This is a genomic window from Brevundimonas sp. (assembly GCF_035627475.1).
In the GTDB taxonomy this organism is placed as follows: Bacteria; Pseudomonadota; Alphaproteobacteria; order Caulobacterales; family Caulobacteraceae; genus Brevundimonas.
In genome coordinates, this window is the sequence record NZ_DASPLR010000046.1 from 1 (window position 1) to 56,500 (window position 56,500).

Consider the following 56,500-nt stretch of genomic DNA (forward strand, 5'->3'; position numbering starts at 1 on the left):
TGAACACCGCGTCGGCCGAGCGGATGGCCTCGGCGCCGTCCAGGGCGAAGGACAGCCGCCCGTCGCGCACATTGGCGGCGACCAGGTCGTCGAGACCGGGTTCGAAGATCGGGATTTCGCCCCGCTCCAGCCGCTCGATCTCGGACGGATCCTTGTCGACGCAGGTCACGTGGTGGCCGAAGTCGGCGAAACAGGCCCCTGAGACCAGGCCCACATAGCCGGTTCCGATCATTGCGACGCGCATGCGGGTTCGCCCCCTTCAACTGTCGGCGGGAGATAGCGGCCGGACCGCGCTTTGGCCACCCCGCGCGCGCCCGTCTTCGCCCAAAGCAAAACCGCCGGCCCCGTGAGGGACCGGCGGCTCTGTCTTTCGTGCCGTCCATTCCCGACCCGAGGGCCGGGGGCGGCGTCGTCATCAACCTAGAAGTTGATGCCGATGGTGGCGCGGCGGTTCAGAGGCTCGCGAACGCCGTCGGCGGTCGGGCGGGCCAGCTGGGTTTCGCCCTTGCCGTCGAGCGAGATCACGCCGCCGTTGACGCCCTGGGCGACCAGCGCGTCCGCAACGGTGCGGGCGCGGCGGTTGGACAGGCCGACGTTGTAGGCGGCCGAACCCGAGGTGTCGGCGTGGCCGACGACCAGGATGCGGGTCGGACGGCCGGACTTGGCGTAGTTGGCCGCCTGGGTGACCACCGAGCGGGCCTCGGCCGTGAGGTCCGAACGATCCCAGTCGAAGTAGACCACGAACTCACGCGCGACCGGAGCCGGAGGCGGCGGCGGCGGCGGGGGAGGCGGCGGCGGGGGCGGCGGGGGCGGAGGCGGCGGCGGGGGCGGCGGCGGCACATAGGCCGGCTCGTCGGCGCCGAACGCATAGCGCAGGCCCAGGCTGATGCTGTGGCTCGTATAGCGACCTTCGAACGGGCCGATATCGCTCGCCGGGGCCGAATCGAACGTCTCGAACTCCATGTTCGACATCAGATAGCGGTAGGTCAGGTCCATGTGGAGCCGGTCCGACATCGCCCAGGCCAGACCGGCGATGGCTTGCGCCGCCAGCTTGGTCGAGCTGTCGTCAGCGCCGACGGCGATCGCCCGGTTGCTCGCCAACGTGCCAAGGAACTCCGTGTTGACCCGATTGACGCCCGCGCCCAGTCCAACGAACGGACGCAATGACGATTCGGCGTTGCCGAAGTCATAGATGACATTGGCCATCAGGGTGGTGGCCTGGATTTCTCCATCGGGGTTTTCACAGGGGCCGATGGCCGGGACCGTGTTGCAGATTCCGGGCGTGCCGCTTCGCGTCATTTCGCCGATGTCGCCATGGCGATAGCCGCCCTCGAGCTCCACGCGCCAGTTGGGCGTGAACCGATAGCCGAGACGGGCGAAACCTGCCCAGTCATCATCGACCTCGATCTCGTCGATCGAACGGTTGGTTTCGACCTCCGGCGTATTCCAGCCGGCGTCAATCGCGCCGTACCAGCCGTTCGGCTCGGCAGCCGCAGCGCCGGCTGCGAACAGCCCCGCCATTGCGACGCCAGCTAATAGCTTCACCTTCATGATATCCCTCACACTCAAGGTTGCCCGAATGCCCACGCTTTACACGGGACGCTCCGGAGCCGAACGGCAATGTACGGTTCCGGTTCCTCGTTTTCGCTCGGAATGCGGCGACTGTGGCGCCATTCCAACACATTTCGCCGGGGCTGATTCAAGCCGGGACGCCTGCTAGGAGACTGCAACGCATCAACGGAGCAGATGGATGGCGATCAGGTTCGACGGCCGCGTGGCGATCGTGACGGGAGCCGGCGGGGGGCTGGGGCGGGAACACGCCCTTGCGCTGGCACGGCGGGGGGCGCGGGTCGTCGTCAACGATCTCGGCGGCGCGCGGGATGGTTCGGGCGGCTCAGCGACGGCCGCGGAGGCCGTGGTCGCCGAGATCGAGGCCCTGGGCGGAGAGGCCATGGCCAACGCCGCTTCGGTGACCGACTACCCGGCCGTCCAGGCCATGGTCGACGCCGCCATGGCCCGTTGGGGGCGGATCGACATTCTGGTGAACAACGCCGGCGTCCTGCGCGACAAGACCTTCGCCAAGATGGATCTGCAGGATTTCGCCTTTGTCGTCGATGTCCACCTCATGGGCGCGGTCAACTGCACCAAGGCGGTATGGGACATCATGCGCGAGGCGAACTACGGCCGGATCGTGATGACGACGTCGTCGTCGGGGCTGTACGGCAATTTCGGCCAGTCGAACTATGGCGCGGCCAAGATGGCCCTGGTCGGCCTGATGCAAACCCTGTCGATCGAGGGGGCGAAGAACGACATCCGCGTCAACTGCCTCGCTCCGACCGCCCACACCCGCATGACCGAGGACCTCGGCGCCCGGCTGCCGCTGGAGCTGCTGGGGCCCGAGATGGTCACGCCGGGCCTGCTTCATCTCGTCAGCGAGGATGCACCCAGCCGGTGCATACTCGCCGCCGGGGCTGGGGGGTTCGAACGGGCTTACGTCACCCTGACCCAGGGCGCCTGGATCGCCGGCGAGGACGCTCCGGAGCAGGTGGCGGCCCGGTTCGCGGAGATCTCCGACAGGGCGGGTGAGATCGTGCCGGAGATGGGCGCGGCCCAGGGCTTCACCGAACTGACCAAGGCCCAGGCCGCACACAAGGCTTGACCCTTGCGTTGACGTGGCGGCAGGACGCTAACCTGCCGTCGAACATCTGGAGATTCCCATGCGTGAAGCCGTCATCGTATCCACGGCCCGGACCCCGATCGGCCGCGCCTACCGCGGCGCCTTCAACGACACCCAGGCGCAGCAGCTCGGCGGCCACGCCATCCGTCACGCGGTGGCCCGCTCGGGCCTCGATCCGGCCGAGATCGAGGACGTGGTCATGGGCGCGGCCCTGCAACAGGGTTCGACCGGCACCAACATCGCCCGCCAGGCGGCGCTGGCGGCCGGACTGCCGGTGACCACGGCCGGCATGAGTCTCGACCGGCAGTGCGCCTCGGGCCTGATGGCCATCGCCACGGCGGCGAAACAGGTCGTCCACGACCGCCAGGCCGTCGCCGTGGGCGGCGGCCTTGAATCGATCTCGCTGGTCCAGAACCAGAACATGAATCTCTACCGCCTCCGCGATCCCGCCCTGATGGAGCGCGTCCCGCACATCTATATGTCGATGCTCGAGACGGCCGAGGTCGTCGCCGCCCGTTACGGCATCAGCCGCGAGGCGCAGGACGAATACGCCCTGCGCTCCCAGCAGCGCACCGCCGAGGCCCAGGCCGCCGGTCGCCTGAACGCCGAGATCGCGCCCATGACCACGACCATGCAGGTGGTCGACAAGGCGACGGGGCAGGCCTCGGCCAAGGAGATCACCCTCTCGATGGACGAGGGCAACCGGCCCGACACCACGCTGGAGGGCCTGTCGTCGCTCAAGCCCGTGTTCAGCGGCGGCGAGGAGATCGGCCAGGGCGTCTGCATCACCGCCGGCAACGCCTCGCAGCTGTCCGACGGCGCCTCGGCCAGCGTCATAATGGAGGCCGTGGAGGCGGAAAGGCGCGGCCTGCAGCCCCTCGGCGCCTTCCGCGGCATGGCCGTGGCCGGCTGCGAGCCGGACGAAATGGGCATCGGCCCCGTCTTCGCCGTGCCACGCCTGCTTGAGCGCCACGGCCTGACGGTCGACGACATCGGCATCTGGGAGCTGAACGAGGCCTTCGCCGTGCAGGTGATCTACTGCCGCGACCGTCTCGGCATTCCCGACGACCGCCTCAACGTCTCTGGCGGCGCGATCTCCATCGGCCATCCCTACGGCATGTCGGGCGCCCGGATGACGGGGCATGTCCTGATCGAGGGCAAGCGGCGCGGCGCGAAATACGGCGTCGTCACCATGTGCGTCGGCGGCGGGATGGGGGCTGCGGGCCTGTTCGAAATCTACTGAGGCCGGGGCGGCGGCCCGTCGCAGCCGCGGGCCTTCCACTCCGCCTCCTTGGCCGCCTGCCAGCGCGCGCGCAGCACGGCGGGTCGGCCGGGATAGCGCTCCTCGAGGAACTCCGCCTCCACGACCCTGTCGGTGCGGAAGGTGCGGAAGTCGCCGCGCAACTCGCACCAGCCGACCAGCAGCCGGGTCGTCTCACGATAGCCGATCAGGAACGGCCAGATGACGCGCCGGCTCTCGCGCTCCTGTTCGTCGCGATACCACAGGCCCAGCTTGCGCCCGGCGTGGATCGAAGCCCGCACCCGGGCCATATCCAGCACCTCGTCCTGGCGCGGCTGCCACACCGGCGCGCTGGCCACGGCCGGCTCCAGCACCACCGGCCGCAGCCGCTCCGGCACTGTAGCCGCGATCTTGGCCACCAGATCGCGCGCCGCCCGCGCCAGGGCGGGATCGGCCCGGCCCGCCACCCACTGTGCCCCCAGCACCGCCGCCTCGATCTCGTCGGAGGTCAGCATCAGCGGCGGCAGATCGAAGCCGCCTTCCAGGACGTAGCCGAGACCCGCCTCGCCGCGGATCGGGACCCGCTGGCCCATCAGGGTGGCGATATCCCGGTAGATGGTCCGCTTCGACGTCTCCAGCTCGGCCGCGATCGCCTCCGCCGTCAGCGGCTTCGACGAGCGCCGCAGCACCTGGATGATCTGGAACAGCCGGTCCGCGCGTCTCATTCCGCCACTCTCGTGTACGCCTGCTGACAGCATGGTGGCGGCAGGGTGGCAGTAGTCAATCGCCATCGGCGGCGAGGGGCCGCGAGTTCCGGAGGCGAAAACCATGTTGACCCTGTTCCACGCTCCCTGGTCGAGATCCTCGCGACTGCTCTGGCTGCTCGAGGAGGCCGGCGCCCCGTACGACATCTGCTACTGCGACATTGTCCGGGGCGACGGCAGCGGGGCCCGCGACGCGCGCAATCCCCACCCGGACGGCAAGGTCCCGGCCCTGCTGCACGAGGACGTACTGGTCACCGAATCCGCCGCCGTGGCGCTGTATGTGACGGACCTGTTCCCCGGCGCCGGTCTGGGCGCGCCCGTCGGCTCGCCCGAACGCGGGGCCTACCTGACATGGCTGGCCTGGATCGCCGGGGAGATGGAGCCTGCGTTCTGGGCGAAGATCAGCGGCGCGACCGAGGGCGACCCCGCCCTCCAGGCCCGCTACGACGCGGTGGTGGTCCGTCTGTTCGGAGCGCTCGAACGCGGCCCCTATCTGATGGGACAGCGGTTCACCGCCGTCGACGTCATGGCCGGCAGCGCCCTGGCCTGGGCTCGCGACCATGTCCCCGCCAGCGCCGTGCTCGACGCCTGGCTGGAGCGGATACTGGACCGCCCCGCCAACGCCGTGGCGACGGCCCGGGACGGTACGCCGCCCGTGCTGTCGCAGGTCGCCTGATCCAGGTCAGGCCGCGTGGACGGCGGCCCCGGCGTCGCCGTCCACCGGCTTCACCACCGCGCGCAGGGAGGCGACGAAGTCGTTGCGCCATATGCCGACGTCGGTGTCGTGCACGACCTGCATCAGGCATTCCCACTTCCGCTTGCGCTCTGCCAGCGGCATGGTCAGGGCCCGTTTGATGGCGTCGGAAAGCTCCTCGCGGCTGAACGGATTGACCAGCAGGGCCTCGCCCATCTGCTCGGCCGCCCCGGCGAAGCGCGACAGCACCAGCACCCCGGGGTCGTCCGGATTCTGGGCCGCGACATATTCCTTGGCGACCAGGTTCATGCCGTCGCGCAGCGGCGTAACCAGCCCCACTTTCGCCGCCCGATAGATTCCGGCCAGCTGGTCCCGGCGATAGGTGCGGTTCAGATAGCGGATCGGCTGCCAGTCCATGTCGGCGTATTCGCCGTTGATCCGGCCGGCGAGGGCGTCGAGGCGGGCCCGGATGTCCTGGTAGGTGTCGACGTCGTCGCGGCTGATCGGCGTGACCTGCAGCAGGAACACCTCGCCCCGCATTTCCGGATTGTCGGCGAGGAACTGCTCGTAGCCCAGCAGCCGCTCCTCCAGCCCCTTGGAATAGTCCAGCCGGTCGACGCCGACCATCATCGAGCGGAACGCCGCCGAAGCCGCCATCCGGTCGTAGGTGCGGGCTCCGAAGGTCGAATTGCGCGCCGACAGGAAAGCGTCGACGTCGATGCCGATGGGGAAGACACCCGCCTGCACGGTCTTGCCGAACGCCTCGAGCGCGTCGTTGGGCAGCAGCCGGCCGTTCACGCTCGGCTCCGACGCGACATAGTCGCGGAACAGATCCATCCATTCGCGGGTCTGGAAGCCGATCAGGTCGTAGTCGAACATCGACTCCACCAACCGCCGGTGGTGGGGCAGGGTGACCAGCAACTGCCGCGCAGGCCACGGGGTGTGCAGGAAAAAGCCGATCCGGTTCTTCACCCCCAGCCGCCTCAGGTCCCGGGCCAGCGGGATCATGTGGTAGTCGTGGATCCAGATCAGGTCGTCCGGCTGGATCAAGGGCGCCAGCACCTCGGCGAAGCGGGCGTTGGTGCGTTCATAGCCTTCGCCGTACGACCGCTCGTAGGCGGTCAGATCGACCCTGTGGTGGAATAGCGGCCACAGCGTCTTGTTGGCGTAGCCGTTGTAATATTCCTCGACATCCTGCGCCTCCAGGTCGACCAGGGCGACCGTGACGCCCGCCCGGTCCTCGATCTTGGCCTCCGGCACGAAGGTCTCCACCGTCTCGCCGGACCAGCCGAACCACAGGCCGTCGTATTTCCGCAGCGCCGCGGACAGGGCCATGGCCAGACCGCCCGCCGACCCGGCCGCCGGATCCTTGGGCGCGGAAACGCGATTGGAAACAACGATCAAACGGCTCATGGCGCTGAAACGCCCGCGAGCGCCGCCGGGTCCCGACCCAGTGTCGTGAAATCGCTCATCGCGCGTCCGTCCACGACCGGCTCAGCAGCACGGCGCAATTGATGATGCCGACCAGCGAATAGGTCTGCGGATAGTTGCCCCACAGTTCATTGTCGCCCAGCGAGATGTCCTCCGACAGCAGGCCGGCGTGGGTCCGCCGGCTCAGCATCTCCTCGAAGATCTCCCGCGCCTCCTGGATGCGGCCGTTCTGGTGCAGGGCCTCGATGAACCAGAAGGTGCAGAAGTTGAACGCCGTCTCCGGCTCGCCGAAGTCGTCCGCCTCGACATAGCGGAACAGATACGGACCCTTCTTCAGGTCGCGCTCGATGGCCTCGAAGGTCTTGACCTGGCGCGGGTCCAGCGGATCGAGGAAGCCGAGGTCGGTGAGCTGCAGCAGCGAGGCGTCGAGCTCGCGGTTGCCGAAGCTGGCGGCGAACCGCCCCTCGTCCGGCAGATAGGCCTCCGCCTCGATCCGGTCCCGGATGACGGTTGCGCGTTCGCGCCACAGGACCGCCCGATCGGGGAGGGCGAGGTGATCCGCGGCCTTGGCCAGACGGTCGCAGGCGGCCCAGCACATCACGGAGGAATAGGTGTGCACCCGCGCGATGGTGCGGAACTCCCACAGGCCGGCGTCGACCTGGTCGTGCATCGCGAAGGCGCGCTCGCCGACCTTCTCCAGCGCGTAGAAGTCGTCGATCGTGCCCGGCCTCAGCAGCCGCTGATCGTAGAAGGCCTGCACCAGCGGCAGGACAATCTGGCCATAGACGTCGTGCTGCAGGTGTTCGTGGGCCTGGTTGCCGATGCGCACCGGCTTCATGCCGCGATAACCCTCGACGCTCTCGATGATCCGCTCGCCGATGCCCGGCTCCAGCCCCACGCCGTAGACCGGCTGGACGTGGCCGCCCGCCGAGTTGTCGACGAGGTTGCGCAGATAGCCGAGATAGTTCTCGAGGATATCGACGGCGCCCAGCCGGTTCAGCGCCCGCACCACATAGTAGGCGTCGCGGATCCAGCAGTAGCGGTAATCCCAGTTGCGCCCGCTCTCGGGGAACTCGGGCACCGAGGTGGTCAGGGCCGCCACGATCGCGCCGGTCTCCTCGTAGGCGCAGAGCTTCAGGGTGATGGCGGCGCGGATCACCGCCTCCTGCCAGTCGAGCGGCAGGTAGAGCGTCCGCACCCAGTCCTGCCAATAGGCGATGGTCCGGTCCAGGGCCGCGGAGACGCCCGGTCCGACGTCCTGGTCGTAGCCCTCGTCCGGGCCGAAGAAGAAGGCGTGCGGCCGTTCCAGCCGGAACACCCGCTCGTTGAGGATGTGCGACACCGGGCAGTCGGTGGTCAGCCGGAAGGTCACGTCGGTGCACAGGTAGCGGATGTGGTTCGACCCGCTGGTCCGCTCCGCCGGCCGCGAACCCCAGTCGGCCGAGGGCCGCAGCCGGACCTTGATGCGGGGCGAACCCGACAGCGGGCGCACCACGCGGGCGAAGGCGAGCGGGCGGTAGGTGCGGCTGTGCTTCGGGTGGCGCGGCGCGAAGTCGATGACCTCCACTGACGCGCCGTCCTCCGCCGTCAGCACCGTTCTCAACACGGGCGTGTTGCGGACATAGGCCTGGGCGACCGTGGCCTGTCCCTCCAGCTGGATGTCCCAGAAGCCGTGACCGGGATCGTCGCCGTCCATCAGGGCCGAGAAGACAGGGTCGCCGTCCACCCTCGGCGCACAGGCCCAGACGTAGCGGCCGCCGCGGTCGATCAGGGCGCTGATCGAACAGTTGCCGATCGGGGCGAGGTCCAGATTGGCGGTCATGCGCTCTCCTCGACGGCGTTCAGCCACGCCAGAACGGCCGCGACGTCGGGCAGGCCATAGCGGGCGGCGCTCTCCCGGACCGGGCCCACCAGCACGCCGAAGCCGCCCAGGGCGGCGGCGGCGCGGAAGCCGTCCTCGTCCGTCAGGTCGTCGCCCAGCATGACCGGAACGGCTCCGGCGAAGGGAGGCTCCTGCATGAAATCGGTCAGGGCTGTACCCTTGCTGGTTCCCGGCGTCTTCAGCTCGACCACGAGGTTTCCGGCCTGCAGCGTCAGGCCGGTCCGCTCGGCCAGCCGCCGCGCCAGCGCCATGGCGGGGTCCGCTTCGGCCTGTGCGCCGCGGAAGTGCAGCCCGGCCGACACCGCCTTGTCCTCGACAATGACCCCGGGGCGTGTGCGGGCGAAGTCTTCGAAGGCGGCCACCGCCTCCCGCACCGCAGGCGCGGCCTCGGCCCGGTGCAGGGAGCCATCGGCCCGCCGTCGTTCCAGCCCGTGCACGCCCGAGGCCGAGGCGGCCGCCGCCTCGGCGATGCGGTCGATCTCGGCGATGGTCCGGCCGCTGACGATCGCGACCCTGCCGTCCAGCCGGTCGGCCACTGCGCGCAGTGTCGCCGTCCGCTCCGGATGGGGCACGACGGCGTCGGGGGTCTCGGCCAGCGGCGCAAGCACGCCGTCCAGGTCGAGAAACAGGGCGGGGCGGGGAAGACGGATCGGCGGCGGCGGCAGATGTGAAACGGCCTCGACCGGCGCGGGCGCGCCGTCGGTGATCAGGTTTGAACTCTGCATGGCCCCTTCTAACGCAGCCGTGCGGCAAAGGTTGAGCCCGCCCGTGCATTTTCTCGCGTTGCAGCATTCTCCGACACGACAGGGGGCGATTGTGAATCTCCTCCCGATGCGCCACATCGCGGAAATGAGCGACGCCGCAAAACCCGTCCTGTCCGCCGATCCCGCCGCCATGACGGCCCGCGCCCGCGAGGTCATCCGGCTGAACGTCGAGGCTCTGCAGGCGCTGGAAGCCGGGCTCGACGACAGCCTCGGCCGTGCCTGCGACGTCATCCTGTCCCGCCCCGGCTATGTCGTCGTCACCGGGATGGGCAAGTCGGGTCACATCGGCGGCAAGATCGCCGCCACCCTGGCCTCGACCGGGACCAACGCCTTCTTCGTCCACCCGGCCGAGATGAGCCACGGCGACCTCGGCATGCTCCGTCGCGACGTCACCCTTCTCGCCATCTCCAACTCGGGCGAGAGCCGCGAATTGCGCGATCCGCTGATCTTCTGCCAGCGCGAGGGCATTCCGGTGATCGGGATCACCCAGCGCCCCAACAGCTTCCTCGGCCGCTCGTCCGCCGTCTGCCTGACCCTGCCCCAGGTGGCCGAGGCCTGTCCCAACGGCCTTGCGCCGACCACCTCGACCCTGATGACCCTGGCCATGGGCGACGCCCTGGCCATGGTGCTGATGGACCGCCGCGGCTTCACCGCCGAGGACTTCGGCCTGCATCACCCCGGCGGCAAGCTGGGGATGAGCCTGCAGAGCGTGCGCGACTGGATGGGCGACCGTCCCCCCGCCCCCGCCACCGTGCCGCTGTCCGCGACCTTCGCCGAGGTGGTCTCCGCCATCACCGAGGGCCGCAAGGGGGCCACGGCCGTCATCGGTGCGGACGGAACCCTCGCCGGCATCGTCACCGACGGCGACGTCCGCCGCGCCTTCTCGCGCGGCGACCTGGCCGGCCTGACCGCCGCCGACGTGATGAGCCCGCGCCCCAAGGTCATCGGCCCCGACGCGCGCATGAGCGACGCCATCGACCTGATGACCCAGAACAAGATCGCCACCCTGCTGGTCGTCCAGGACGAGCGCCCCGTCGCCATCGTCCACATCGCCGAACTGATGCAGGCGGGCTACGTGGGCTAGGGCCAGGGGCCGGGAATTCAGGACAGGGATCAGGCCGGCGCTGGGCGATTTTCAAGGGATCTCCCGCCGCAACGACCCCACCGCCCCCAGCCCTGGCCCCTAATACGCCATCCGCCCGTCGATATTTCCCGGCGGCGCATAGCGGCAGGCCAGGACCGAGCGGTCGCCGCGCGTCTCGACCGCGCAGCCGACGTGGGTCGTGTCGCGCCAGACCAGCTGGGTGTAGTGGCCGACGTCGCTCCAGTTCGGCGTCCGGCTGACGTTCGGGAACGGGGCGTGCCGGTAGTTGGCCTTCTCGGCCGTCCAGTCGCCGATCATGTCCTCGGGCGTGAACTGGCGGCCGCCCCATCCCATCCACAGGTTCTCGCCGTGGCCGTGCGCCGCCGGATCGTGCTCGAAGCGATTGCTGTCGATCAGGGTGCGCGCCCAGACCCGCGCCTCCGCCTCCAGCGAGTCCGCCCAGCGCAGCGGACGAACGCCCACCCGGGCCCGTTCGGCGTTGTGCGCGGCCAGCAACCGGCTCTCGATCTCGCTCGAGGGCGAGGTCGTGCGCGGCGGGGCGATCGGCAGCACCGCGCGCGCCTGGGGCGGCGCCGGCACGACATACGGTCCCGGCGAGGCGGCGCATCCGGCGGCCCCGGCCATCAGGCACAGGGTCGCCGCCCCCACGGCCATTCTGATCGGGATCATGGGCGACTCAGCGCGCGCTGGCCCCGTCGCCGAACGGCTGGTCGGTCAGGGCGCTCTCGACGTCGTCGCCCTCCATGGTGCGGGTCTCCGCGGGCTTGCCGGCCTGGAATTCCTCCATCGCCGTCGCCTTGCGGGCCCGCATCTGGTCGGCCAGCAGATCCATGTCCAGACCGGCCGCGCGGGCCTGGCTGAACATGCCCTCGGACCGCTTCTCCTCCTCCTCGACGTGGTGCTCGATCATTTCGGACAGCACCTTGACCTTGGCGTCGTAGAAGTCCTCCTCCGGACCGCCCGCCTCGATCTCGTTGATCAGCAGCTTGGCGCTGTCGTGCTCGACATAGGCCTCGTTGACCAGGTCGTCCTCGATCTTGCCGCGGCAGGCCGGATAAAAGATCTCCTCCTCGATCGCCGTGTGGACCTTCAGCTCGAGGCAGATCTGCTCGGCCAGCCGCTGCCGGGTGGCCTTGCCGTTGGTCTGCTCGAACTTCTCGAACAGCGCCTCCACCCTGCGGTGATCGGCCTTCAGCATCGCGATCGCGTCCATCTCTTCGTAGCTCTGGGCCATGGGGATTCCTCCTGCGGGGTTGTGGCGTTGCCGGTGTAAGACGCTCGCCGGCGTCACGTTCCCGACATTGCGCGACCTGCGAGTCGTTCGCTCATGATGGCGCCGATGCGGAGCGCGGCGAAAAAACTTGACGTTGACGTAAACGTAGGTTTTCTGAGCCTCACGCTTCGAACCGTCCTTATTGGAGACTGACTCCCATGGCCGACGCCTACATCTACGATGCGGTCCGCACGCCGCGAGGCAAGGGCAAGAAGGACGGCTCCCTGCACGAGATCACCGGCCTTAGCCTGGCCACCCAGGTGCTGGAGGCCCTGCGCGACCGCAACGATCTCGACACTTCGAAGGTCGACGACGTCATCCTCGGCTGCGTCACCCCGGTCGGCGAACTCGGCGCCGACATCGCCCGCACCGCCGTACTTTCGGCGGGCTGGGCCCAGACCACCGCCGGCGTCCAGATCAACCGCTTCTGCGCCTCCGGCCTCGAGGCGGTGAACATGGCCGCGGCCAAGGTGAAATCCGGCGAGGCCGACTTCGCCGTCGGCGGCGGCGTCGAGGCCATGAGCCGCGTGCCGATGGGCTCCGACGGCGGCGCCTGGCCGGTCGATCCCTCCAGCGCCTTCCCGACCTATTTCGTGCCCCAGGGCGTCTCGGCCGACATGATCGCCACGAAATATGGCTTCAGCCGCGACGACGTCGACGCCTATTCGATGGAAAGCCACAAGCGCGCCGCCGCCGCCTGGGCCGACGGCCGCTTCTCGAATTCGGTCGTCCCGGTGAAGAACCAGCTCGGTCTGGTCCAGCTGGACCGCGACGAGACCATCCGTCCCAACACCGACATGCAGACCCTCGGTTCGCTGAACCCCTCCTTCGCCATGATGGGCGAGATGGCCTTCGACAGCGTCATCAACCAGCGCTACCCCGAGGTCGAGCGGGTCAACCACGTCCACACGCCCGGCAACTCCTCGGGCATCGTCGACGGTTCGGCCGGGGTGCTGATCGGTTCGCTGGAAGCCGGTCAGGCCCTGGGTCTCAAGCCGCGCGCCCGTATCGTCGGCGCCGCCTCGATCGGCTCCGAGCCCTCGATCATGCTCACCGGCCCCGAATTCGTGACCAGGAAGCTGCTCGGCAAGCTGGGCATGACCACCGCCGACATCGACGTGTGGGAGCTGAACGAAGCCTTCGCCGCCGTGGTACTGCGCTACATGCAGGCGCTCGACATCCCGCACGACAAGATGAACGTGAACGGCGGCGGCATCTCCATGGGCCACCCGCTCGGCGCCACCGGCGCCATGATCACCGGCATCGCCCTCGACGAGCTGGAACGCTCCGGCAAGTCGACCGCCCTGATCACCCTGTGCATCGGCGGCGGCATGGGCACCGCCACCGTCATTGAACGCGTCTGATCCGGGAGCTGATTGAGATGGAAAACTTCAAGATCGACGTCGACGCCGACGGCATCGCACTGGTCACCTTCGACGTCCCCGGACGGTCGATGAACACCCTGACCTCGGGCGTCATGGCCGAGATCCCGCAGGTGGTCGAACGCATCAGGACCGACGACGCCATCATGGGCGCGGTGCTGACCTCGGGCAAGGCCAGCGGCTTCTGTGCCGGCGCCGATCTCGGCGACATGGCCGGCGGCATGCTGGCCGGCGGTTCGCTGCAGGACGCCTATGACGCCGGCTGGCGGCTGAACGGCGCCCTGCGCGCGCTGGAGACCTGCGGCAAGCCCGTGGCCGCGGCGATCAACGGCCTCGCCCTCGGCGGCGGTCTCGAACTGACGCTGGCCTGCCACTACCGCGTCGCCGGCGACAGCTCGAAGATCCAGCTGGGCCTGCCCGAGATCAAGGTCGGCCTCTTCCCCGGCGGCGGCGGCACGCAGCGTCTGACCCGCCTGATCGGCGTCCAGGCGGCCATGATGGCCATGAGCGAAGGCAAATCCTTCCGCCCGAACGACGCGAAGGGCGCCGGCATCGTCCACGAGGTCGTGCCGGTCGGCGGCGAGGTCGAGGCCGCGAAGGCGTGGATCAAGGGCGGCGGCAAGGCCGTCCAGCCGTGGGACGACAAGTCGTTCAAACTGCCCGGCGGCGGCCCCTACCACCCGGCTGGCATCCAGAATTTCCTCGTCGGCAACGCCATGCTGCGCAAGCAGAGCTACGGCAACTATCCGGCCGTGCTGAACCTGATGAAGGCCGTCTACGAAGGCACGCAGGTGCCCATGGACGCGGCCCTGCGCATCGAGACCCGCTACTTCATCAAGACCCTGATGACGCCCCAGGCCCAGGGCATGATCCGCTCGCTGTTCCTGTCGAAGCAGGAGCTCGACAAGGGCGCCGTCCGCCCGGCCGGCGTGCCGAAGTCGGATCCGAAGAAGGTCACCGTCCTCGGCGCCGGCATGATGGGAGCCGGCATCGCCTATGTGCAGGCCCTCGCCGGCATCGAAACCATCCTCATCGACCGCGACCAGGAGAGCGCCGACAAGGGCAAGGCCCACGTCGAGGAACTGCTGAAGAAACGCCTCTCGCGCGGCCAGATCGATCAGGCGAAGTTCGACGCCCTGCTCGCCTCGGTCACCGCCACCACCGACTACGACCTGATCAAGGGCTCGGACCTCGTCATCGAGGCGGTGTTCGAGAACCGTGAGATCAAGGCCGACGTCACCAGGCGCGCCGAGGCCCAACTCGAGCCCGGCGCCGTGTTCGGCTCCAACACCTCGACCCTGCCGATCACCGGCCTGGCCGAGGCCTCGGTCCGCCCCGAGGACTTCATCGGCATCCACTTCTTCTCGCCGGTCGACAAGATGATGCTGGTCGAGATCATCCTCGGCGAAAAGACCGGCGAGGCCGCGATCGCGAAGAGCCTCGACTACGTGATGAAGATCAGGAAGACCCCGATCGTCGTCAACGACGGCCGCGGCTTCTACACCTCGCGCTGCTTCGGCACCTATGTCGCCGAGGGCCTGGCGATGCTGGAGGAGGGCTACGCCCCCGCCCTGATCGACAACATCGGCCGCATGACCGGCATGCCGCGCGGGCCGCTGGAGATGCACGACGACGTGGCGCTGGACCTCAGCGTCAAGATCGCCAAACAGACGAAGGAAGACCTCGGCGACGCCTATGAGCCCCTGCCCGGATGGAAGATCGTCCAGACCATGGTCGAGGACCTCGGCCGCTACGGCCGCAAGAACGGCAAGGGTTTCTACGACTACGAAACCAAACCGAAAAAGCTGTGGTCGGGTCTGTCGGACCTTGCCCTGGTCAAGATCAACGACTCGACGCCCGAGCTGGTCGAGGACCAGAAGCGCCGCCTGCTCTACCGCCAGGCGGTCGAGGTGGCCCGCTGCTGGGAAGAGGGCGTCATCGACGACCCGCGCGAGGCCGATGTCGGAGCCATCCTCGCCTGGGGCTTCGCGCCCTGGACCGGCGGCCCGATCACCCTCATCGACCAGACGGGGCTGAAGGAATTCGTCGCCCAGGCCGACGTCTACGCCGAACGCTACGGCGACCGCTTCAAGGTCCCCCAGCTGCTGCGTGACATGGCCGCGAAGGGCGAGACCTTCTACGGCACGTTCGCCGGCCAGAAGGCGGCGGCGTAGATATTCCTTCTCCCATCGCGAGAAGGTTGCGGCACAGTGGGTCACGAGGGGCTTCGCGGGCCATGACGACAGGTCTGCTCGCCGTCTAATCCGGCCGCGACACGACGTAGACCAGCGTCCCGGCCGAATAGAGGCCTCATCGCCATCCGTTGGCGAATTCGAAGACGGCGGCGTTGGGGTCGGCGTTGCGCCGTGCGTGTGCGCCGGGAGCTGCGAGGTCAGCACCGCGGGGGGTCCGGCCGTCGCGGGTTCCCACGGACGGGTCGTTGCTCGCCCCCCGTCGGAGCGCGATCGCACAGGTCAGGCAAGGCGAGGGTGTTGACCCGGTCGCCCCCGAACTGGATTCAGATCTGCGAGATGAGCGTCGTGTTCTGCCGGATCGCCAGCAAGCGGCCGTCGGCCCGGACCCAGCCCTTCGGACACAAGGCGTGCCGAATTGCTTCCCCGCGACCCTCCGGTGGTCGTTGGTGGCGCTCGCGGTCGAAGAGCCCATGACCATATGGGTTTGCCGGCATCTAGGCCTGAGTCAGGGTTACGGAGCTGTGCCCTATCGCCCCGCGTGAGGGACGATATCGCCCCTGATCCGGTTCCGAAGGAGAAATGGGCGTGGCGCGCTTTGGTGCTGTTGACACCGCGAATCGGCGAAACTGAACTTGCCGCTCCGTCCCCAGCTTCTCCCCAGATGTCTGCGGCGGTCCTACCACATCTAGCGGTCGCGCAAAAAGTGATCGCAATATAGCCGCATTTCGGCTTGGCGCCGGGGCTTCTCGCCCGCATGGTGAACCTCACCTTCCGGATTCGCCGACAGAGTTGCTTCGATGAACGCGCACGCCCCGATCCAGACCTCGACCCCCGGCCTGCTCACCGCTTCGGCGGCCTACAAGCCGTTCCGCTATCCGTGGGCGTTCGACATGTGGAAGAAGCAGCAGCAGGTCCACTGGATGCCCGAGGAGGTGCCGCTGGGCGAGGACTGCAAGGACTGGGCGGCCAATCTGACCGACAGCGAGCGCAACCTGCTGACGCAGATCTTCCGCTTCTTCACCCAGGCCGACATCGAGGTCCAGGACAACTACATGGAGCGCTACGGTCGGGTGTTCAAACCGACCGAGGTCAAGATGATGCTGGCGAGCTTCGCCAACATGGAGACCATCCACATCGCGGCCTACGCCCTGCTGCTCGAGACCATCGGCATGCCCGAGAGCGAGTTCGGGGCCTTCATGGAATACGAGGCCATGCGCGACAAGCATGACTTCATGGGCAAGTTCGGCGTCGACACCGATGGCGACATCGCCCGCACCCTGGCCATGTTCGGCGGCTTCTCCGAAGGCCTGCAGCTGTTCGCCTCGTTCGCGATGCTGATGAACTTCCCCCGGCAGAACAAGATGAAGGGCATGGGCCAGATCGTCTCGTGGTCGGTGCGCGACGAGAGCCTGCACTGCGAGGGCATCATCAAGCTGTACCACGCCTTCAACAAGGAAACCGGCGCGGTGACCAAGGCCGTGGCGGAGGATATCGTCGAATGCTGCCGCACCGTGGTCGACATGGAAGACAAGTTCATCGACCTGGCCTTCGAGATGGGACCGGTCAGCGGCATGACCCCCTCTGACATCAAGGCCTACATCCGCTTCATCGCCGACTGGCGCCTGCGCCAGCTGCACCTGCCGGAGCTCTACGGGGCGAAGGAGAACCCGCTGCCGTGGCTGCAGTCGATGCTGTCCGGCGTCGAGCACGCCAACTTCTTCGAGGCCCGCGCCACCGAATACTCCAAGGCCGCCACCCGCGGCTCGTGGCACGGCGCCGCCGGCGTCTGGGACAGCTTCGACGCCATGATGCAAAAGCGGAAGGAAGAGGCGGCGGAGGCCTGACGCGGTCGACTTCGTTCGCCCGACACCATTATAGTCAAGCTTGCTCCGTAACACAGCTTCGTGCCGATGCCGCTGGCTCCATCCTCCCGACTGAAGGCGTTTGTCGCCTTCGCGATCCTCTTCGTCCTCTATCAGTCCGCCGAGGGTCTGGGCGGGCGGGTGTTCGACAATTTCGGCATCCAGGCCGCCTTGATGATCGCCGCGCTCTTGGCGGGCTGGCCAGTGGCCCGCTGGCTCGGCTGGCGAGGCTACGAAGCCTATGGTCTTGATCTGCGCCGGGCGTCCTTCGCCGTTCTGGCTGCCGGCCTCATGCTCACGCTGGCGGCCAAGGGCGCCGCTCTCGCCGCCGGACTATCCCTCGGAATCGCGTCCGTGGGAGCCGCGCCGGAGACATTGGGCGCCCTGGCTGGGGCAGGCTTCCTCGCCACAGCCGCCCTGACGACTTTCGTCCCTTCCATCACGGAAGACATTCTGACGCGCGGCTTTCTGCTGCGCGCGATCGGGGTGCGCTGGAGCGGCCCGGCATTCGTCCTCGCCAGCGCGGCCCTGTTCACCGTCAACCACATCTATCGGTTCGATTGGGGGGTCAGTGAACAGGTGCGCCTGTTCTGCTGCGGCCTCGCCTACGCCGCCGCCGCCTGGCGCTGGAGAACCCTCTGGGGGGCGGTCGGCCTGCATTGGGGCTATAATCTCGCCAACGCCGTGTGGGAGCGCCTGTCGCCGGTGTCGATCGACGCCGTCGTCGCCGGTCGCTGGTTGACCGCCGCCGTTCATCTGGTCCTGCTCGCCATCATTGTCGCCCTGCCTCGGACGGCGGACGTGAAGCGGGCTCAGATGCCCGCGTACCACTCGTACCCCCGGTCTTCCCAATAGCCGCCCTTGCCCCGCCCCAGGTGGGCGAAGCTCTCCACCGCCTCGATCCGGCGGATGTATTTTGCGTGCTTGTAGCCCAGCTGCCGCTCGACCCTCAGCCGCAGCGGCGCCCCGTGCGGTACCGGCAGGACCTCGCCGTTCATAGCATAGGCCAGGATGGTCTGCGGATGTCGGGCGTCGACCAGATCGATGCTTTCGTAATACCGCTCTCCGTCCTCCTGCTGATCCAGCGCGTCAAAGCAGTGGAAGACGATGTAGCGGGCTTCCGGCTTCAGCCCCGCCTCATCCAGCAGCGTCTCCAGCCTCACGCCCGTCCATTCCCCGATCGAGGTCCAGCCCTCGACGCAGTCGTGTTTGGTGATCTGCGTCTGCGCCGGCCGCGCCCGCAGTTCCGCGAGACTGAGCGACAGGGGCCGTTCCACCAGCCCGTCGACGATCAGCCGATAGGCCGCGAACCCCTCCGCCTTCAGCGCGAGATAGTCGGCCGCGGCCGGATCCACCGAGCCGTTGGCCCTGAAATCCGGCGAGATCTCCGCCCGGCTGTAGGTCGGCGCCAGGGCCTCGCGCGGGACCAGCAGGCGCTGGGCACGCCGGGTCAGGCCCTCGCCCATGCGCCGCGCCTGTTCCGACAGCCGCCAGCTCGCCTCTCCGCAGGCCGAGACGAACGAGGCGGCGGTGGCGGCCAGCGCCCCGGTCAGCCAGCGGCGGCGGTTCATGGCGCATCTCCTTCGGTCCGGCGGCGCCGCAGCTTCGGCCCCGCCGTCGAGCCCGGCGGCTGGATCGTGAACCAGCCGGTGACCATCGCCCGCATGTTGTTGAGGAAGCCGGTCCAGATCACCAGCCCGACATGGACGACGATGAAGCCGACGATCAGTCCCGCGGAGATGAAATGCAGCGTCCGCGCCGACTGCCGCCCGCCCATGATCTCCAGCAGCACCCCGCCGATGGCGTTGAAGCCCGGCGACATCGACAGGCCCGTGACCAGCATCAGCGGCAGGACGACCAGCACCATGGCGACATAGGTCAGCTTCTGGATGACATTATAGGTTCGGGCGTGGTCGTCGGTCGGGAAGTGGAAGCGGGCATGCTCCTTCACCGACGGCCAGAAGCCGCGCAGCTCGCGTCCCTTCGGCCACAGCCGCCGCCCTGCGCGTCCGCTGGCGACACCGTAGCCGAGATAGATCAGGCCATTGATCACGAACACCCAGGCGAACAGGAAATGCCAGTTGCGCGCCTCGGCCAGATTGCGCCCCTGCGGGATCAGCAGCCAGTCGGGGAGCGTCGGCGTGCTCAGCCAGGGATCGGCGAAGGTCGAGCGGATGCCCCAGTACAGGTGCGGGTGCGCCGCCAGTATGTTCAGTCCGCTCATCAGCAGAACGACCACGGCGACGACGTTGAGCCAGTGTGTGATCCGCACGGGCGCCGGGTGCCGCCAGACATCGGTGCGCCCTCCCGGCAGCGGCCGGTCCGCGTGCGGTCCGGGAGCTTCGGCGGCCACGGCGGGCGGATCGGCGGCGGCGTCGGTCATGCGGCGTTTCCGGTCAAGGCGCCGGGGACCGTCTCACGCGCGCCGGGGCTCCGCAACGCCGACGGAGGTTCAGTCGAGCTGGGGCGGCGCCGTCACGCAGATCCGGCCCGAACGCCGGCACGCCGCCATCTCGGCTTCCCAGGCGGCGTTGTCTCGCTCCCACTGGGCCCGCGCGGCATTGGCGGCGGCGGTGTCGGCTTCCCACTGGGCCCGGCGCGTTGCGATCTCCGAGGTCTCCTGGCGCCAGCGGGCATTCTCCTGCTCGTAGGCGGATTGGCCGTCAGCCTCCGACTGCTCGGCCTTGGCGTTGCGCGCGGCGATCTCGGCGTTGAGACGGGCGGTGGCCTCGACCTCTGCGGGGTCTTGCTCCGAATCCGGCGCGCGGTTGTACGCTTCGCCGCGCGCGCGCAGCCATTCCTGCGAGCCCGGGGCCGCGCTGCCGGGCGACGGACTGGCTGTCTGGTGGGCGGTCTGGGCGGCGGTCTGGGGGGCGGTCTGGGCTAGGGCCGGCGCCGCGGCGACCGTCAGGGCGGCGGCGGCGATCAGGCTCGAACGGATCATCACTGGCTCCTTTGAAGAGGTCGCGCCGCCGGACAGGCCGTCCGGTGGCGGTCAGAATGAGATAACGCCGATCAGGCGGATTGGCGCCGCCTTTAGTCTGGCAGGCGAAGTTCGAACGTCGTCCCTCCGGGGCCCGTTTCGACCAGAGCCAGATCGCCGCCGTGGCTGATCGCCAGTTCGCGCGAGATGGTCAGCCCCAGGCCGGTCCCGTCGGAGGTCCGGCCGCTGACGAAGGGTTCGAACAGCTGGTCGGACAGTCGCGGCGGAATGCCCGGCCCGTTGTCGGCGATGCGAATCACCGCCTCGCCGCCCCGGTGTTCCGCACTGACCTTGACCACCCCCTTGCGGCCGACGCGGGTCGCGTCGCTCTCGATAGCCTGGCGGGCGTTGCGCATCAGGTTGACCAGGATGCGGTGCAGCTGGTCCGGATCGGCATGGATGGTGAACCGCGCCGGGATCGCCCTGGCCAGCCGCACCCCTTCGTCGGACAGGCCCGAGTCCTCGGCCGCCACGGCGACGGCCGGGGCCAGGGCGAAGCGCAGCCGCTGCGGCTCAGGCTCCTCGCTGCGGCCATACTCCAGCACATTGCGCGACAGGGCGGCCGCCCGGCCCAGCGCTCGCTCCAGCCGCGGCAGGGCCTTGGCCACGATGGGATCGGGGGAGTCGGCCAGGCGCTCGGAGGCGATCTGGGCCGAGGTCAGCATATTGCGCAGGTCGTGGTTGATCTTGGCCACGGCCTCGCCCAACGCCACCAGCCTCGCCCGCGAGCGCAGGGACTGGCGCACCTCGTCCTGCATCCGCGCCAGCTCGCGCTCGACCCGGCCGATCTCGTCGTGCCGGTCGCTGGGCGGGTCTCCCTCGGCTTCGGGATCAAGGGCGAAATGCTCGATCGACCGGGTCACCCGCCGCAGGGGTTGCAGGACCAGCAAGGCCAGGCCTCCGTACAGCAGGCCGCCGGCCACCAGGGAGATCAGCAGCGACATCAGCAGGCTGTTGAGCAGAAAGGTCCGCAACTCCGCCTTCAACGGCTCGGCCGGGGCGAGAATCTCGATGAAGTCGCCTGAGCGGTAGCGGGGCCGCGCCTGGACGCGGATCGACCGGTCGGGGTGGCCGAACAGTGTCCGCCACGGGTCCAGCAAACGGGTCACCGGCCGGTCCTCGCGCAGGTCGATCAGATCGGGCGTGCGCGGCAGGTTGGGCGCCTGCAGCAACAGGCGCCGCACGCCCTGGTCGCCGACGACCACCGCCTGCACCCCTCCGATCGCCAGAAGCTGTTCGGCGACGTCGTCCTCGACCGCTGAATAGGGCAGGGCCTCCACGCCGACTGAGGCCAGTTCGGCCGACTGCAGCCGGTCCAGCAGCCAGCGCTCGTGGAAGCTCGCGGCGCTGGGCGCGATGATCAGGATCTCGACCACTACGGTGAAGATGAAGGTCAGAGCCAGCAGGCGCCAGGCGAGGGCGTCGGGGGCGTGGAACCGCAGTCGCTCGCGCCAGTCGGCCGGCACGCGCAAGCCGCGCCGCGCATCGCTCAAAAAGGGCCGCGCCTCGCTCATGTCGGGCCTAACGCAAAGCTTGGGCCAATGGCTGCCTGGGTCACGCCCGCCTCCGCAGGCGCAGCGCCGCCTGGGCGCCCTTCATGGCGAAGGGCAGCACCACCGCCAGCACGAAGACACCGGCCAAGGGCGCCCAGAACTGGTTGAACAGGGCCTGGAAGTCGGGGTCCGGATCGCTCACCAGCAGGGTGTTCAGCCGCGCCCCGATCCAGCAGTAGATGATGTGGGCCGGCAGCAGACCGATGACGGTGGCGACGGTATAGGGCGTCAGGCGCACCGCCATCATGCCGGCGGCGATGTTGATCATGTGAAACGGCACCACCACCGCCAGCCGCGCGCCCAGCACATACCAGAAGGTATCGCGGTCGATCGCGGTGCATACGGCCTGCATCAGCCCGGCGTCGCGCTCGGCCCTTCGCCGCAAGGCCTCCCCCAGCGCCGACCGGGTCACCGCGTAGACCACCAGGGCGCCCGCCGTGGCCGCGATCGAGGTCGAGACGCCTCCGACCCACGGACCGAACAGATAGCCGGCGGTGATGGTGACGAAGAAGACGCCCGGCACCACGCTGGCCGTCAGGACCGCGAACAGCAGCATGAGGATCAGCAGGCTGGCGACATAGTTGCCGGCAGTGAAGTCGCGGAAGGTCTGGCCGTGGTCGCGCAGGGTGTCGAGCGACAGATAGCGGTTCCAGCCCATGGCGAAGATCAGGGTGATCACGCATCCCAGCACGATCAGGGGCAGGAAGCGTTTGACCCGGTGCATCGTCTCTCCGCTGACCGCCCGCGGCGTTGACACCACGGGCTTCCCCGCTTATACGCCCGCCCTTCCCGCGACGGACCTCTTTCCGCCGCCCACCTTGTTTTCAGTCCCAGGAGCCGACCGTGAAGCGGACCTATCAGCCGTCGCGACTCGTGCGCAAGCGCCGTCACGGCTTCCGTTCGCGGATGGCCACCAAGAACGGACAGAAGATCGTTGCGCGGCGTCGCGCCAAGGGCCGCAAGCGCCTGACGGCCTAAGTCGTCCGGCGCCTGTGCTGGGCGCATGGCCGAACCGTTCAAAATCGAACGCCTGAAGTCGCGGCCCCAGTTCCTGGCGGCCGCGAAAGGCGTTTCAGAGGCCCGCGGCGCCGTGGTCGTACAGCGCCTGGATCGGCGCGACGGCGACCCGGTGGTGCGGCTGGGCTTCACCGCCACCCGCAAGGTCGGCAACGCCGTCGTCCGCAACCGCGCCAAACGCCGCCTCAGGGAGGCGGCCCGGACCCTCGCGCCGCTGCTGGCGCGCCCGGGAAGCGACTATGTCTTCATCGCCCGCATGGGCACGGCGGACCGTCCGTGGGACCGTTTGCTTGACGATGTGAAATCGGCGCTTACAAGGCTCGCGACCCCGCGGTCGGCGCCCCCTGTCGCGCCCCACGCACCGACATCGCCCGCCGGCCAGGACCACTGAACTCCATGCCCCCCCAAGACAACAGCCGTAACACGATCGTCTTCATCGTGATCGCGGGCATCATGCTGCTGGCCTACAGCTTCTTCGTGATGGAGCCGCAGGCGCAGAAGCGTCGCGCCGCCGAGCAGGCGACCGCCGCCTCGACCACCGGCCCGGTCACCGCCCCCTCGCCCAGCGCCGCCGTCTTCACGGAGGATCGGACGATTGCGCTCGGTCGCAACGGAACCGTCCGGGTGCCGATCCAGACCGGAACGCTGACGGGTTCGCTGTCGCTGACCGGCGGCCGCATCGATGACCTGTTCCTGACCCGCTACCGCGAGACGATCGACGCGGATTCGCCGGCCGTGGAGCTGTTCCGCCCCGAGGGCATGGAGCATGCCTTCTTCGCCCAGTTCGGCTGGAGCGGCCCCAACATCCCGGGCGGCGTTCCCGGCCCGAATACGCCGTGGCGGCTGACCCAGGGCTCGACCCTGACCCCGACCACCCCCGTGGTGCTGACCTGGGACAACGGCGCCGGCCTGCGCTTCACGCGCCGCATCAGTGTCGACGACCTCTACATGTTCACGGTGGCCGACACCGTGGCCAACTTCAGCGCCCAGCCCGTGACGATCGCCCCGCGTTCCGGCGTCATGCGCCAGGGCGTGCCGGAGAACCTCGGCCGCAACCAGGTCCTGCACGAGGGCGCCATCGGCACCTTCGGAGACGGCGAGAGCTATTCGACCGAGCAGCTCAAATACAAAGGCTGGGCCAAGAAGCCCTCGGTCGAGCACGAATCGACCGGCGGCTGGCTGGGCATCACCGACAAATACTGGATGGCGGCCGTCATTCCCCAGCAGGACGAGAAGATCGCGGCCCGCTTCCTCGTTGAGGACGCCGGCTCCTACAACGCCCACATCGCCGTCATGGATGGCGAGGCCCGCACCATCCGGCCGAACACACAGATCACCGAAACCCAGCACCTCTTCGCCGGGGCCAAGCGGAACGAGATCCTGTCGGGCTACGAGAAGTCCCTCGATCTGCCGCGCTTCGTCTACGCCATCGACTGGGGCTTCCTGTTCTTCCTGACCCGGCCGATCTTCTGGCTGGTCGAGCTGTTCTACAGCGTCCTGGGCAATTTCGGTCTGGCCATCCTGGGCCTGACCCTGTTCGTCCGCCTCCTCATGTTCCCGCTGGCCAACAAGAGCTACGAGAGCATGTCGAAGATGCGCAACCTCCAGCCGAAGATGGAGGAGATCAAGAAGAAGTACCCCGACGAGCCGCAGAAGCAGCAGCAGGAGGTGATGGCCCTCTACCAGAAGGAGAAGATCAATCCTCTGGCCGGCTGCCTGCCCCTGCTGCTCCAGATTCCGGTCTTCTACGCCGTCTACAAGATGCTGTTCGTGACCATCGAGATGCGCCACCAGCCCTTCTTCGGCTGGATCCGCGACCTCTCGGCGCCGGACCCGACCACCGTCTGGAACCTGTTCGGCCTGATCCCCTGGGATCCGGCGTCGGCGCCGCTGGTCGGCGGCCTTCTGGGCGGCACCTTTGCGCTGAGCGTCCTCGCCATCTTCTACGGCCTGACCATGTGGCTGCAGATGTCGATGAGCCCGCAGGCCCCAGACCCGATGCAGCGCCGCATCTTCCAGTTCATGCCGATCGTGTTCACCTTCATCATGGCCACCTTCCCGGCGGGCCTGCTGATCTACTGGGCGTGGTCGAACATCCTGACCATCTTCCAGCAGTACATCATCATGCACCGCCTGAAGGCCGAGAACCCGATCGACACCTTCCTGGCGCGGATGAAGAAGGCGAAGGCCTGAGTTGGACGAGTTCACCCCCGAGGAGCTGGAGCAGGCGCGCATCCTGTTCGCGCGGCCAGCCACCTTCGTCATGGGGTGCGCCAAGATCGAGCAACTGCCCGATCCGGACCTGCCCGAGATCGCCTTCGCGGGCCGTTCCAACGTCGGCAAGTCGAGCCTGATCAACGGCCTGGTCGGGATGCACAAGCTGGCTCGCGCGTCCAACGAGCCGGGCCGCACGCGCGAGGTCAATTTCTTCGATCTCGACGGCAAGATGCGGCTGGTCGACCTGCCCGGCTACGGCTGGGCCAAGGCGTCGAAGTCGACGGTGAAGAAATTCCAGGATCTCGGCCGCGACTATCTGCGCGGCCGGGTCACCCTGAAGCGGGTCTATCTGCTGATCGACGCCCGCCACGGCCTCAAGAAGGTCGACGACGAGGCCCTCGACGCACTCGATCTGGCCGCGGTCAGCTATCAGATCGTCCTGACCAAGGCCGACAAGCTGAAGAAGGGCGAGGCCGAAAAGGTCCAGGCCGCGACCCTGAAGGCGATCGCCAAACGCCCGGCCGCCTATCCGGCGGTGATCGTCACTTCCGCCGAGAAGGGCGACGGCCTGCCGGAGCTGAGGGCCGAGATCATGCGCACGACGGGCGTGACGCTGTAATCCACTTGCGTGGTTCCGCCGCCGGTGATCGGGTGGCGCCATGCGGACCCGCCACATCCAGACCGACCGCCTGAACCAGCAGATCCTCGAGGCCGGATCCGGTCCGCTGGTCCTGCTGATCCACGGCTTTCCCGAGCTCGGCATCAGCTGGCGCGCCCAGGTGCAGGCGCTCGCCGACGCCGGCTTCCACGCCGTCGCACCCGACATGCGTGGCTACGGCGGGACCGATAAACCGGCCGATACCTTCGACTATTCTGTCCTCGACCTCGTCGGCGACATGGTCGATCTGGTCCGGGCCCTGGGCGAGACCTCCTGCGTCGTGGTCGGCCACGACTGGGGCGCGCCGGTGGCGTGGCACTGCGCCTTGCTGCGGCCGGACCTGTTCCGGGCGGTCTTCGGCCTGTCCGTGCCGTTTCAGCCGCGCCGTCCCAAGGGCCCGCCCACCGTCGCCATGGCCGCCCTGTCGAAGCGGGCCGGCCTGGGCCAGCTCTACATCAGCCAGTTCCAGGCGCCTGACGCCCACCTGGCCTTCGACGCCGATCCCGCCACGGCCCTGCGGAAGGCCTTCTTCGCCTATGACGGCGCCACGCCCGACGGTCGCCAGTCGACCGGCTTCTTCCCCGAGGGCGAGACCTTCCTCTCCACAATCGCGGACGACGCCGCCCTGCCGCCATGGATGAGCGAGGCCCATTTCGGGGAGTATGTCGCCGCCTTCTCCTCCGGCGGCTTCAAGGGCCCGGTCGACTGGTACCGGAACCTGGACGCGAACTGGGCCGCCACCGCCTTCCTGCAGGACGCCCGTGTCCGCGTCCCCGCCGCCTTCGTGGTCGGCGAGCGCGACCCGGTGCGCCACTACGCCGGCCCGGCCGAAGCCGGACTGAAGGACTGGCTCACCGACCTCAGGCTGCAGCAGGTCATCCCTGGCGGGGGCCACTGGATTCAGCAGGAACGGCCCGACGAGGTGAACCGGCTGCTGCTCGATTTCCTCAGACAGGTCGCGGCCTAGAGCCCCTCCGTCGCCTCGACCGTGATCTCAAGGCTGCGGATGCGCGCCTCCAGATCGTGGATCATGCCGGTGACCATCACCTCCTCCACGCCGGTCAGGGCGATGAACTCCGCCAGCTTCGCCCGCACCGTCTCGCGCCCGCCGATGGCCGCATAGGTGAGCCGACTCTCCACCGCCGCCCGCTGCCGCGCGTCCAGCACCGTGGTGATGTCGTCCACCGGCGGCCTCAGCCGTCCCGGCTTGCCGCTGACCACCGCCGCGAACGCCTGCTGCATCGAGGTCGACAGCCGCGCCGCCTCCGCGTCCGTATCGGCCGCGAAGACGTTGAACGCCGCCATCGCATAGGGCCGCTCCAGCTGTTTCGACGGCCGGAATCCCTCGCGGTAGGTGCGCAGCGCCGGCAGCAGCAGCTCCGGCGCGAAATGGCTGGCGAAGGCGAACGGCAGGCCCAGTTGCGCCGCCAGTTCGGCGCTGAACAGGCTCGAGCCCAGCAGCCAGATTGGAACGTTCGAACCCTGCCCCGGATACGCCGCGACACGCTGGCCTTCGACCGCGGGAGCGAGGAAGGCCTGCAGCTCCATCACATCGCGCGGGAACTGGTCGGCGGCCTCGAAATAGCGGCGCAAGGCCCGCGCCGTCTCGCCGTCGGTCCCCGGGGCGCGGCCGAGGCCTAGGTCGATGCGGCCGGGGTGCAGCGCCTCCAGCGTGCCGAACTGCTCGGCGATCACCATCGGCGCGTGATTGGGCAGCATGACCCCGCCCGAGCCGACGCGGATCGTTTCCGTCGCCGCCGCCACGTGCGCCAGGGCGACCGCGGTCGCGGCGCTGGCGATTCCGGGCATGTTGTGGTGCTCGGCCAGCCAGAAGCGGGTGTAGCCCAGCCGTTCGGCGGCCCGCGCCAGTTCCGTGGTTTCCAGCAGGGCGCGCCGGGCGTCCCCGCCCTCCACGATCGGCGACAGGTCGAGAACGGAGAATGCAGTCATGGCGCCCAGATGGGCGCCCGCCGGTTCACTTCAAGACTGTCACACCGGGTGTGTCTGATCTGGCTTGGCAGTTTGCGGCGCCGGTTCCGGCGTCGACGGCACGTCCGGCAGCGGGATGAACTCCAGGTCGTCCTCGGCGGGCAGCGCCATGCGGCCTGCCTTCCAGTCGGCCTTCGCCTGGTCGATCCGCTCCTGTTTCGAATGGACGAAATTCCACCAGATCAACCGTGGCCCTACCGGCTCGCCGCCCAGCACCATCACCGTCGAGGGCCGCACCGCCCGGACGGTAGGCTCGGCCGTCGGCTCCAGCACGATCATCTGGCCCTCATGGAAGGTGCGTTCGCCGACCTCGATCTCGCCCTTGGCCACATACAGCGCTCGCTCGCTGTAGCCGCCGGCCACGCCACGGCCCGGCGGCGGCGTCGTGCGCACCCCCTCCGCCAGTTCCCAGTGGACGTAGAACAGCGGCGACGAGGTCGGCACGGCCGCCTTGGCGCCATAAGCCTCGCCCGCCACCAGCCGCGCGAACAGACCGCCGTTCTCATAGGCCGGCTGATCCGCCTCGCCGTGGTGATGGAAGGACGGATCGACCTCCTCCGACTCCTCCGGCAGGGCGATCCACGCCTGCATGCCGTGCATCGGCCCGCCGGTGGACTTCTTCAGCGGGTCCGTGCGCTCGGAGTGCACCACGCCCCTGCCCGCCGTCATCCAGTTGACCTCGCCGGGCCGGATCGCCTGGGTCGCCCCGGTGTTGTCCCGGTGCATGATCTCGCCCTCGAACAGATAGCTCAGGGTCGAGAGGCCGATATGCGGGTGCGGTCGCACATTGATCGCATCGGCCCCCGGGGCGAATTCGGCCGGGCCCATCTGGTCGAGGAAGATGAACGGACCGACCATTCGTCGGGCGTGGAACGGCAGCACCCGCCCGACCTCGAACCCGCCAAGGTCCTTGCGCCGGGCGTCGATCACCATCTCGATCATTTCTCTACCCCTGTCAGTCCAGCCGCAGCCTGGAGATCAGCGCCGGTTCGGGCGTCGGCGTACGCGGCGCCCCCTCTCCGTCGAAGTCGCTCCACTGCGACCGCGATACGAACACCAGTTCGCCGTCGTGGACCAGACCCGTCGTCGGTTCGTCGATCTGCGGCAGGTTGGCGGCCAGCACCTCGACCGCCTCGATCCGGCTCCAGTCGGCGTCGAGGCTCAGCTTCAATACCCGCTGCGGCGCCGTGCCGTTCTGCAGCGCATAGAGGGCCTCGCCGTCGCTGATCAGGCCGTCGATGCCGATCAGGCTGGCGTTCGCGGGGGCGTTGAGCCTGATGGCCGCCCCGCTCGCCCGGTCCACCCGCCATACGCCCGACGAATAGTCCGCCACCATCAGGGCCGCGCCGTCCGGCGTCACCGCCATTCCCTGGGGCGACCGCATTGGCCCGGCAGGCAGCAGGATTTCCAGCGCTTCGTGTCCGGGCCTCAGCCGGAACAGGTCGCCGCCGGCGACATAGACCACCCCGTCCGGGCCGAGCGTCACATCGCCCAGCATCTGGTCCGGCGACGGCGCGGGATAGCGGGCCAGCACCCGCCCGCTGGCCAGATCGATCTTCAGCAGCGCGGGAGCCGGTCGCGGCGCGTCCTCGGCGAGGCCGTGCACGGCGGGCGGCACGGGCGAGGCCGCGGCCCACAGCACGCCGGCCGCCTCGTCCGCCGCCAATCCCAGAACACCGCCGATGGCCGGATCGGGCGCGAGGAAGGGCGCCGCCTCCCCGGCGTCCGTCAGGGCGACGATCGTCCGCCCGCGGACTTCCGACGCCAGCCAGCGTCCGCGCGCCTCGTCCCGCGCCACGCTCTCGACAAGTCCTCCGCCGAAAACCGCCGCCACCGGTGACAGGCGGTCGGCGCCGAGCGGTTCCCTGTTGCCCTCCACCGTGGCCTCAAGGGCGGCGAACCCCGGCTGATCCTGCAGGTCCGCCAGCGCCGGATCGCCGCCCAGGTTCATCGACAGGCCCGTGTCGGCATACCGCTGCGCCAGCGCGATGGCCTCCGCCGGCCTGCCCGCTGCGGCGGCCACCCTCGCGCGCATCAGCATCAGGCCGGGATGGTTGGGGATGCGCCCTTCCGCCTCGGCCAGCCGCGCCCCGGCGCTGGCCAGATCGTCCGCGTTCGCCGCCGCCACCGCCTCGGCGCGCAGGCGCTGGAAGGCGGCGACATCGGTCTCCGCGGCATCCTGCGCCAGTCCCGGCGGGGCGCTGCCCAGAAGACCGGCGAATGCGATGGCTGCAGCAAGGCGCATGACGATCCCCAAGGCTTGGCGGCGACTATCCGCCCGCGGGGGGCGTCGGCCAAGTCAAGGATCGGTAATGTGGATCAGCTCACGTGCGGCGTGACGATGCCGAGCGGCAGCGTCGTCACATTCTTCACGCCGCGCGTGACGATGTGGCTCTCGCAGTCCGAGACGATGCCGAGGCTGAGCAGCTTCTCGCGCAGGAACCGGTCGAAGGCGTGCATGTCGGAGGTGATGATCCGCAGCACATAGTCCTCGCGCCCGGTGATGGTGGCGCACTGCACCACCTCGGGCCAGTCGGCCACTGCGGCCTCGAACCGGTCGAGGTTCTCGGTCGAGGGCAGGCTCAGCTTGACGATGGCGTAGACCTCGAAATCCAGCCCCAGACGGGTGGCGTCGAGCAGGGTCACCCGCTTGCGGATGAAGCCCGTATCCTCCAGTCTCTTGATCCGGCGCCAGCACGGCGAGGCCGACAGACCCACCCGCTCGGCGACCTCGGCCACGGACAGTCCGGCGTCCTGTTGCAGGATGTCCAGAATGCGGGCGTCCACGGGATCCAGATCGTCGGCCAAGGCGTTTCTCCGGTTCTACTTATGGCGCAATAAAATACCCGTGAACCGGCATATGCAAGGTCAAAATCGAGCGAGCCTTGGCTGAAAGACCGTGCTACAGGGCGCCGGAGGAAACGCGGTCGGATCAACCGGACAGCAGGACGGAATGAAAAAGCCAAACAGCCAGCCCCTGTCGCTGCGCGTGCCCGAGCCCTCGGGCCGCCCCGGCGACACGCCGGACTTCAGCCATCTCAAGCTCGACGCCCCCGGCGCGGTGGAGCGGCCCGAGGTCAGCTCCACGCCCTATGCGATGCGCGACCACGCCTTCCGCCTCGTCCGCGTGCTGAACGACGACGGCCAGGCCGTCGGCCCGTGGAACCCGAAGCTGGACGCCGACACGCTGCGGCGCGGCCTCAAGGCCATGATCCTGACCCGCGCCTTCGACGACCGGATGCATCGCGCCCACCGTCAGGGCAAGACCAGCTTCTATATGAAATGCACCGGCGAGGAGGCCATCGCCGTCGCCCAGGGCATGATCCTGTCGCGCGAGGACATGGGCTTCCCCACCTATCGCCAGCAGGGCCTGCTGATCGCGCGCGGCTATCCGCTCGCGACCATGATGAACCAGATCTATTCCAACGCCTCGGATCCGATCAAAGGCCGCCAGCTGCCGATCATGTATTCGGCGAAGGACTACGGCTTCTTCACCATCAGCGGCAACCTCGGCACCCAGGTGCCCCAGGCCGTCGGCTGGGCCATGGCCAGCGCCTACAAGGGCGACGACAAGATCGCCATCAGCTGGATCGGCGACGGGGCCACGGCCGAGGGCGACTTCCACAACGCCCTGACCTTCGCCAGCGTCTACCGCGCCCCGGTCATCCTCAACGTCGTCAACAACCAGTGGGCCATCTCGTCCTTCATGGGCATCGCCGGCGGGCTGGAGACCACCTTCGCCTCCAAGGCCATCGGCTACGGCCTCCCCGCCCTGCGCGTCGACGGCAACGACTTCCTCGCCGTCTGGGCCGCGACCCAGTGGGCCGAGGAGCGGGCCCGGTCCAACCAGGGGGCCACCGTCATCGAGCTGTTCACCTACCGCGGCGCCCCGCACTCGACGTCGGACGACCCCAGCCGCTACCGCCCCGGCGACGAGCACGAGAAATGGCCGCTGGGCGACCCCATCGCCCGCCTGAAGCAGCACCTGATCGCACTCGGCGAATGGTCCGACGACCAGCAGACCGCCGCCGAGGCAGACGCCGTCGAACAGGTCCGCGCCGCCGGCAAGGAGTCCGAGGCCATCGGCACGCTCGGCCAGTCGCGCCCCTCGGTGAAGACCATGTTCGAGGAGGTCTACGCCACCGACGACTGGCGCATCACCGAACAGCGCCGCGAGGTGGGGGTCTGATCATGGCTGAGCAAACCACCTTCACCGAAGCCGACCGCGCCGACGGCATTGAGTCCGACATGGCCGACCAGAACCACGCCCCGAAATCGGTGGCGCCCGAAGCCGCCGCGGTCATGCCGATGAACATGATCCAGGCGCTGAACTCGGCCCTGCACGTCAAGATGGCCGAGGACCCCAACGTCCTCAGCTTCGGCGAGGACGCCGGCTATTTCGGCGGCGTCTTCCGGGTCACCGACCAGTTGCAGCAGAAGCACGGCCTGACCCGCAGCTTCGACGCCCCGATCAGCGAATGCGGCATCGTCGCCGCCGCCATCGGCATGGGCGCCTACGGCCTGCGCCCGGTCGTCGAGATCCAGTTCGCCGACTACATCTATCCCGCCTACGACCAGATCGTCTCGGAAGCGGCCAAGCTGCGCTACCGCTCGGCCGGCCAGTTCACCTCGCCCATCGTGGTGCGTTCGCCCTACGGCGGCGGCATCTTCGGCGGCCAGACGCACAGCCAGTCGCCGGAAAGCCTGTTCACCCACATCGCCGGCCTGAAAGTCGTCATCCCCTCCAACCCCTATGACGCCAAGGGCCTACTAATGGCGGCGATCGAGGACGACGACCCGGTCATCTTCTTCGAGCCCAAACGCCTCTACAACGGCCCCTTCGACGGCTGGCACCAGAAGCCGGTCAGCCCGTGGAAGGCCCAGGATCTGGCCCAGGTCCCGACCGGCAAATATGTCGAGCCGATCGGCAAGGCGCGGGTCATGAAGGAAGGCGCCGACGTCACCATCCTCTGCTACGGCACCATGGTCTGGGTCTCGCTGGCGGGCGCCGAACACGCCGGCGTCGACGCCGAGGTCATCGACCTGCGCACCCTCGTGCCGCTCGACATCGAGACCATCGAGGCCTCAGTGAAGAAGACCGGCCGTTGCGTCATCGTCCACGAGGCGCCGAAAACCTCGGGCTTTGGCGCCGAGCTGTCGGCCTTGGTGCAGGAGCGCTGCTTCTACCACCTCGAGGCGCCGATCGCCCGCGTCACCGGCTGGGACACCCCCTATCCGCACGCCTTCGAGTGGGAATATTTCCCGGGTCCGGAGCGGGTCGCCACCGCCCTGAAGTCCGTCATGTCGGGAGGCCGATAGTATGGGTCGCTACGTCTTCAAACTGCCCGACGTCGGCGAAGGCACCGCCGAGGCCGAACTGGTCGGCTGGCACGTCAAGGTCGGAGACATGGTGGCCGAGGACCAGATCCTCGCCGACGTCATGACCGACAAGGCCACCGTCGAACTGACCTCGCCCGTCGCCGGCAAGGTGCTGGCCGCCCACGGCGAACCCGGCCAGCAGCTGGCCGTGGGGTCGCCGCTGGTGGAGTTCGAGGTCGAGGGGGCGGGCAATGCATCGGCCTCTGACCCCTCCCCCGCTTCGCGGTCCCCCTCCCCATCCGCAAGCGCGGACCGGGAGGAGACATCTTCCGTCGCCACTCCCGTCTCCTCCCCACGCAGTGGGGAGGGGGACCCCGAAGGGGTGGAGGGGTCGGCCGCAAGCGCCGGCGCCAACTACGTCTTCAAACTCCCCGATGTCGGCGAGGGCACGGCCGAGGCCGAGCTGGTCGGCTGGCACGTCAAGGTCGGCGACACGGTCGCGGAAGACCAGATCATCGCCGATGTCATGACCGACAAGGCCACCGTCGAACTGACCTCCCCGATCGCCGGAACCGTCGTCGCCCTGCACGGAGAGCCCGGCCGGCAGATCGCCGTCGGCGGGCCGCTGGTCAGCTTCCAGGTCGAGGGCAAGGGCAACACCGCTCCGGTCCCCAGCCCCTCCACCGCTTCGCGGTCCCCCTCCCCAGCCGCAAGTGCGGCCAGAGAGGAGACGGCTGCGGCCGTCCCCCCGTCTCCTCCCCGTGAAACGGGGAGGGGGACCGCCGAAGGCGGTGGAGGGGCGAAGGCGCCGCGCAGCTTGTCCGACCGTTCCCAACGCCCCCTCGCCTCCCCCGCCGTGCGCCAGCGCGCCCGCGATCTCGGCGTCGAGCTGCAGTTCGTCCCCGGCTCCGGCCCCGCCGGCCGCATTGAGCACAGCGACCTCGACGCGTACGTCGCCAGCGGCTCGCACGGATCGTCCGCCTCCGGATCATCCTCGTCCTCGACCTACGCCAAGGCCGAAGGAACCACCGAAACCCGCATCATCGGCCTGCGCCGCAAGATCGCGGAGAAGATGGCTGAGTCGGTCCGCCGCATCCCCCACATCACCTACGTCGAGGAGATCGACGTCACCGCGCTGGAGGAGCTCCGCGCCCACCTCAACGCCAACCGCAAGGCCGATCAGCCCAAGCTGAACGTCCTGCCCTTCATCGCCCGCGCCATCGTCGTGGCCCTGCGCGACCAGCCGACCATCAACAGCCACTACGACGACGAGGGCGGCGTCCTGACCACCCACGCCGCCGTTCATCTCGGCATCGCCGCCCAGACGCCGAACGGCCTGATGGTCCCCGTGGTCCGCCACGCCGAGGCCCGCGACCCGTACGACACGGCGGCCGAGATCGCCCGCGTCTCCGGCGCCGCCAAGTCCGGCAAGGCCAGCCGCGAGGAGCTGTCGGGCTCGACCATCACCATCACCTCGCTGGGCACGCTGGGCGGCGTCGTCCACACCCCCATCATCAACCACCCCGAGGTCGCCATCGTCGGCCCCAACAAGATCCAGGAACGGGTCGTGGTGAAGGACGGCCAGATGGTCGCGCGCAAGATGATGAACCTGTCCTCCAGCTTCGACCACCGCATCGTCGATGGCCACGACGCGGCCGTCTTCGTCCAGCGCATCAAGGGCCTGCTGGAACACCCGGCGACGCTTTGGATGAACTGAGACCATGGCTGAATCGATCAAGACCAAAGTCCTCATCATCGGCGCCGGCACCGGCGGCTATGTCGCGGGCATTCGCTGCGGCCAGCTGGGCCTCGACACCGTGCTGGTAGACGGCGGCGACGGTCTGGGCGGCACCTGCCTGAACGTTGGCTGCATTCCGTCCAAGGCCATCATCCACGCGGCGTCGAAGTTCGAGACGGTCAGCAAGGCCGCCGACGGCGGCACGCTCGGCATCACCGCCTCGAAGCCGGCCATTGACCTGAAGGCCACCGTCGCCTGGAAGGACGGCATCGTCCGCAAGCTGAACACCGGTGTCGCCGGCCTGCTCAAGAAGGCCAAGGTCAAGGTGATCAACGGCTGGGCGACCTTCTCCGACGCCAAGACCTGCACGGTGAAGACCGCCGACGGCGACCTGACCATCAGCGCCGAGCACGTCATCCTCGCCACCGGCTCCGAGCCGGTCGAACTGCCCTTCCTGCCCTTCGGCGGCGACGTCATCTCCTCGACCGAGGCCCTGTCGCTGGACAAGGTGACCGGCAAGCTGGTCGTCGTCGGCGGCGGCTATATCGGTCTCGAACTGGGCATCGCCTTCCGCAAGCTGGGCGCCGAGGTGGCCATCGTCGAAATGGCCGACCGCCTGCTGCCGCTCTACGACAAGGCCCTGACCGACCCGGTCCGCAAATGGCTGGAGGCGCACGGCGTCGAACTCCACCTCGGGGCGAAGGCCGGCGCGTTCGAAAAGGGCCAGCTCAACGTCACGACGGCCGATGGCAAGGCCCTCAAGCTCAAGGCCGACAAGGTCCTCGTCACCGTCGGCCGTCGCCCGCGGACGAAGGGCTGGGGTCTGGAGAACATGGGCGTGGCCATGGCCGGGCCGTTCGTGAAGATCGACGACCGCTGCGCCACCTCGATGAAGAACGTCTGGGCCGTCGGCGACTTGACCGGCGAACCCATGCTGGCGCACAAGGGCTCGGCCCAGGGCGAGATCGTCGCCGAAATCATCGCGGGTCACGAGAAACGCTTCGACCCCGTCAGCATCGCCGCCGTCTGCTTCACCGAGCCCGAGATCGTCTCCGCCGGCCTCGGCCCGCTGGACGTCGAGGGCCGCGACGACGTCATCACCGCCGTCTTCCCGCTGATGGCCCTGGGCCGCGCCCTGGCCATCGAGGCTGGCGGAGACGGCGGCTTCGTCCGGGTGCTGGCCTCGAAGACCGACCACCGCCTGCTCGGCGTCCAGGCCGTCGGCCAGCACGTCTCGGAGCTCAGCAACAGCTTCGCCCAGATGCTCGAGATGGGCGCCCTGCTCGAGGACATCGCCGGAACCATCCATGTCCACCCGACCATGGGCGAGGCCTTCCACGAGGCGTCCCTGCGGGCGCTGGGGCATGCGATCCACATCTAGGGCGCTACCGCTCGCGACGCGGTCGCTCACTGCTTGAGCCCGGGGGCTCCGTAATCGTCATCCCGGCGAAAGCCGGGACGTCGCCGAACCGTCACCGTTCCGTCCGGGCGTCCGTCACAAACCTGTGGTCCAAGCGGCTTCGACCCAACCGTAGTCGGAGCCATATCCCATGAACCGCACCCTGTTCGCCGCCGCCTCGGCGATCGCCCTCCTCGCCCTGGGCGCCTGTGGCGACAATCAGAAGGCGGGCGCGCCCGGCGAAGGCGCCGGCCAGGGCATCCTGGCAGTCGGCTCCTCGACGGTCTTCCCGTTCGCCAGCCGCGTGGCCGAGAATTTCTCCCGCACCTCGGATGGCGCCGCGCCGCGGGTCGAGTCGCTGGGCACCGGCGGGGGCATCCAGAAATTCTGCGAGGGCGTCGGCCCGGGCACGCCGGACATCGCCAACGCCTCGCGCCCGATGAAGAAGTCCGAGTTCGAGCTGTGCCAGAAGAACGGCGTCACCGACGTGGTCGAGATCAAGATCGGCTACGACGGCATCGTCATCGCCACCGCCCGAAACGGCGAGAGCATGAATTTCCGCCTGCAGGACCTCTACCTCGGCCTCGCCAAGGAAGTTCCGGGAGCCGGCGGCGCCTTCGTCGCCAACCCGGCGACGACCTGGAACCAGGTCAACCCCGGCCTGCCCGGCCAGCGCATCCAGGTCTACGGCCCGCCGCCGACCTCGGGCACCCGCGACGCCTTCCTCGAGCTCGGCATGGCCCCGGGCGCCAAGCTGATCCCGGCGCTCGCCGCCATCGGCGACAAGGACCGCTTCGAGACCCTGGCCCACACCCTGCGCGAGGACAACGCCTGGATCGACTCGGGCGAGAATGACAACGCCATCGTCCAGACCCTGACCCGCACCCCGGGTTCGCTGGGTGTGTTCGGCTTCTCCTTCCTCGAGCAGAACATGGACACGGTGAAGGCCGAGACCATCGACGGCGTCGCCCCCTCGGCGGCGACCATCGCCGACGGCTCCTACCCCCTGGCCCGCAGCCTCTACATCTACGTCAAGAAGGCCCACGTCGGCGTGACCCCGGGTCTGCGGGAGTTCGTCCTCGAGTTCATGTCGGACGCCGCCGCCGGCCGCGGCGGCTACCTGCAGGATCGCGGCCTGGTGCCGCTGCCCGCCGACCAGCTGGCCGCCCAGCGCGCCATCGCCACGGCCATGACCCCGATGACCAGCCCGCAATAGGCTGCGGATCCTTCGAAGCCGACCGGACGCCGCGGGCTGCGAGGCCCGCGGCGTTTCACTGTGCGCAGCATCCTCCGCGCCTGTCACATTTCCTGATGGGAAGCGTCACAGTGTTGCGATCCATTGGTCGGATAAGCGTCACCGCAATCTCACCGATCCTTCGCCGGACCGCAGCGAAATCGTCGCGCGTGAAAGATAATCCGGGGCCTGACAGACCACGTTCGGTCGGCGGGCAACCGAAGGATCCCCTCAGTGCGACAACAGACCCTGCTGGCGGGCGCCTCGATCGCCGCCGTCCTCTCGCTCACGGCCGGTTCGGCCCTGGCCCAGACCTCGCAATCGACCAGCGGCCCCTGGAAGGGCGCGCCCGAATACCGTTGGGGTGACTTCACCATCAAGCCCCGGGGCCGGGTGTTCGTCGACTATGTCGATCAGGATGTCGACCGGGCAGTCGGCATCGACTTCAGCGCCTCGGAAGACCGTTTCCGCACCGCCCGGATCGGCGTCCAGGGAACCTGGGGAGAGCGGTGGTCGTACGTCGCCGAGGCCAATTTCGTCGACGGCGAGTCGAACTGGGAAGACCTGCTGATCGAATATGCGCCGAACGACAATACGGCCATCACCCTCGGCAACTTCAAGAGCCTGTCGCTCGAGAACCTGACATCGTCGCGATACACGACCTTCATGGAACGCGGGGCCTTCGCCGACCTGATCGACGCGGGTCGGGTGATGACGCTGGCGGTGCGCACCGGCGGCGACAACTGGTCCATCGCGGGCGGAGTGCACGGCGATTCGGTCAACGACGGCGCCCCGGGCGACGGCGAGGAACAGCGCGGCCTCTTCGTCCGCGCCCACTTCGCCCCCGTCGTCACGGACGATACGAAGATCCACCTCGGCGTCTGGGCTCGCGACCGCGACCGGCGGGACGACACGGCCTTCCGCTACCGCGTCCGCAACAACACCAATTTCGGGGCCCGCTACACCGACGCCGGCTCCTCGCCGCTCGGCGCCGGGGACGGCGACACCGCCATCGGCCTCGAGGCCGCCGGCGTGTGGCGCAATTTTTCGGTTCAGGGCGAATGGGCGACCATCGACGCCGATCTGACCGGCGGCGGCTCGGCCCAGGCGAACGCATACTATGTCTTCGCCTCCTTCTTCCCGACCGGCGAACAGCGCAAATACAAACCCGCGGACGGCAAGTTCGATCGGGTCAGCATCCGCAATCCCGTGACCCAGGGCGGCATCGGCGCCGTCGAGCTGGCGGTCCGCTACGACGCCGCCGACCTGACCGAATTCGCGGGCGTGGCCACGGCGGGCGAGTATTCGGCCGTGACGCTGGGGGCCACCTGGTACCCTTGGTCGCACATCCGCTTCATGGCCAACTACACCGACGCGAAGAACGAGGCGCAGGTCGCCGCCTCCGACGTCGACGTGCAGACGCTGCAGGTCCGGGCGCAGTTCGACTTCTAGATCGGCGCGTCACCTCTCCATCGGCGAAGGCCGGTGGGGAGGACAGATCGCGCAGCGATCAGGCGGGGGCGGCTCGGTGACAGGGGATTGGCGGCAGGCTGGCCGCCGCCTGCGCCGCGCCGACCGTTCTCCCCACTCGCCTTCGCTCATGGGGAGGCGAGACTCTACGCCGCCGTCTTCTTCCGCAGGCGGGCGATCCTCCGCAGCCGGCGCCAGAACCGCCCGCGCTCCGGCTCCGGATAGGGCTGCAGGTTCTCGACGAACTGCTCGGCCGAGGCCCGCCAGCTGAACTTCTCGGCATACGCCCGCACCGCCGCCCGGTCGCACTTCAGCGCCTCCAGGCACGCCACGCGCAGGTCCTTGTCGATCGCTCCCGCGTTCGACCCAGGGATGATGTCGATCGGCCCGTGCGCCGGATAGGCCGCCACCGGCGTCCCCGTGGCCATGGCTTCCAGGATCACCAGGCCGAAGGTGTCGGTCCAGCTCGGGAAGACGAACACGTCGGCGTCGCGGAAACAGCGCGCCAGCTCCTCGCCGAACCGCGCCCCGAGGAATTTCGCCTCCGGGTATTTCGCTTGAAGCTCGGCCCGCGCCGGCCCGTCGCCGACGACGATCTTGGTCCCCGGCAGGTCGGTCTGCAGGAAGGCCTCGATGTTCTTCTCGACCGCCACCCGCCCGACGTTGAGCCAGAACGGCCGCGGCCAGTCCTTGCCGCCCAGCTCGTCGTAGATGCGCGGCAGGTCGGGGTTGAACTGTTCGGTGTCTACGCCCCGGGACCACGGCGAGACGTTGCGGAACCCGTGCGCCACCAGTTCGTCGCGCAGCGTCGGCGTGGCCACCATCAGCCGTCCCGACGGCTTGTGGAACCACTTCATATAGGCGTAGCCGACCTGCACCGGGATCGGGAACCGCGCCGAGACATATTCGGGGAATTTGGTGTGGTAGCTGGTCGTGAACGGCAGCTTCCATTCCACGCAGATGCGCCGCGTGGCGATGCCGATCGGCCCCTCGGTGGCGATGTGCACCGCCTCCGGCTCGAAGGCGCGCAGCCGCTCGCGGATCTCCTCCTCCGCCCCCAGCGCCAGCCGGATTTCCGGATAGGTGGGGCAGGGGATGGTCTTGAACTGGCTCGGCTCGATGACCTCGACCTCGTGGCCCATTGCGCGGCATTCCGCGATGGTCCGGGTCAGGGTGCGGACGACGCCGTTGACCTGGGGCTCCCAGGCGTCGGTGGCCAGAACGATGCGCATGAGGGCCGGAAGGCTCCGCCGTTGATCGGGACGCACGAATAGCCCTTCCCCCTTCATGGGGGAAGGGTTGGGATGGGGGCGCCAGCGGCGGCCACATCGAGCGCTGTCCGCGGCGGCCAATCGGACGCAGTTCACCCCCAACCCCGGCCCTTCCCCGATCAAGGCGGAAGGGAGTAGAGGGAGCCGCATGGACGCACACGTTTCTCCGCCCCTCACCCTGTCGCAGGACTGGGACGCGCTGGACCAGGGCAAGTTCGCGGATGAAACCGCCACGGTGCGGGGCCTTCTGGCGCGCATCCCGCTCGACGCCGGCGAGCGCGCCGCGGTGCTGGCCAGCGCAACGGACCTCGTCGAACGGGCCCGGGCCAGCGTCAAGAAACAGGGCGTAGTCGAAAGCTTCCTGCAGGAGTTCTCGCTCGGCACCCGCGAGGGCCTGGCCCTGATGTGCCTCGCCGAGGCCCTGCTGCGCACGCCGGATGAAGACACCCGCGACCGGCTGATCGCCGAGAAGATCGGCTCGGCCGACTGGGCCAGCCACCTCGGCCAGTCCGACAGCCTGTTCGTCAACGCCTCGACCTGGGGGCTGATGCTGACCGGCAAGCTGGTCGACGTCGACGAGGAGGCGAAGACCGACCTGCCCGGCTTCCTGCGCCGCATCGTCGGCCGCCTCGGCGAGCCGGTGATCCGCGAGGCCGTCGCCGCCGCCGTCCGCATCATGGGCGAGCAGTTCGTGGTGGGCCGCACCATCGAGGCGGCGCTGAAGCGCTCGAACCGCGAAGGCTGGCTGTGTTCGTTCGACATGCTGGGCGAGGGCGCCCGCACCGCCGCCGACGCCGAGCGCTACGAGAAGATCTACGCCGACGCCATCGAGGCCGTCGGCAGGACGTCGAAGGGCCAGGGCCCGGAAGTCGGCCACGGCGTCTCGGTGAAGCTGTCGGCCCTCTCGCCCCGCTACGAGGCGACGCACGAGGCCCGCGTCTGGGACGAGCTCTATCCGCGCATCGTCCGCCTCGCCCGCATCGCCGCGAAATACGACATCAATTTCACCATGGACGCCGAGGAGGCCGACCGCCTCGCCCTGTCGCTGAAGCTGCTCGACCGGCTGGCGCGCGAGCCCGATCTCGGCGCCTGGACCGGCCTCGGCCTCGCGGTGCAGGCCTATCAGAAGCGCTGCCCCGAGGTGATCCGCCGCGTCGCCGAACTGTCGAAGGCCTCGGGCCGCCGCCTGATGGTCCGTCTGGTCAAGGGCGCCTACTGGGACACCGAGATCAAGCGCGCCCAGCAGTTCGGCCGCACCGACTATCCGGTCTTCACCACCAAGGCGGCCACCGACCTCAACTACCTCGTCTGCGCGAAAGCGATGATCGAGGCCGCGCCGCACATCTACAGCCAGTTCGCGACCCACAACGCCCACTCCCTGGCCGCCGTCCACAGGATGGCGTCGGAACGCGGCGTGAAGATCGAGTTCCAGCGCCTGCACGGCATGGGCGAGGCCCTCTACGACGCCGCTCGCGAGGCCTTCGGCCCGGTCACCGTGCGCGCCTACGCCCCCGTCGGCGGGCACGAGGACCTGCTGCCCTATCTCGTGCGCCGCCTGCTCGAGAACGGCGCCAACTCCTCCTTCGTCCATGCCCTGCTCGACGAGCGCGTGCCCGCCTCCGCCGTCGCCGCGGACCCCATCTCGTCGGTCGAGGCCCACCCTGACCGCCACGCCAAGATTCCGACCCCCAAGGACATGTACATGGACCGCCAGAACTCGCTGGGCCGCGACTACTCCCAGGCCGCCGACCGCGAGCGGCACGTCCTCGCCCTCGAAAAGGTCGACAGCGAGAAGCTGACCTCCGGCCCGATCCTCGGCGGCAAGCTGAAGGCCGGGACCAATCCCCAGCCGGTCACCAATCCCTTCGACACCACCCAGGTGCTCGGCCACGTCTCGGAAGCGGCCGAGGCCGACATCGACGCCGCCGTCGACCTCGCCGCCCGCGCCCAGGTGAAGTGGGACCGCATCGGCGGCCATGGCCGGGCCCCGATCCTGCGCGCCATGGGCGATGCGCTCGAGGCTGACATGGACCGCCTCGTGGCCCTGCTCAGCCGCGAGGCCGGCAAGACCCTCAACGACGGCGTCGCCGAGGTGCGCGAGGCCGCCGACTTCTGCCGCTACTACGCCATGCTGGCCGAGCGCGACTTCGGCGGGCCGCGGGAGCTCAAGGGCCCCGTCGGCGAGATCAACCAGCTGGTCCTGCACGGCCGAGGCGTCTTCGCCTGCATCAGCCCGTGGAATTTCCCGCTGGCCATCTTCACCGGCCAGATCGCCGCGGCGCTGGCCGCCGGCAACGCCGTGCTGGCCAAGCCCGCCGAACAGACGCCCCTGATCGCCGCCGAGGCCGTGCGCCTCTACTACAGGGCCGGGCTGACCCCCGACCTGCTGGCCCTCGTTCCGGGCCGCGGCGAGACCGTCGGCGCGAAGCTGGTCAGCCACCCCGGCATCGACGGCGTCGCCTTCACCGGCGGCACCGACACGGCGACCCTGATCAACCGTTCGCTGGCCGCCCGCCCGGGCCCGATCATCCCCTTCATCGCCGAGACCGGCGGCCTGAACGGCATGTTCGTCGACACCACGGCGCTGAAGGAACAGGTCATCGACGACGTCATCCTGTCGGCCTTCGGATCGTCGGGTCAGCGCTGCTCGGCGCTGCGCCTGCTCTACGTCCCGCACGACGCCGCCGACGCCCTGATCGAGGGCCTCAAGGGGGCGCTCGCCGCCCAGGTCGTGGGCGACCCGTCCGACCCCGCCACCGACATCGGTCCGGTCATCGACGCCGACGCCAAGGGCATGCTCGAGGCCCACCTCAAGCGCCTCGAAGGCGATGCGAAGATCGTCGCCCGGGCCGAGCTTCCCGCCGGCGCCGACAAGGGCCACCTGTTCGCCCCGACCATCGCCGAGGTCCCGACCCCCGACTATCTCGAGCGCGAGGTCTTCGGCCCCATCCTGCACGTCTGCCGGTACGAGCCGTCGCAGCTGAAGGAGACCGCCTCCAGGCTGGCCCAACGCGGCTACGGCCTGACCCTCGGCGTGCACAGCCGCATTGAGGCCTTCGCCGAGGAGGTCGCGCGCCTCGTCCCCGCCGGGAACGTCTACATCAACCGCTCGATCATCGGCGCCGTCGTCGGCGTCCAGCCCTTCGGCGGCGAGGGCCTCAGCGGCACCGGCCCGAAGGCGGGCGGCCCCTACAGCCTGATCCGCTACGCCGCCGAAAAGGCCATCAGCAACAACATCTCCGCCCAGGGCGGCGACCCGGCGCTGCTGAATCTGTAGAGGCGCCTTTTCATCCCGGGGCCGCTACGCGGCCATTCGGGACGCCTCCGCCCGCGCCGCCTCGCGGAACAGCCACGCCGCCAGCAGCCAGCCAAGCGAGAAGACGCCCACGATCGCGAAGACGATGTGCTCATAGGCCAGGGCGACAAAGGCGGTGCCGAACTGCGCCGCCGCGGTCACGGCCATGACCAGCGCCATCCCCTTCGGCCTGAACCGCACGGCGAACGCCCCCATCAGCGCGCTGGCGATCACGCCGAAGAAGATCTGGTTCAACGGATTGTTCTCGTTCCCGATGATCCCCACGGCCAGGTTCGACCAGGTGATCAGGAAGCTGGTCCCCACCGCCACGATCACGCCCGCCCGATAGGCCAGCTGCCCCGACAGCCGCAGCCCGACTTCGCAGATCCCCGCCGCGACCAGCAGCATGATCCCCCAGCCGACGAAGTCCTCCGTCGTCCACGGCAGATCGACCAGCAGCTTCGCCGCCAGCGGCACGAGCCAGGCGAACGCCGCTCCGCCCCAGACCACCAGCCCCAGCATCCGCGCCAGCCGCTGGTCCCTGCTTTCCGTGATCGTCGTCATCTCTGTGTCCGCCTCCTCGCTGAGGCCGTCACCCTGCCCGGCCGGCCGGTGAGCGGCATGAGCGAAACCTGAGCAGATGCTGAAAAGCGGTCCGGCGGCCCTCACCCGGCGGTGCAGGTCGCCACATAGATGGTGCAGGTCGAAGACCCGCCGGTCAGCGGATTGTCGAAGGCCACCACCTCCGCCCGCGCGGCCGGGAACACCGCCGCCAGCACCGCGAGGAACGCGTCGTCCGGTCCCTCGTCGGACCACATGGCGAACACGCCCCGCGCCGTCAGCGCCGCCCGCACCCGCGCCAGTCCCTCCGGCGAATAGAACCGTGCATGGTCCGGATGCAGCAGCTGGCGCGGCGAATGGTCGATATCAAGCAGCACCACATCGTAGCGCTCGCTGCCCGCCCGCGGCGCGTCGAACCAGCCGAAGAAGTCCCCGTGCGACAGGGTGCAGCGCGGCTCGGTCCCCAGGCTGTCGCCGATCGGCACGAGGCCGGCCCGGTGCCATTCGATCACCGGCTCCAGCGCGTCGACCACCTCCACCGAAGCCACGCGCGGATGCGCCAGCGCCGCCCTGGCCGTGTAGCCGAGGCCCAGTCCGCCGACGAGCACGCGCAGCCCCCCGCCCGTCGACGCTGCGAGGCCGCGCACCGCCAGTTCGATCTCGCCGACGGTGAACAGGCTCGACATCAGATGCTCGTCGCCGAGGATCACCTCGACCACATCCTGGTCGATGGCCGCGACCCAGCGCCGCCGCAGCACCAGCGGCCCCATGGCGGTGGGGCGGTAGTCCAGTTCCTCGATCATCCGCCCCATGTCGTTCCCTCCCGTCCGGCGACGCGGCCACAAGTCGCTCTCGTCTCCGTCGCGGGAGGAACGGCCTAATCCTTCGGCCATCCCCCCGCCCGGCTCAGCGCGCTCGGCGCCGGGCGGCCGATCTGCTCGCCGATCCAGCGCGCGGTCCCGATCAGGGCGTCGAGATCGTAGCCGGTCTCGAACCCGGCCCGCTCCAGCATATAGACGAGGTCCTCGGTGGCTATGTTGCCGGTGGCGCCCGGCGCGAACGGACAGCCGCCGATGCCGCCGACCGAGGCGTCCAGCACATCGATCCCCGCCTCGACGCCCGCATGGGCGTTGGCGAGGCCGGTGTTGCGCGTGTCGTGGAAATGCAGCCGCAGGGTCGCGTCCGGCGCCGCCCTGCGGGCCGCCTCGACCTTCCTCGTCACCGCCCAGGGATCGGCCACCCCAATGGTGTCGGCCAGGGCGATCTCGGCCACGCCCAGCTCGCCGATCCGGCCCACCAGGTCCTCGACCTGCCCCTCCGACACCTCGCCGTCGAACGGGCAGCCCCAGACGCAGCTCAGCGTCGCCGACAGCGACGGCCCGGCTCCGGCGCCGCCTTCGGAGTTGGCCCGTCCGGTCAGGATGTCGGACAGCATCGACACCTGCTGGTCGACGCCCATGCCCTGGTTCTTCAGCCCGAAGCCGTCGGTCGCCGACATGGCCACATTGACCTCGTCGACGCTCGTGCCCAGCGCCCGGTCGTAGCCCTTGCCGTTCAGCACCAGGCCGATGCGGCTGCGCCCCGCCTCATGGGGCAGCGCCGCCATCACCTCTTCCGCCCCGGCCATCTGCGGCACGTATTTCGGATGCACGAAGCTGACCGCCTCGATGCGCCGTGCGCCCGCCGCCTCCAGCCGCCGCACCAGGTCCGCGCGAATGGCGGGCTCGAGCACCGCCGCCTCGTTCTGCAGCCCGTCGCGGGGGCCCACCTCGACGATGGTGATCGGACGCCTCATGGCCGCGTAACTCCCGCCCGTCCGCCGCCGGAGGGAGCATAGACGGTCAGGCTGACGTCGTCGCCGCGCGAGTAGTTGTGGCCGTTGACCACCCCGACCGCCCGGCCGGTCACGCCCAGATCGGCCGAGGCGGCCCTGAAGGCGTCGGCGTCGCGCGCCTCGACGATCACCGGCCGTCCCTCCGCCAGCGCCCTGGCCGCGCCCGCCGCGTCGGTCAGCTCGGTCTCCCGCCCGGTCAGGAAGACGAAGCTCGGCTCGTGGAACCCGGTGATCGCCACCGGCCCCGGCCGTCCCTGGCGCGGATGCAGGTCGGCCCGCTCAAGCACCTGCTGCAGCTGCGGCGCTATGGCCAGCGGCCTTAGCTGCCGGATGGTCCCGGCCAGTCCGGCATGCGCCACCAGTCCAAGGGCGATCGAGGCGAGCACCGCCGTCACCGCCGCCCGGTGCAGCAGCAGGAAGGCCCCGATCAGCGCCGCGAGCGCCGCGAAGACGATGGTGATGGTGGCCCAGGTCTGGGCCGTCGAACGGCCGAACTCAGTCAGGCCGTAGACCGTAATGGCCACGATCGCCAGGCCGCTGATCACCGACAGCACCGCCCCGGAATAGCGCGAGACCGGACCGATCGGCCGGGTCAGGGCGGCCGCCGCCAGCAGCGCCAGGGCGCCATAGGTCGGCAGCGAATAGTGAGCCAGCTTGGTGGGGGTGATCTCGAAGATCAGCCAGGCCGGAACCAGCCAGCAGACCAGAAAGCGCACCGCCGGCTCGGCCCGCCTGTGCCAGGCCGTCGACAGGGCCGCCGGCAGCAGCAGGACGGCGGGGAAGAACATGACGATCAGCCCGAGCAGGAAATACCCCGGCGGGGCGCCGTGGCTCTCGTGGCCGCCGGCGATCTTCGGCGCCAGGTCGCCCATGATCGCCTCGCGCCAGAAGCCGCCGTCGGTGGCGATGGTGATGGCTATGGCCCACGGCCCGACGATCAGCGCCGTCAGCGGCAGGCCCCAGCCCCAGCCCAGCCGCGCCAGCCATTTCACGTCCCGGTCCCACATCGACAGCAGCAGGATGGCGGGAACCACGACGATCAGCCCGATCGGCCCCTTGATCAGGATCGACAGGCCCAGACCCAGCCAGAACAGCAGTTTGTGCGGCCGCCGCGGCGCCTCCCCCGCCCGCGTCGCCAGATAGATCCGCCCCAGCCCGGCCATGGCCATGGTCACGGCGGCGCACAGCACGGCGTCCGTCTTGGCGATGCCGGCCTCGGTCGACAGCAGGAAGGTGGCCCCCAGTATGGCCCCGGCCAGGAACCCCGCCCTGCGCCCGAACATCGCCCCCCCGGCCCAGGCGCAGGCGGCCGCCGCCAGCATGGCCCCAAGGATCGATGGAATCCGGTAGGGCTGGATGTCGCGCGCCTCGACGCTCGATGTCGCCGCCACGGCTGCGGCCTGCATCCAGTAGATGCCGACCGGCTTCTTCCAGCGCGGATCGTCCTGGAAGCGGATGTCGACATAGTCGCCGCTCTCCAGCATCTGCGACGTCGCCTGGGCGTAGCGGCTCTCGTCGCGGTCCAGCGGCGGCAGCAGCATCAGCACCGGCAGGCCGGCCAGCAGGGCGACCAGGGCGGCCATCACGGGGCCCCGCCAGCCGGCGATGAATCGGTCGAGATCGGGGCGCATCATGTTCATCTTCCTAACACGCCCGTTCGGGCCGCGTCAGCCGTCCCTGCCTCGGTGGCCTCCCGCCCGGCCGCGAAACCCGCTAGACAGCCCAGATGATCGAGCAGACCCCCGACATCTCCGTCGTCGTTCCCGTGCATGACGAGCAAGGCGCCGCCGGCCCGCTGGCGCGCGAGATCGCCGCCGCCTTCGCTGGCCGGTCGTACGAGATGGTTTTCGTTGACGACGCTTCGAAGGATGGCACCCTCGCCGAACTGCGCGGCCTCATGCCCGAGCTGCCGGCCCTGCGCGTGCTCAGCCACGGCGCCAACGCCGGCCAGAGCCGCGCCGTCCGCACCGGCGTTCTGGCCGCCCGCGCCCCGATCGTGGTTACGCTCGATGGCGACGGCCAGAACCCTCCCGCCGACGCGCCTCGCCTCGCCGACCTGCTTGCCGGTTCGCCCTCGACCGTGGCCCTGGTCGGCGGCGTCCGCGCCAGCCGCCAGGACTCGGAGGCCAAGCGCTGGGCCTCGCGCTGGGCCAACCGCATCCGCAAGCGCCTCCTTTCCGACGACGCCGACGACACCGGCTGCGGGCTCAAGGCCTTCCGTCGCGAGGTCTTCCTGCGCCTCCCGTATTTCGATCACATCCACCGCTACCTTCCGGCGCTGATGATCCGCGAGGGCTACGAGAACCGCTATCTCGAGGTCGGCCACCGCCACCGCGAGACCGGCCGCTCGAAATACACCAACTGGGGCCGGCTGGTGGCCTCCTTTTCCGACCTGCTCGGCGTCATTTGGCTGAAGTCCCGCTCGCGCCGCCCCGGGGCGATCTCCGAGTTCTGACCATTCTCCTGACGGGCGACCAACCGTAGCGGTACGGAGCGAACGGGGGTATTCATCGTTAACAAGCGCGACCGTATCGGCGCGCCAGCGCCCGCCGTCCTGGAGCCCCAGCCATGCTGATCGCCCTGCCGCTGCTCGTCATACCCGTCGTCATCTACGCCATCGTCATCCTGAGCGGCGTCGTCGGAACCGGCGGCGTCGCGGCCGCCGAGCAGGCCCTGCGCGACCCGGTCCTCACCATTCCGATGGTTTCGGGCAGCGGCTGGAATATCGGCAGCGGAGACCTGATCCTGTTCCTGGCGCTGATCCTGCTGTTCTTCGAACTGCTCAAGTCGACGTCGAGCCAGAAGGTCGCCATCGTCAACCACGCCCTGTCGATGATCCTGTTCGTCGCCTGCCTGGTCGCCTTCCTGCTGATCAAGGGCTTCGCCACCTCGACCTTCTTCCTGATCCTGACCATGATCATGCTCGACGTCCTCGCCGGCTTCATCGTCACCATCATCTCGGCCCGCAAGGACCTGGAGTTCGGCGCGGGTTAGGGATGTAGGCAACGCGATATCGGCGGGGGACTGCCGAACGCCCCCAACGTGCCAGCGCGCCTGTCGCACCCCTACTGCCTACTGCCTACTGCCTACTGCCTACTGCCTACTGCCTACTGCCTACTGCCTACGCCCCGCTGTCCTCGTCCACCGGCAACACATGCGGCGCCTGCGGATGCCCCTGCTGCCGCCGCTGGAGGGCGTAGGCGATCAGCCACAGCGCCATGGCCCAGGCCGCGCCCACGCTCCAGCCGGCCAGTACGTCGGTCGCCCAGTGCGCCGCCAGATAGACCCGCGTCAGGCCCACGAGCAGCGTCAGCAGCACCGCCACCCCGATGATGTAGGCCTTGAAATGCCGCTCCGGGAACGCCCGCGTCAGCATCACCCCGATGCTCAGGTAGAACACCGCCGACAGCAGACTGTGTCCGGAGGGGAAGCTGGCGCTCATCGTCTCCACCGCCCTCAGCATCTCCGGCGGCCGCTCCCGGCCGAACAGCGCCTTCAGCCCCTCGCTCAGCGCCACGCCGCCGATCAGGCCCAGCGCCAGCAGCAGGGCCGACAACCGCTTGCGCTGCAGAATCAGGAAGCCCGTGACGATCACCGCGAACAGGCTCAGCACCGCCGTGCCGCCCAGCGCCGTCAGGTCCAGCGCCGCGGTCTCCAGCCAGCCCGGGCCCCACGGGTCGCCGGGCGTGGCCTCGGGCCGCAGCGCGCCGAGGATCGCCTCGTCGAAGGCCCGTCCGTCCGCCTCGGTCATGTCGTCGGCCAGTTCGACGAAGGTCATCACCCCCAGCGCCACGATGAACAGGGCGCTGACGGCGGCGATCTCGGTGCGCGCGATCCGCAGCGCGCGGCGGCCGAAGGCGAGGATCTGGTCGGGGGTCATCGGGCCGAAACGGTCCCGCTTGCGGGACGTTCCCCTCACGCGTTCGTGATCAGTTTTTCGAGCCATCCGTCATCCCCCTGTCATCCCGTCGTCGCGGCCTGTCCACAGGCTCATCCCCCGCCTTGAAGCCGATTCGCCCAGAAAGTGATCGTCAACCCCGTTGACGGTTGGTTAGCCATCTGCGCCCCATATGTGGGCTTGGGGAGCGCTTCGGCCACTAGATGATGTGGTCAGCGGCGCGTGCGACTTAACAGACCAGTTCAGGGCAGTGACCATTATGGCCGGCGGCGAAGCGTTGAAGACAGTGGATTTCCAGTCGGTTGCGGCTGCGGACGCCGCTGATCGACCCCACCTGAAGGTGGTGCCCTCGATACAGCTCGACCGGTCCCGCGACGACCTCCTGACCGACTTCGGCAAGAAGACGCTCGAGGATCGCTACCTGCTGCCCGGCGAGTCCTACCAGGACATGTTCGCCCGCGTCGCCACGGCCTATGCCGATGACGCCGCGCACGCCCAGCGCGTCTACGACTACATGTCGAAGCTGTGGTTCATGCCGGCCACCCCGGTCCTGTCCAATGGCGGCGCCGACCGCGGCCTGCCCATCTCCTGCTTCCTCAACGCCGTCGGCGACAGCCTCGACGGCATCCAGTCGGTGTGGAACGAAAACGTCGCCCTGGCCTCGAACGGCGGCGGCATCGGCACCTACTGGGGCGGCGTCCGCTCCATCGGCGAGAAGGTCAAGGGCGCCGGCCAGACCTCGGGCATCATCCCCTTCATCCGGGTCATGGACTCCCTGACCCTGGCCATCTCGCAGGGCTCGCTGCGCCGTGGCTCGGCGGCCGTCTATCTCGACGTCCACCACCCCGAGATCGAGGAGTTCCTCGAGATCCGCAAGCCGTCGGGCGACTTCAACCGCAAGTCCCTGAACCTGCACCACGGCATAAACATCACCGACGAATTCATGTTCGCGGTGCGCGACGGCAAGACCTTCGACCTGAAGTCGCCCAAGGACGGCGAGGTTCTCAAGACCGTCGACGCCCGCACCCTGTGGCAGAAGATCCTCGAGATCCGCCTGCAGACCGGCGAGCCCTATCTGATCTTCTCCGACACCGTGAACCGCCAGATGGCGCCGCACCAGCGCGAGCTGGGCCTGTCGGTCAAACAGTCGAACCTGTGCGCCGAGATCATGCTGCACACCGGCCGCGACCACCTCGGCGTCGACCGCACCGCGGTCTGCTGCCTGTCCTCGGTCAATGCCGAGACCTTCCTCGAATGGCGCGAGGAGCCGAAATTCGTCGAGGACGTCATGCGCTTCCTCGACAATGTGCTGGAAGACTTCATCCGCCGCGCCCCGCCGGCCATGGCCGCGGCGGTCTATTCCGCGAAGCGGGAACGCTCCGTCGGTCTGGGCCTGATGGGCTTCCACTCCTTCCTGCAGGCCCAGGGCGTGGCCTTCGAATCCGCCATGGCCAAGTCGTGGAACATGCGGCTGTTCAAGCATCTGCGCCGCGAGGCCGACAAGGCCAGCCGCCTGCTCGCCGAGGAGAAGGGCCCGTGCGAGGACGCCGCCGAGCGCGGCGTCATGGAGCGCTTCAGCCACAAGCTGGCCATCGCCCCGACCGCCTCGATCTCGATCATCTGCGGCGGCACCAGCGCCGGCATCGAGCCGATCCCGGCCAATATCTACACCCACAAGACCCTGTCCGGCTCCTTCGCGGTCAAGAATCCCTATCTGGAGAAGCTGCTCGGCGAGAAGGGCATCGACACCTCGGAGGTCTGGAACTCGATCCTCGAGCACGAGGGCTCGGTCCAGCACCTCGACCAGCTGTCCGACGACGAGAAGGCCGTGTTCAAGACCGCCTTCGAGCTCGACCAGCGCTGGGTCGTCGAACTGTCCGCCGACCGCGCGCCGGAGATCTGCCAGGCCCAGTCGATCAACCTGTTCATCCCGGGCGACGTCGACAAATGGGACCTGCACATGCTGCACTGGCGCGCTTGGGAGACCGGCGTGAAGTCGCTCTACTACCTGCGCTCCAAGTCGGTTCAGCGCGCCGCCTTCGCCGGCGCCGAGACCAAGGCCGAGGAAGAGCCCGACCCCAACCAGCCCGACCTCTTCAGCGCCGCCCGCACCGACTACGACGAGTGCCTCGCCTGCCAGTGAGGCCTCAGCGCCGACCCGCCTCGACCTGCGCCTGAAGCGGCGTCCGGGGCAGGCCGGCCAGGGTCAGCCGCCCGTCCCGGTCGGCGTCCAGGGCCACGAACCAGCGTCCGGTGGCCGCCGCCCATTCCTCGCCGGTCACCTTCTGGTCGACATTGACGTCGGCGGCCTTGACCGGCTGGGGCAGGTTGAAGAAGCCGGCTTCGGCCACGGGGCCGTAGCCGTTCATTCCTCGCCCGCCGCGGGGCCCCCGCCGCATCCCGCCCGCGGGTCCATTCTGAGGCGCCGGTCCGGCCAGCCCCCTCGTCGCAGGCCCGCCCTGCCTGTCGCCGCCCGGCCCGCCCCCGCCGCCCGGGCGGCTCCGCCCCGCTCCCTGGGCGAGGGCCCGCAGGCCGTTTTCGTAGGCGGCGAGCTCGGCCTGCTCCAGCCGCCCGCTGCGGTCCTGATCCAACTGGCCGAACCAGCGCCGGCCATCGGTCTCGAACTCTTCGAAGGTCACGGTTCCGTCCAGGTCCTGGTCGGCGCCGAGGAACCAGTCCGACACCGGCCACGGCTCGCCGGGGTCGGCCAGGAAGGGTTCGCCGAAGGGGCTGATGAACAGGGCCGTCCGGAGGGGCGGGGCGCCTTCGGGCCTTCCGGCCGGCCTCCCCGGCGGAGCGCTGGCGCAGCCGACGGCGGCCAGGGCCGAGGCGAACAGGAGACTGCGGATGATGAGGCGGGTCATGGGCGTCTCTTTCCGGAGGGGAGGACGCCCCAGCTTGACGGTCATTTGGACGCCGCGAGGGCGGATGTGTTTCAGGGCCGAAATGGAGGCCGGCGATCAGTCCAGCCGGTCGGCCTTGCGCAATCCCGGGAACAGCCTCGCCCAGATGCCCGTCGCCGCCAGCGCGCCGAAACCGCCGAACACCGCCGCCCCGATGGGCCCCAGCAGGCGGACCGCCACGCCCGAATAGGCCTCGCCCAGCTCGTTGGACGCCCCGATGAACAGCATCGACACCGAGCTGACCCGGCCGCGCATGTGATCCGGCGTGGCCAGCTGGATCAGGGTCTGGCGGATGTTGACGCTGATCATGTCGGCCGCCCCTCCGATCAGCAGGGCCAGCGCCGACAGCCAGGCCGCCTTCGAAAGGCCGAAGGTCAGGGTGCACAGGCCGAACACCGCCACCGCCGCGAACATCCACCGCCCGCCGTGGCGCACGATCGGGAAGCGGCTCAGATAGATGGCCATGCCCAGCGCCCCGACCCCGAACGAGGCCCGCAGCAGGCCGAACCCTTCCGGTCCGACATGCAGGATGTCGCGCGCGAAGATCGGCGTCAGCAGCGCCACCCCCGCCAGCAGCACCACGATCAGGTCCAGCGAGATGGCCCCCAGCACGATCTTCGTCTTCCACACATAGGCCAGCCCCTCCCTGACGGACTCCAGCGGCGACAGACCGCTCTCGACCGGCCGCGGCTTGCCGCTGGTCCGGATCAGCAGGAAACAGCCGATGCCGAGCAGGAACAGGCCCATGGCCACCGCATAGGCCAGCGGCACATTGATCCCGACGATCACCCCGCCCAGCGCCGGACCGGCGATGGCCCCGGTCTGGAAGGCGATCGACTGGGCCGCGATCGCCGGCGGCAGGGCGCGACGGCCCACCACCATCGGCAGGAAGCTCTGGCTGGCCGGGGCCAGGAACGCCCGGGCCGCCCCGAACAGCGCCGCCACCGCCAGCAGTCCCCACAGCGGCGGCGAGCCGTGCAGGGCCATGGCCAGGAAGCCGGCCGCGCACATCGCCTCGACCGCGATCGACAGCCAGACGGTCCGCTTTCGGTCGCGCCGGTCCGCCATCGCTCCCGCCGGCAGCGTGAACGCCAGCAGCGGCAGGAACTGGCACAGGCCGACGAGGCCCAGATACAGGCTCGCCTCCTCGATCGGGTGATCCCGCCGGGCGATCTCGTAGACCTGCCATAGCAGGGCCGACGACTGGATCTGGATGGCCAGCACGGCCGTCACCCGGCCCAGCCACAGCAGTCTGAAATCGCGGATGCTCCACGGACTCGAGGGTTCGCCGTCCCCCGGCGGGGCCGGCGGTGTAGGCGCCCCGGTGTCCAGACTCTCGACGGTCACGTGCGCCGGCCGACCTTCGGATACGGCGTCCCGTCCCGATGGAAATAGCCGCCCTGTCGAAAGACCATGTCGATGTCCGGATAGTCGCCGCTGTCGCCGCCGGGCGTGCGCGTCCCGACCTCCAGCAGAACCGCCTCCGCCCCCGATCGGTTCTCGATCTTGTGGCCATTCGCCACCCCGGCCTTGAACCCGGCGCAGTCGCCGGCCCTCAGCACCGTCTCCCCCTCGTCCTCGACCAGCACCACCTCGCCGGACACCACCCAGACGAACTCGTCCTCGCCCTCGTGCCAGTGCCTCTGGCTCGACCAGGCGCCGTCCGGCAGGCGCAGCAGATTGACGCCAAACTGGTCCAGCCCGACCGCGTCTCCCAGCCGCCAGCGCCGCCGCGGCTTGCATGGCCCCGCGAATTCCTCGGGATAGCCGGTCCCGTGCCCGGTCGGCGCATTTTCGATGTCGATCTTCGGCATGGAGAGAAGCCTTCTCGCAATCGTCCGAACCCCCTAAAGCACAGGTCCATGAGCGCCGCATCAACTCCGGTTATCGATCCTGTCGAACTGACCCGCGACCTGATCCGCAGACCCTCCGTCACCCCCGCCGACGAGGGGGCGATGGATATCTTGGAGCGCCTGCTGACCGGTCTCGGCTTCCACTGCCGGCGCCTGCGCTTCGAGAACATCGAAAACCTCTACGCCCGGCGCGGCGCCGCCTCGCCCAACCTCTGCTTCGCCGGCCACACCGACGTGGTTCCGACCGGCGCCGCCGAGGCCTGGTCCGCAGCGCCCTTCGAGGCGGAGGTCCGCGACGGCGTCCTCTACGGCCGCGGCGCCGTCGACATGAAGGGCGGCATCGCCGCCTGGATCGCCGCCGTCTCGAAGGTGCTGGCCGAAGGCGACGTCCCCGGCTCGCTCAGCTTCCTGATCACCGGCGACGAGGAGGGCCCCGCCCTGCATGGCACCAAGCGCGTCGTCGAGACCCTGATGGCCGAGGGCGAGGTCATCGACGCCTGCGTCGTCGGCGAGCCCTCGTCGCAGCACGCCCTCGGCGACACCATCAAGATCGGCCGCCGCGGCTCGCTCAACAGCTGGATCACCGTCCACGGCAAGCAGGGCCACGTCGCCTATCCCGACCGCGCCGCCAACCCGGCCCCGGTCATGGCCCGCCTGCTGGCCCGTCTCGCCGACCACCGCCTCGACGACGGCTATCAGGGGTTCCAGCCGTCCAACCTTGAGATCACCACGATCGACATCGGCAATCCGGCCACCAACGTCATTCCGTCGGAGGCCCGGGCGCGGCTCAACATCCGCTTCAACCCGACTCATACCGGGGACGAGCTGATCGGCTGGCTCAACGCCATGGCGGGCGAGGCTCAGGCGGCCAGCGGCCTGCGCATCGAGCTGGAGCATCTGTGTTCGGGCGACGCCTTCCTGACCGAACCCGGCGCCTTCGTCACCGGCGTGCAGGACGCCGTCGAGGCCGCCGTCGGCCGCCGACCCGAGGCCTCCACCACCGGCGGCACCTCCGACGCCCGCTTCATCCGGGCCATGTGTCCAGTGCTGGAGCTCGGCCTCGTCGGCCAGACCATGCACCAGGTCGACGAGCGTGTACCGGTGAGCGAGATCGAGGCGCTGACGGAGGTCTACCGCCGCGTCATCGCCACCTTCTTCGACCGCGCCCGGAACAGCGCCTAGAACAGGGCGTCCATGGCCAGCATCGCCCCGCCGAACATGGCCGCGAAGGCGACGAGGAAGTAGAATATCTCGCGTCGCACGCTGCCCCGGCGCTCCAGGGTCATCGGCGGCAATTCAACCGGCAGCCTGCTCATGGGCCCACTCCCGCAAAACCGTACGAGGGTGCGCCCCGATCCTTGCCGGGAGGTTGAGAAACGTGGTTGCCGTCCGCCCTGGTCTCAGGGCCGCTCGAGGAACCGCAGCGCCGTCAGCACATGCGCCTTGACCCCGACCGGCAGCACCGCCTCATTGACGTCGAACGCCGGCGAATGGTTCGGGGCCGCGGTCGCCGGATCGACCCCGTCGGCGCTGGCCCCGAGGTGGTAGAACACGCCGGGCACTTCCTGCGACAGATAGCTGAAGTCCTCCGCCACGGTCGTCGGCGGGGCGCCAGCGTTGACGTTCCCCGCCCCCGCCGCCTCCTCCAGCACCGGCGCCAGCCAGGCCGACAGCGCCTCGTCGTTGAACACCAGGGCCGCGTTCTGCCGCACGCCGAACTCGGCCGTGGCCCCGTAGGTCTCGGCCACATTGTCGATGGCGATCCCGGCCCGCCGCACCAGGTCGTCGCGCTGGGCGATGTCGAACGTGCGCAGCGTGCCCGACAGCACCGCCCGGTCCGGAATGATGTTGTAGCGCACCCCCGCGTCCACCGTGGCTATGGTGAACACCGTCGGCGTCGTGGTCGGGTCGATGGTGCGGGCGGTCAGGCTGTTGATCGTCTGGATCACGTCCGCCGAGGCCGAGATGACGTCGACGCCCTTCCACGGCCAGGCCCCGTGGGTCTGACGCCCGTGCAGGGTGATGTCGATCCGGTCCGA

The 56,500-nt window shown here is 69.1% G+C and carries 51 protein-coding genes and 1 pseudogene (1 of these 52 cut by a window edge); 24 read left to right on the forward strand and 28 right to left on the reverse strand.

What is annotated here, in order from left to right; genetic code table 11:
- Positions 1–244, reverse strand: a pseudogene (locus VEA62_RS12490) (NAD-binding protein); the annotation flags it as partial.
- A gap of 176 nt (positions 245–420) precedes the next feature.
- Entirely contained in the window at positions 421–1,551 is a 1,131-nt protein-coding gene (locus VEA62_RS12495; RefSeq protein WP_324822180.1) for an outer membrane beta-barrel protein, read from the reverse strand.
- A 199-nt stretch (positions 1,552–1,750) separates the two neighbouring features.
- Here VEA62_RS12495 and VEA62_RS12500 point away from each other — a divergent pair, with 199 nt between their 5' ends.
- Positions 1,751–2,659 carry an SDR family NAD(P)-dependent oxidoreductase gene (locus VEA62_RS12500; protein ID WP_324822183.1) on the forward strand — a complete coding sequence of 303 codons (909 nt, stop codon included), beginning with the start codon at positions 1,751–1,753 and terminating at the stop codon, positions 2,657–2,659.
- Positions 2,660–2,717: 58 nt separating this feature from the next.
- On the forward strand, positions 2,718–3,920 hold the full coding sequence (locus VEA62_RS12505; RefSeq protein ID WP_324822186.1) for an acetyl-CoA C-acyltransferase: 1,203 nt from the start codon (positions 2,718–2,720) through the stop codon (positions 3,918–3,920).
- On the opposite strand, the gene VEA62_RS12510 is transcribed toward VEA62_RS12505, so the two are convergent.
- On the reverse strand, positions 3,914–4,642 hold the full coding sequence (locus tag VEA62_RS12510; RefSeq protein ID WP_324822189.1) for a YafY family protein: 729 nt from the start codon (positions 4,640–4,642) through the stop codon (positions 3,914–3,916). The genes VEA62_RS12505 and VEA62_RS12510 overlap by 7 nt on opposite strands.
- A gap of 103 nt (positions 4,643–4,745) precedes the next feature.
- Between VEA62_RS12510 and VEA62_RS12515 the strand changes: the two genes are divergently transcribed.
- Positions 4,746–5,357 carry a glutathione S-transferase family protein gene (locus VEA62_RS12515; RefSeq protein WP_324822192.1) on the forward strand — a complete coding sequence of 204 codons (612 nt, stop codon included), beginning with the start codon at positions 4,746–4,748 and terminating at the stop codon, positions 5,355–5,357.
- A gap of 6 nt (positions 5,358–5,363) precedes the next feature.
- Here VEA62_RS12515 and VEA62_RS12520 read toward each other — a convergent pair whose 3' ends face one another.
- The 3 genes from VEA62_RS12520 to otsB are packed head-to-tail and all read right to left on the reverse strand — an operon-like array spanning position 5,364 to position 9,413.
- Positions 5,364–6,788, reverse strand: a complete 1,425-nt coding sequence (locus VEA62_RS12520) for an alpha,alpha-trehalose-phosphate synthase (UDP-forming) (protein WP_324822196.1) — start codon at positions 6,786–6,788, stop codon at positions 5,364–5,366.
- Between the two features lie 55 nt (positions 6,789–6,843).
- Positions 6,844–8,628, reverse strand: a complete 1,785-nt coding sequence (locus tag VEA62_RS12525) for a glycoside hydrolase family 15 protein (RefSeq protein WP_324822199.1) — start codon at positions 8,626–8,628, stop codon at positions 6,844–6,846.
- On the reverse strand, positions 8,625–9,413 hold the full coding sequence (gene otsB, locus VEA62_RS12530) for a trehalose-phosphatase (protein WP_324822203.1): 789 nt from the start codon (positions 9,411–9,413) through the stop codon (positions 8,625–8,627). The genes VEA62_RS12525 and otsB overlap by 4 nt, the downstream gene beginning before the upstream one ends.
- A 124-nt stretch (positions 9,414–9,537) precedes the next feature.
- Here otsB and VEA62_RS12535 point away from each other — a divergent pair, with 124 nt between their 5' ends.
- The gene (locus VEA62_RS12535; RefSeq protein WP_324822206.1) at positions 9,538–10,536 is read left to right on the forward strand and encodes a KpsF/GutQ family sugar-phosphate isomerase; all 999 of its coding nucleotides are present in this window, start codon (positions 9,538–9,540) and stop codon (positions 10,534–10,536) included.
- 99 nt (positions 10,537–10,635) lie between these two features.
- Here VEA62_RS12535 and VEA62_RS12540 read toward each other — a convergent pair whose 3' ends face one another.
- Complete coding sequence (locus tag VEA62_RS12540; protein WP_324822209.1) at positions 10,636–11,226, reverse strand: CAP domain-containing protein; 591 nt, start codon at positions 11,224–11,226, stop codon at positions 10,636–10,638.
- Between the two features lie 7 nt (positions 11,227–11,233).
- Entirely contained in the window at positions 11,234–11,791 is a 558-nt protein-coding gene (locus tag VEA62_RS12545) for a hemerythrin domain-containing protein (protein ID WP_324822212.1), read from the reverse strand.
- A 197-nt stretch (positions 11,792–11,988) separates the two neighbouring features.
- On the opposite strand from VEA62_RS12545, the gene VEA62_RS12550 reads away from it, so the two are divergent.
- The 4 genes from VEA62_RS12550 (at position 11,989) to VEA62_RS12565 (ending at position 18,124) form a co-directional block, all read left to right on the forward strand.
- The gene (locus VEA62_RS12550) at positions 11,989–13,194 is read left to right on the forward strand and encodes an acetyl-CoA C-acetyltransferase (protein ID WP_324822216.1); all 1,206 of its coding nucleotides are present in this window, start codon (positions 11,989–11,991) and stop codon (positions 13,192–13,194) included.
- 17 nt (positions 13,195–13,211) lie between these two features.
- Positions 13,212–15,386, forward strand: a complete 2,175-nt coding sequence (locus VEA62_RS12555) for a 3-hydroxyacyl-CoA dehydrogenase NAD-binding domain-containing protein (protein WP_324822219.1) — start codon at positions 13,212–13,214, stop codon at positions 15,384–15,386.
- 818 nt (positions 15,387–16,204) lie between these two features.
- Complete coding sequence (locus tag VEA62_RS12560; protein WP_324822222.1) at positions 16,205–17,251, forward strand: ribonucleotide-diphosphate reductase subunit beta; 1,047 nt, start codon at positions 16,205–16,207, stop codon at positions 17,249–17,251.
- 66 nt (positions 17,252–17,317) lie between these two features.
- Positions 17,318–18,124, forward strand: coding sequence for a CPBP family intramembrane glutamic endopeptidase (locus VEA62_RS12565; protein ID WP_324822750.1), 807 nt, complete (start codon positions 17,318–17,320; stop codon positions 18,122–18,124).
- Here VEA62_RS12565 and VEA62_RS12570 read toward each other — a convergent pair.
- From VEA62_RS12570 to VEA62_RS12590, 5 genes are all read right to left on the reverse strand, one after another.
- On the reverse strand, positions 18,082–18,840 hold the full coding sequence (locus VEA62_RS12570; RefSeq protein WP_324822225.1) for a molybdopterin-dependent oxidoreductase: 759 nt from the start codon (positions 18,838–18,840) through the stop codon (positions 18,082–18,084). The genes VEA62_RS12565 and VEA62_RS12570 overlap by 43 nt on opposite strands.
- Positions 18,837–19,652: a cytochrome b/b6 domain-containing protein gene (locus VEA62_RS12575; protein WP_324822228.1), complete on the reverse strand. Its 816-nt coding sequence runs from the start codon at positions 19,650–19,652 to the stop codon at positions 18,837–18,839. The genes VEA62_RS12570 and VEA62_RS12575 overlap by 4 nt, the downstream gene beginning before the upstream one ends.
- Before the next feature lie 69 nt (positions 19,653–19,721).
- Entirely contained in the window at positions 19,722–20,213 is a 492-nt protein-coding gene (locus VEA62_RS12580; protein ID WP_324822232.1) for a cell wall hydrolase, read from the reverse strand.
- A gap of 92 nt (positions 20,214–20,305) precedes the next feature.
- Positions 20,306–21,766: a HAMP domain-containing sensor histidine kinase gene (locus tag VEA62_RS12585; RefSeq protein ID WP_324822234.1), complete on the reverse strand. Its 1,461-nt coding sequence runs from the start codon at positions 21,764–21,766 to the stop codon at positions 20,306–20,308.
- Between the two features lie 40 nt (positions 21,767–21,806).
- Entirely contained in the window at positions 21,807–22,529 is a 723-nt protein-coding gene (locus VEA62_RS12590; protein ID WP_324822238.1) for a TVP38/TMEM64 family protein, read from the reverse strand.
- Positions 22,530–22,648: 119 nt separating this feature from the next.
- Between VEA62_RS12590 and rpmH the strand changes: the two genes are divergently transcribed.
- From rpmH to VEA62_RS12615, 5 genes are read left to right on the forward strand one after another with little or no spacing between them, the layout of a single operon-like run.
- Complete coding sequence (rpmH, locus tag VEA62_RS12595) at positions 22,649–22,783, forward strand: 50S ribosomal protein L34 (RefSeq protein ID WP_003164000.1); 135 nt, start codon at positions 22,649–22,651, stop codon at positions 22,781–22,783.
- Positions 22,784–22,808: 25 nt separating this feature from the next.
- On the forward strand, positions 22,809–23,213 hold the full coding sequence (gene rnpA, locus VEA62_RS12600; RefSeq protein ID WP_324822241.1) for a ribonuclease P protein component: 405 nt from the start codon (positions 22,809–22,811) through the stop codon (positions 23,211–23,213).
- A 5-nt stretch (positions 23,214–23,218) separates the two neighbouring features.
- Positions 23,219–25,015 (forward strand): membrane protein insertase YidC, encoded by a 1,797-nt coding sequence (yidC, locus tag VEA62_RS12605; protein WP_324822244.1) that lies wholly within the window; start codon positions 23,219–23,221, stop codon positions 25,013–25,015.
- A gap of 1 nt (position 25,016) precedes the next feature.
- Positions 25,017–25,658 carry a ribosome biogenesis GTP-binding protein YihA/YsxC gene (yihA, locus tag VEA62_RS12610; RefSeq protein ID WP_324822248.1) on the forward strand — a complete coding sequence of 214 codons (642 nt, stop codon included), beginning with the start codon at positions 25,017–25,019 and terminating at the stop codon, positions 25,656–25,658.
- Between the two features lie 40 nt (positions 25,659–25,698).
- Positions 25,699–26,664 (forward strand): alpha/beta hydrolase, encoded by a 966-nt coding sequence (locus VEA62_RS12615; protein WP_324822251.1) that lies wholly within the window; start codon positions 25,699–25,701, stop codon positions 26,662–26,664.
- Here the strand turns inward: VEA62_RS12615 and VEA62_RS12620 are convergent.
- From VEA62_RS12620 to VEA62_RS12635, 4 genes are all read right to left on the reverse strand, one after another.
- Positions 26,661–27,647 (reverse strand): LLM class flavin-dependent oxidoreductase, encoded by a 987-nt coding sequence (locus tag VEA62_RS12620; RefSeq protein WP_324822254.1) that lies wholly within the window; start codon positions 27,645–27,647, stop codon positions 26,661–26,663. The two genes, VEA62_RS12615 and VEA62_RS12620, sit on opposite strands and share 4 nt — an antisense overlap.
- 39 nt (positions 27,648–27,686) lie before the next feature.
- Positions 27,687–28,628 (reverse strand): pirin family protein, encoded by a 942-nt coding sequence (locus VEA62_RS12625; protein ID WP_324822258.1) that lies wholly within the window; start codon positions 28,626–28,628, stop codon positions 27,687–27,689.
- Positions 28,629–28,641: 13 nt separating this feature from the next.
- Positions 28,642–29,931, reverse strand: a complete 1,290-nt coding sequence (locus VEA62_RS12630; protein ID WP_324822261.1) for a hypothetical protein — start codon at positions 29,929–29,931, stop codon at positions 28,642–28,644.
- Positions 29,932–30,005: 74 nt separating this feature from the next.
- Positions 30,006–30,494 (reverse strand): Lrp/AsnC family transcriptional regulator, encoded by a 489-nt coding sequence (locus VEA62_RS12635; protein WP_324822264.1) that lies wholly within the window; start codon positions 30,492–30,494, stop codon positions 30,006–30,008.
- Between the two features lie 145 nt (positions 30,495–30,639).
- Here VEA62_RS12635 and VEA62_RS12640 point away from each other — a divergent pair, with 145 nt between their 5' ends.
- From VEA62_RS12640 to VEA62_RS12665, 6 genes are all read left to right on the forward strand, one after another.
- A complete protein-coding gene (locus VEA62_RS12640) occupies positions 30,640–31,875 on the forward strand; it encodes a 3-methyl-2-oxobutanoate dehydrogenase (2-methylpropanoyl-transferring) subunit alpha (protein WP_324822267.1) in 1,236 nt (411 codons plus the stop codon).
- A gap of 59 nt (positions 31,876–31,934) precedes the next feature.
- Positions 31,935–33,005, forward strand: coding sequence for an alpha-ketoacid dehydrogenase subunit beta (locus VEA62_RS12645; RefSeq protein ID WP_349255665.1), 1,071 nt, complete (start codon positions 31,935–31,937; stop codon positions 33,003–33,005).
- 1 nt (position 33,006) lies between these two features.
- Positions 33,007–34,722: a 2-oxo acid dehydrogenase subunit E2 gene (locus VEA62_RS12650; RefSeq protein WP_324822271.1), complete on the forward strand. Its 1,716-nt coding sequence runs from the start codon at positions 33,007–33,009 to the stop codon at positions 34,720–34,722.
- 4 nt (positions 34,723–34,726) lie between these two features.
- A complete protein-coding gene (lpdA, locus tag VEA62_RS12655; protein ID WP_324822274.1) occupies positions 34,727–36,124 on the forward strand; it encodes a dihydrolipoyl dehydrogenase in 1,398 nt (465 codons plus the stop codon).
- Positions 36,125–36,293: 169 nt separating this feature from the next.
- Positions 36,294–37,358, forward strand: a complete 1,065-nt coding sequence (locus VEA62_RS12660) for a substrate-binding domain-containing protein (protein ID WP_324822277.1) — start codon at positions 36,294–36,296, stop codon at positions 37,356–37,358.
- A 252-nt stretch (positions 37,359–37,610) separates the two neighbouring features.
- Positions 37,611–38,828, forward strand: a complete 1,218-nt coding sequence (locus tag VEA62_RS12665) for an OprO/OprP family phosphate-selective porin (RefSeq protein WP_324822280.1) — start codon at positions 37,611–37,613, stop codon at positions 38,826–38,828.
- 164 nt (positions 38,829–38,992) lie between these two features.
- On the opposite strand, the gene VEA62_RS12670 is transcribed toward VEA62_RS12665, so the two are convergent.
- A complete protein-coding gene (locus VEA62_RS12670) occupies positions 38,993–40,078 on the reverse strand; it encodes a glycosyltransferase family 1 protein (RefSeq protein WP_324822283.1) in 1,086 nt (361 codons plus the stop codon).
- Positions 40,079–40,265: 187 nt separating this feature from the next.
- On the opposite strand from VEA62_RS12670, the gene putA reads away from it, so the two are divergent.
- Positions 40,266–43,394 (forward strand): bifunctional proline dehydrogenase/L-glutamate gamma-semialdehyde dehydrogenase PutA, encoded by a 3,129-nt coding sequence (putA, locus tag VEA62_RS12675; RefSeq protein WP_324822286.1) that lies wholly within the window; start codon positions 40,266–40,268, stop codon positions 43,392–43,394.
- A 24-nt stretch (positions 43,395–43,418) separates the two neighbouring features.
- On the opposite strand, the gene VEA62_RS12680 is transcribed toward putA, so the two are convergent.
- From VEA62_RS12680 to VEA62_RS12695, 4 genes are all read right to left on the reverse strand, one after another.
- Complete coding sequence (locus VEA62_RS12680; protein ID WP_324822290.1) at positions 43,419–43,976, reverse strand: hypothetical protein; 558 nt, start codon at positions 43,974–43,976, stop codon at positions 43,419–43,421.
- Positions 43,977–44,077: 101 nt separating this feature from the next.
- On the reverse strand, positions 44,078–44,785 hold the full coding sequence (locus tag VEA62_RS12685) for a hypothetical protein (protein ID WP_324822293.1): 708 nt from the start codon (positions 44,783–44,785) through the stop codon (positions 44,078–44,080).
- A 65-nt stretch (positions 44,786–44,850) separates the two neighbouring features.
- Positions 44,851–45,768, reverse strand: a complete 918-nt coding sequence (locus VEA62_RS12690) for a hydroxymethylglutaryl-CoA lyase (RefSeq protein WP_324822296.1) — start codon at positions 45,766–45,768, stop codon at positions 44,851–44,853.
- Positions 45,765–47,441: a glycosyltransferase family 39 protein gene (locus VEA62_RS12695; protein ID WP_324822299.1), complete on the reverse strand. Its 1,677-nt coding sequence runs from the start codon at positions 47,439–47,441 to the stop codon at positions 45,765–45,767. Before VEA62_RS12695 ends, VEA62_RS12690 begins: the two co-directional genes overlap by 4 nt.
- A gap of 92 nt (positions 47,442–47,533) precedes the next feature.
- Here VEA62_RS12695 and VEA62_RS12700 point away from each other — a divergent pair, with 92 nt between their 5' ends.
- On the forward strand, positions 47,534–48,262 hold the full coding sequence (locus tag VEA62_RS12700; protein ID WP_324822302.1) for a glycosyltransferase family 2 protein: 729 nt from the start codon (positions 47,534–47,536) through the stop codon (positions 48,260–48,262).
- A 113-nt stretch (positions 48,263–48,375) separates the two neighbouring features.
- Complete coding sequence (locus VEA62_RS12705; RefSeq protein WP_324822305.1) at positions 48,376–48,801, forward strand: hypothetical protein; 426 nt, start codon at positions 48,376–48,378, stop codon at positions 48,799–48,801.
- Positions 48,802–48,928: 127 nt separating this feature from the next.
- Here the strand turns inward: VEA62_RS12705 and VEA62_RS12710 are convergent, their stop codons facing one another.
- Positions 48,929–49,726 carry a phosphatase PAP2 family protein gene (locus VEA62_RS12710; protein WP_324822310.1) on the reverse strand — a complete coding sequence of 266 codons (798 nt, stop codon included), beginning with the start codon at positions 49,724–49,726 and terminating at the stop codon, positions 48,929–48,931.
- A gap of 238 nt (positions 49,727–49,964) precedes the next feature.
- Here VEA62_RS12710 and VEA62_RS12715 point away from each other — a divergent pair, with 238 nt between their 5' ends.
- Positions 49,965–51,848 carry a ribonucleoside-diphosphate reductase subunit alpha gene (locus VEA62_RS12715; protein WP_324822752.1) on the forward strand — a complete coding sequence of 628 codons (1,884 nt, stop codon included), beginning with the start codon at positions 49,965–49,967 and terminating at the stop codon, positions 51,846–51,848.
- Between the two features lie 4 nt (positions 51,849–51,852).
- On the opposite strand, the gene VEA62_RS12720 is transcribed toward VEA62_RS12715, so the two are convergent.
- From VEA62_RS12720 to VEA62_RS12730, 3 genes are all read right to left on the reverse strand, one after another.
- Entirely contained in the window at positions 51,853–52,569 is a 717-nt protein-coding gene (locus tag VEA62_RS12720; RefSeq protein ID WP_324822313.1) for a hypothetical protein, read from the reverse strand.
- Between the two features lie 96 nt (positions 52,570–52,665).
- Positions 52,666–53,955, reverse strand: coding sequence for an MFS transporter (locus VEA62_RS12725; RefSeq protein ID WP_324822316.1), 1,290 nt, complete (start codon positions 53,953–53,955; stop codon positions 52,666–52,668).
- Entirely contained in the window at positions 53,952–54,422 is a 471-nt protein-coding gene (locus VEA62_RS12730) for a cupin domain-containing protein (RefSeq protein ID WP_324822318.1), read from the reverse strand. Before VEA62_RS12730 ends, VEA62_RS12725 begins: the two co-directional genes overlap by 4 nt.
- Before the next feature lie 48 nt (positions 54,423–54,470).
- Here VEA62_RS12730 and dapE point away from each other — a divergent pair, with 48 nt between their 5' ends.
- On the forward strand, positions 54,471–55,643 hold the full coding sequence (dapE, locus tag VEA62_RS12735; RefSeq protein WP_324822321.1) for a succinyl-diaminopimelate desuccinylase: 1,173 nt from the start codon (positions 54,471–54,473) through the stop codon (positions 55,641–55,643).
- Here the strand turns inward: dapE and VEA62_RS12740 are convergent.
- Together VEA62_RS12740 and VEA62_RS12745 are read right to left on the reverse strand one after the other, a co-directional pair.
- The gene (locus VEA62_RS12740) at positions 55,640–55,777 is read right to left on the reverse strand and encodes a hypothetical protein (RefSeq protein WP_324822324.1); all 138 of its coding nucleotides are present in this window, start codon (positions 55,775–55,777) and stop codon (positions 55,640–55,642) included. The two genes, dapE and VEA62_RS12740, sit on opposite strands and share 4 nt — an antisense overlap.
- 84 nt (positions 55,778–55,861) lie before the next feature.
- On the reverse strand, positions 55,862–56,500 hold the 3' portion of the coding sequence (locus VEA62_RS12745; protein ID WP_324822327.1) for an amidohydrolase. Its footprint extends 675 nt past the window's final position; only the last 639 of its 1,314 coding nucleotides appear in the window; its start codon lies beyond the right edge, outside the window; the stop codon is at positions 55,862–55,864.

Coding starts and splice junctions, on each gene's coding strand:
- VEA62_RS12495 (WP_324822180.1), bottom strand. CDS start 1,551: ATGAAGGTGAAGCTATTAGCTGGCGTCGCAATGGCGGGGCTGTTCGCA.
- VEA62_RS12500 (WP_324822183.1), top strand. CDS start 1,751: ATGGCGATCAGGTTCGACGGCCGCGTGGCGATCGTGACGGGAGCCGGC.
- VEA62_RS12505 (WP_324822186.1), top strand. CDS start 2,718: ATGCGTGAAGCCGTCATCGTATCCACGGCCCGGACCCCGATCGGCCGC.
- VEA62_RS12510 (WP_324822189.1), bottom strand. CDS start 4,642: ATGAGACGCGCGGACCGGCTGTTCCAGATCATCCAGGTGCTGCGGCGC.
- VEA62_RS12515 (WP_324822192.1), top strand. CDS start 4,746: ATGTTGACCCTGTTCCACGCTCCCTGGTCGAGATCCTCGCGACTGCTC.
- VEA62_RS12520 (WP_324822196.1), bottom strand. CDS start 6,788: ATGAGCCGTTTGATCGTTGTTTCCAATCGCGTTTCCGCGCCCAAGGAT.
- VEA62_RS12525 (WP_324822199.1), bottom strand. CDS start 8,628: ATGACCGCCAATCTGGACCTCGCCCCGATCGGCAACTGTTCGATCAGC.
- otsB (WP_324822203.1), bottom strand. CDS start 9,413: ATGCAGAGTTCAAACCTGATCACCGACGGCGCGCCCGCGCCGGTCGAG.
- VEA62_RS12535 (WP_324822206.1), top strand. CDS start 9,538: ATGAGCGACGCCGCAAAACCCGTCCTGTCCGCCGATCCCGCCGCCATG.
- VEA62_RS12540 (WP_324822209.1), bottom strand. CDS start 11,226: ATGATCCCGATCAGAATGGCCGTGGGGGCGGCGACCCTGTGCCTGATG.
- VEA62_RS12545 (WP_324822212.1), bottom strand. CDS start 11,791: ATGGCCCAGAGCTACGAAGAGATGGACGCGATCGCGATGCTGAAGGCC.
- VEA62_RS12550 (WP_324822216.1), top strand. CDS start 11,989: ATGGCCGACGCCTACATCTACGATGCGGTCCGCACGCCGCGAGGCAAG.
- VEA62_RS12555 (WP_324822219.1), top strand. CDS start 13,212: ATGGAAAACTTCAAGATCGACGTCGACGCCGACGGCATCGCACTGGTC.
- VEA62_RS12560 (WP_324822222.1), top strand. CDS start 16,205: ATGAACGCGCACGCCCCGATCCAGACCTCGACCCCCGGCCTGCTCACC.
- VEA62_RS12565 (WP_324822750.1), top strand. CDS start 17,318: ATGCCGCTGGCTCCATCCTCCCGACTGAAGGCGTTTGTCGCCTTCGCG.
- VEA62_RS12570 (WP_324822225.1), bottom strand. CDS start 18,840: ATGAACCGCCGCCGCTGGCTGACCGGGGCGCTGGCCGCCACCGCCGCC.
- VEA62_RS12575 (WP_324822228.1), bottom strand. CDS start 19,652: ATGACCGACGCCGCCGCCGATCCGCCCGCCGTGGCCGCCGAAGCTCCC.
- VEA62_RS12580 (WP_324822232.1), bottom strand. CDS start 20,213: ATGATCCGTTCGAGCCTGATCGCCGCCGCCGCCCTGACGGTCGCCGCG.
- VEA62_RS12585 (WP_324822234.1), bottom strand. CDS start 21,766: ATGAGCGAGGCGCGGCCCTTTTTGAGCGATGCGCGGCGCGGCTTGCGC.
- VEA62_RS12590 (WP_324822238.1), bottom strand. CDS start 22,529: ATGCACCGGGTCAAACGCTTCCTGCCCCTGATCGTGCTGGGATGCGTG.
- rnpA (WP_324822241.1), top strand. CDS start 22,809: ATGGCCGAACCGTTCAAAATCGAACGCCTGAAGTCGCGGCCCCAGTTC.
- yidC (WP_324822244.1), top strand. CDS start 23,219: ATGCCCCCCCAAGACAACAGCCGTAACACGATCGTCTTCATCGTGATC.
- VEA62_RS12615 (WP_324822251.1), top strand. CDS start 25,699: ATGCGGACCCGCCACATCCAGACCGACCGCCTGAACCAGCAGATCCTC.
- VEA62_RS12620 (WP_324822254.1), bottom strand. CDS start 27,647: ATGACTGCATTCTCCGTTCTCGACCTGTCGCCGATCGTGGAGGGCGGG.
- VEA62_RS12625 (WP_324822258.1), bottom strand. CDS start 28,628: ATGATCGAGATGGTGATCGACGCCCGGCGCAAGGACCTTGGCGGGTTC.
- VEA62_RS12630 (WP_324822261.1), bottom strand. CDS start 29,931: ATGCGCCTTGCTGCAGCCATCGCATTCGCCGGTCTTCTGGGCAGCGCC.
- VEA62_RS12640 (WP_324822267.1), top strand. CDS start 30,640: ATGAAAAAGCCAAACAGCCAGCCCCTGTCGCTGCGCGTGCCCGAGCCC.
- VEA62_RS12645 (WP_349255665.1), top strand. CDS start 31,935: ATGGCCGACCAGAACCACGCCCCGAAATCGGTGGCGCCCGAAGCCGCC.
- VEA62_RS12650 (WP_324822271.1), top strand. CDS start 33,007: ATGGGTCGCTACGTCTTCAAACTGCCCGACGTCGGCGAAGGCACCGCC.
- lpdA (WP_324822274.1), top strand. CDS start 34,727: ATGGCTGAATCGATCAAGACCAAAGTCCTCATCATCGGCGCCGGCACC.
- VEA62_RS12660 (WP_324822277.1), top strand. CDS start 36,294: ATGAACCGCACCCTGTTCGCCGCCGCCTCGGCGATCGCCCTCCTCGCC.
- VEA62_RS12670 (WP_324822283.1), bottom strand. CDS start 40,078: ATGCGCATCGTTCTGGCCACCGACGCCTGGGAGCCCCAGGTCAACGGC.
- putA (WP_324822286.1), top strand. CDS start 40,266: ATGGACGCACACGTTTCTCCGCCCCTCACCCTGTCGCAGGACTGGGAC.
- VEA62_RS12680 (WP_324822290.1), bottom strand. CDS start 43,976: ATGACGACGATCACGGAAAGCAGGGACCAGCGGCTGGCGCGGATGCTG.
- VEA62_RS12685 (WP_324822293.1), bottom strand. CDS start 44,785: ATGGGGCGGATGATCGAGGAACTGGACTACCGCCCCACCGCCATGGGG.
- VEA62_RS12690 (WP_324822296.1), bottom strand. CDS start 45,768: ATGAGGCGTCCGATCACCATCGTCGAGGTGGGCCCCCGCGACGGGCTG.
- VEA62_RS12695 (WP_324822299.1), bottom strand. CDS start 47,441: ATGATGCGCCCCGATCTCGACCGATTCATCGCCGGCTGGCGGGGCCCC.
- VEA62_RS12700 (WP_324822302.1), top strand. CDS start 47,534: ATGATCGAGCAGACCCCCGACATCTCCGTCGTCGTTCCCGTGCATGAC.
- VEA62_RS12705 (WP_324822305.1), top strand. CDS start 48,376: ATGCTGATCGCCCTGCCGCTGCTCGTCATACCCGTCGTCATCTACGCC.
- VEA62_RS12715 (WP_324822752.1), top strand. CDS start 49,965: ATGGCCGGCGGCGAAGCGTTGAAGACAGTGGATTTCCAGTCGGTTGCG.
- VEA62_RS12720 (WP_324822313.1), bottom strand. CDS start 52,569: ATGACCCGCCTCATCATCCGCAGTCTCCTGTTCGCCTCGGCCCTGGCC.
- VEA62_RS12730 (WP_324822318.1), bottom strand. CDS start 54,422: ATGCCGAAGATCGACATCGAAAATGCGCCGACCGGGCACGGGACCGGC.
- dapE (WP_324822321.1), top strand. CDS start 54,471: ATGAGCGCCGCATCAACTCCGGTTATCGATCCTGTCGAACTGACCCGC.
- VEA62_RS12740 (WP_324822324.1), bottom strand. CDS start 55,777: ATGAGCAGGCTGCCGGTTGAATTGCCGCCGATGACCCTGGAGCGCCGG.